Annotated in this window: 60 protein-coding genes and 1 pseudogene (2 of these 61 cut by a window edge); 38 read left to right on the top strand and 23 right to left on the bottom strand. The window is 41.9% G+C overall.

The features are described from left to right. A protein-coding gene (locus tag G1O98_RS00940; RefSeq protein ID WP_163926742.1) for an iron uptake porin crosses the window boundary here: on the bottom strand, window positions 1-1,268 show its 5' portion. Its footprint begins 628 nt before the window's first position; only the first 1,268 of its 1,896 coding nucleotides appear in the window; the start codon lies at window positions 1,266-1,268; the stop codon falls past the left edge of the window. Between the two features lie 1,122 nt (window positions 1,269-2,390). Between G1O98_RS00940 and ssuD the strand changes: the two genes are divergently transcribed. The 14 genes from ssuD (at window position 2,391) to G1O98_RS00865 (ending at window position 21,918) form a co-directional block, all read left to right on the top strand. Next, window positions 2,391-3,539, top strand: a complete 1,149-nt coding sequence (gene ssuD / locus G1O98_RS00935; RefSeq protein ID WP_163926741.1) for an FMNH2-dependent alkanesulfonate monooxygenase — start codon at window positions 2,391-2,393, stop codon at window positions 3,537-3,539. A gap of 86 nt (window positions 3,540-3,625) precedes the next feature. Continuing rightward, window positions 3,626-4,453, top strand: coding sequence for an aliphatic sulfonate ABC transporter permease SsuC (ssuC, locus tag G1O98_RS00930; RefSeq protein ID WP_114081405.1), 828 nt, complete (start codon window positions 3,626-3,628; stop codon window positions 4,451-4,453). 115 nt (window positions 4,454-4,568) lie between these two features. Then, window positions 4,569-5,339, top strand: coding sequence for an ATP-binding cassette domain-containing protein (locus G1O98_RS00925; protein ID WP_163926740.1), 771 nt, complete (start codon window positions 4,569-4,571; stop codon window positions 5,337-5,339). Window positions 5,340-5,675: 336 nt separating this feature from the next. Beyond that, the gene (locus G1O98_RS00920; protein WP_163926739.1) at window positions 5,676-6,623 is read left to right on the top strand and encodes a D-2-hydroxyacid dehydrogenase; all 948 of its coding nucleotides are present in this window, start codon (window positions 5,676-5,678) and stop codon (window positions 6,621-6,623) included. Window positions 6,624-6,711: 88 nt separating this feature from the next. After that, a complete protein-coding gene (locus G1O98_RS00915; RefSeq protein WP_163926738.1) occupies window positions 6,712-7,662 on the top strand; it encodes a D-2-hydroxyacid dehydrogenase in 951 nt (316 codons plus the stop codon). A gap of 540 nt (window positions 7,663-8,202) precedes the next feature. Then, window positions 8,203-9,549, top strand: a complete 1,347-nt coding sequence (locus G1O98_RS00910) for an NAD(P)/FAD-dependent oxidoreductase (RefSeq protein WP_163926737.1) — start codon at window positions 8,203-8,205, stop codon at window positions 9,547-9,549. A gap of 1,018 nt (window positions 9,550-10,567) precedes the next feature. Next, complete coding sequence (locus tag G1O98_RS00905) at window positions 10,568-12,901, top strand: GMC family oxidoreductase (RefSeq protein ID WP_163926736.1); 2,334 nt, start codon at window positions 10,568-10,570, stop codon at window positions 12,899-12,901. Between the two features lie 243 nt (window positions 12,902-13,144). After that, a complete protein-coding gene (locus tag G1O98_RS00900; protein ID WP_163926735.1) occupies window positions 13,145-14,194 on the top strand; it encodes an alpha/beta hydrolase in 1,050 nt (349 codons plus the stop codon). A 72-nt stretch (window positions 14,195-14,266) separates the two neighbouring features. Beyond that, a complete protein-coding gene (locus G1O98_RS00895; RefSeq protein ID WP_163926734.1) occupies window positions 14,267-15,175 on the top strand; it encodes an acetoacetate decarboxylase family protein in 909 nt (302 codons plus the stop codon). A gap of 8 nt (window positions 15,176-15,183) precedes the next feature. Beyond that, window positions 15,184-15,603, top strand: coding sequence for a patatin (locus tag G1O98_RS00890; protein ID WP_163926733.1), 420 nt, complete (start codon window positions 15,184-15,186; stop codon window positions 15,601-15,603). Beyond that, entirely contained in the window at window positions 15,584-17,125 is a 1,542-nt protein-coding gene (locus G1O98_RS00885) for a patatin-like phospholipase family protein (protein WP_163926732.1), read from the top strand. Before G1O98_RS00890 ends, G1O98_RS00885 begins: the two co-directional genes overlap by 20 nt. Window positions 17,126-17,441: 316 nt before the next feature. Next, on the top strand, window positions 17,442-19,646 hold the full coding sequence (locus tag G1O98_RS00880) for a family 1 glycosylhydrolase (protein ID WP_163926731.1): 2,205 nt from the start codon (window positions 17,442-17,444) through the stop codon (window positions 19,644-19,646). A gap of 322 nt (window positions 19,647-19,968) precedes the next feature. Continuing rightward, window positions 19,969-20,781, top strand: coding sequence for an SDR family oxidoreductase (locus G1O98_RS00875; RefSeq protein WP_163926730.1), 813 nt, complete (start codon window positions 19,969-19,971; stop codon window positions 20,779-20,781). Window positions 20,782-21,216: 435 nt separating this feature from the next. Beyond that, window positions 21,217-21,918, top strand: coding sequence for a DUF547 domain-containing protein (locus tag G1O98_RS00865; RefSeq protein ID WP_163926729.1), 702 nt, complete (start codon window positions 21,217-21,219; stop codon window positions 21,916-21,918). On the opposite strand, the gene G1O98_RS00860 is transcribed toward G1O98_RS00865, so the two are convergent. The 6 genes and pseudogenes from G1O98_RS00860 to G1O98_RS00840 form a co-directional block, all read right to left on the bottom strand. Beyond that, on the bottom strand, window positions 21,903-22,658 hold the full coding sequence (locus tag G1O98_RS00860; protein WP_163926728.1) for a TIGR04283 family arsenosugar biosynthesis glycosyltransferase: 756 nt from the start codon (window positions 22,656-22,658) through the stop codon (window positions 21,903-21,905). The genes G1O98_RS00865 and G1O98_RS00860 overlap by 16 nt on opposite strands. A gap of 62 nt (window positions 22,659-22,720) precedes the next feature. After that, window positions 22,721-23,086, bottom strand: a complete 366-nt coding sequence (locus G1O98_RS00855) for a rhodanese-like domain-containing protein (RefSeq protein ID WP_228058275.1) — start codon at window positions 23,084-23,086, stop codon at window positions 22,721-22,723. Between the two features lie 173 nt (window positions 23,087-23,259). Further along, window positions 23,260-23,607 (bottom strand): MFS transporter, encoded by a 348-nt coding sequence (locus tag G1O98_RS00850; RefSeq protein WP_163926726.1) that lies wholly within the window; start codon window positions 23,605-23,607, stop codon window positions 23,260-23,262. 52 nt (window positions 23,608-23,659) lie between these two features. Further along, window positions 23,660-23,863, bottom strand: a complete 204-nt coding sequence (locus G1O98_RS39595) for a PepSY-associated TM helix domain-containing protein (RefSeq protein ID WP_228058280.1) — start codon at window positions 23,861-23,863, stop codon at window positions 23,660-23,662. Window positions 23,864-23,920: 57 nt separating this feature from the next. Then, window positions 23,921-24,230: pseudogene (locus tag G1O98_RS39590) on the bottom strand (PepSY-associated TM helix domain-containing protein); the annotation flags it as partial. Between the two features lie 168 nt (window positions 24,231-24,398). Beyond that, entirely contained in the window at window positions 24,399-24,959 is a 561-nt protein-coding gene (locus tag G1O98_RS00840) for a TonB-dependent receptor (RefSeq protein WP_163926725.1), read from the bottom strand. 22 nt (window positions 24,960-24,981) lie between these two features. Between G1O98_RS00840 and G1O98_RS00835 the strand changes: the two genes are divergently transcribed. The 6 genes from G1O98_RS00835 (at window position 24,982) to G1O98_RS00825 (ending at window position 30,568) form a co-directional block, all read left to right on the top strand. Next, the gene (locus G1O98_RS00835; protein ID WP_163926758.1) at window positions 24,982-25,167 is read left to right on the top strand and encodes a hypothetical protein; all 186 of its coding nucleotides are present in this window, start codon (window positions 24,982-24,984) and stop codon (window positions 25,165-25,167) included. Window positions 25,168-25,288: 121 nt separating this feature from the next. Beyond that, entirely contained in the window at window positions 25,289-25,420 is a 132-nt protein-coding gene (locus G1O98_RS40535; RefSeq protein WP_275941753.1) for a hypothetical protein, read from the top strand. Window positions 25,421-25,484: 64 nt separating this feature from the next. After that, complete coding sequence (locus G1O98_RS41040; protein WP_322745271.1) at window positions 25,485-26,150, top strand: serine/threonine-protein kinase; 666 nt, start codon at window positions 25,485-25,487, stop codon at window positions 26,148-26,150. Window positions 26,151-26,169: 19 nt separating this feature from the next. Then, complete coding sequence (locus G1O98_RS41035) at window positions 26,170-27,435, top strand: hypothetical protein (protein WP_345940515.1); 1,266 nt, start codon at window positions 26,170-26,172, stop codon at window positions 27,433-27,435. An 81-nt stretch (window positions 27,436-27,516) separates the two neighbouring features. After that, window positions 27,517-29,670 (top strand): ATP-binding protein, encoded by a 2,154-nt coding sequence (locus tag G1O98_RS41030; protein ID WP_345940514.1) that lies wholly within the window; start codon window positions 27,517-27,519, stop codon window positions 29,668-29,670. A 217-nt stretch (window positions 29,671-29,887) separates the two neighbouring features. After that, on the top strand, window positions 29,888-30,568 hold the full coding sequence (locus tag G1O98_RS00825) for a RibD family protein (RefSeq protein WP_163926724.1): 681 nt from the start codon (window positions 29,888-29,890) through the stop codon (window positions 30,566-30,568). Between the two features lie 251 nt (window positions 30,569-30,819). On the opposite strand, the gene psbA is transcribed toward G1O98_RS00825, so the two are convergent. Both psbA and G1O98_RS00815 read right to left on the bottom strand, forming a co-directional pair. Continuing rightward, window positions 30,820-31,902 carry a photosystem II q(b) protein gene (psbA, locus tag G1O98_RS00820; RefSeq protein ID WP_159402515.1) on the bottom strand — a complete coding sequence of 361 codons (1,083 nt, stop codon included), beginning with the start codon at window positions 31,900-31,902 and terminating at the stop codon, window positions 30,820-30,822. Between the two features lie 236 nt (window positions 31,903-32,138). Then, window positions 32,139-32,486 carry a hypothetical protein gene (locus tag G1O98_RS00815; protein WP_163926723.1) on the bottom strand — a complete coding sequence of 116 codons (348 nt, stop codon included), beginning with the start codon at window positions 32,484-32,486 and terminating at the stop codon, window positions 32,139-32,141. A gap of 289 nt (window positions 32,487-32,775) precedes the next feature. On the opposite strand from G1O98_RS00815, the gene G1O98_RS00810 reads away from it, so the two are divergent. Then, window positions 32,776-33,087, top strand: a complete 312-nt coding sequence (locus G1O98_RS00810) for a hypothetical protein (protein ID WP_163926722.1) — start codon at window positions 32,776-32,778, stop codon at window positions 33,085-33,087. Between the two features lie 65 nt (window positions 33,088-33,152). On the opposite strand, the gene G1O98_RS00805 is transcribed toward G1O98_RS00810, so the two are convergent. The 5 genes from G1O98_RS00805 to G1O98_RS00780 are packed head-to-tail and all read right to left on the bottom strand — an operon-like array spanning window position 33,153 to window position 37,382. Continuing rightward, window positions 33,153-33,515, bottom strand: coding sequence for a hypothetical protein (locus G1O98_RS00805; protein WP_163926721.1), 363 nt, complete (start codon window positions 33,513-33,515; stop codon window positions 33,153-33,155). 22 nt (window positions 33,516-33,537) lie between these two features. After that, on the bottom strand, window positions 33,538-34,173 hold the full coding sequence (locus tag G1O98_RS00800) for an HAD-IIIA family hydrolase (protein WP_163926720.1): 636 nt from the start codon (window positions 34,171-34,173) through the stop codon (window positions 33,538-33,540). Between the two features lie 53 nt (window positions 34,174-34,226). Then, window positions 34,227-36,026: a hypothetical protein gene (locus G1O98_RS39585; RefSeq protein ID WP_243458312.1), complete on the bottom strand. Its 1,800-nt coding sequence runs from the start codon at window positions 36,024-36,026 to the stop codon at window positions 34,227-34,229. Next, window positions 36,019-36,534, bottom strand: coding sequence for a hypothetical protein (locus G1O98_RS00785; protein WP_163926719.1), 516 nt, complete (start codon window positions 36,532-36,534; stop codon window positions 36,019-36,021). Before G1O98_RS00785 ends, G1O98_RS39585 begins: the two co-directional genes overlap by 8 nt. After that, entirely contained in the window at window positions 36,531-37,382 is an 852-nt protein-coding gene (locus tag G1O98_RS00780) for a MarR family transcriptional regulator (RefSeq protein ID WP_175586447.1), read from the bottom strand. Before G1O98_RS00780 ends, G1O98_RS00785 begins: the two co-directional genes overlap by 4 nt. A gap of 199 nt (window positions 37,383-37,581) precedes the next feature. Here G1O98_RS00780 and G1O98_RS00775 point away from each other — a divergent pair, with 199 nt between their 5' ends. Together G1O98_RS00775 and G1O98_RS00770 are read left to right on the top strand one after the other, a co-directional pair. Continuing rightward, window positions 37,582-37,935: a helix-turn-helix domain-containing protein gene (locus G1O98_RS00775; protein WP_163926718.1), complete on the top strand. Its 354-nt coding sequence runs from the start codon at window positions 37,582-37,584 to the stop codon at window positions 37,933-37,935. A 40-nt stretch (window positions 37,936-37,975) separates the two neighbouring features. Beyond that, a complete protein-coding gene (locus tag G1O98_RS00770; RefSeq protein WP_163926717.1) occupies window positions 37,976-38,242 on the top strand; it encodes a hypothetical protein in 267 nt (88 codons plus the stop codon). A 51-nt stretch (window positions 38,243-38,293) separates the two neighbouring features. Here G1O98_RS00770 and G1O98_RS00765 read toward each other — a convergent pair whose 3' ends face one another. Next, window positions 38,294-38,725, bottom strand: coding sequence for a hypothetical protein (locus G1O98_RS00765; protein ID WP_163926716.1), 432 nt, complete (start codon window positions 38,723-38,725; stop codon window positions 38,294-38,296). A gap of 373 nt (window positions 38,726-39,098) precedes the next feature. Here G1O98_RS00765 and G1O98_RS00760 point away from each other — a divergent pair, with 373 nt between their 5' ends. Continuing rightward, complete coding sequence (locus tag G1O98_RS00760; protein WP_163926715.1) at window positions 39,099-40,289, top strand: GIY-YIG nuclease family protein; 1,191 nt, start codon at window positions 39,099-39,101, stop codon at window positions 40,287-40,289. Between the two features lie 54 nt (window positions 40,290-40,343). On the opposite strand, the gene G1O98_RS00755 is transcribed toward G1O98_RS00760, so the two are convergent. After that, window positions 40,344-42,599, bottom strand: a complete 2,256-nt coding sequence (locus G1O98_RS00755) for a UvrD-helicase domain-containing protein (RefSeq protein WP_163926714.1) — start codon at window positions 42,597-42,599, stop codon at window positions 40,344-40,346. A 333-nt stretch (window positions 42,600-42,932) separates the two neighbouring features. On the opposite strand from G1O98_RS00755, the gene G1O98_RS00750 reads away from it, so the two are divergent. Further along, window positions 42,933-43,292 (top strand): hypothetical protein, encoded by a 360-nt coding sequence (locus tag G1O98_RS00750; RefSeq protein ID WP_243458311.1) that lies wholly within the window; start codon window positions 42,933-42,935, stop codon window positions 43,290-43,292. Here G1O98_RS00750 and G1O98_RS00745 read toward each other — a convergent pair. After that, window positions 43,289-43,498: a hypothetical protein gene (locus tag G1O98_RS00745; protein WP_163926713.1), complete on the bottom strand. Its 210-nt coding sequence runs from the start codon at window positions 43,496-43,498 to the stop codon at window positions 43,289-43,291. The genes G1O98_RS00750 and G1O98_RS00745 overlap by 4 nt on opposite strands. Window positions 43,499-43,684: 186 nt before the next feature. Here G1O98_RS00745 and G1O98_RS00740 point away from each other — a divergent pair, with 186 nt between their 5' ends. Both G1O98_RS00740 and G1O98_RS00735 read left to right on the top strand, forming a co-directional pair. Next, window positions 43,685-43,888 (top strand): hypothetical protein, encoded by a 204-nt coding sequence (locus G1O98_RS00740; protein ID WP_163926712.1) that lies wholly within the window; start codon window positions 43,685-43,687, stop codon window positions 43,886-43,888. 207 nt (window positions 43,889-44,095) lie between these two features. Then, window positions 44,096-44,620, top strand: a complete 525-nt coding sequence (locus tag G1O98_RS00735; protein WP_163926711.1) for a hypothetical protein — start codon at window positions 44,096-44,098, stop codon at window positions 44,618-44,620. On the opposite strand, the gene G1O98_RS00730 is transcribed toward G1O98_RS00735, so the two are convergent. After that, a complete protein-coding gene (locus G1O98_RS00730) occupies window positions 44,595-44,879 on the bottom strand; it encodes a hypothetical protein (protein WP_163926710.1) in 285 nt (94 codons plus the stop codon). The two genes, G1O98_RS00735 and G1O98_RS00730, sit on opposite strands and share 26 nt — an antisense overlap. A gap of 141 nt (window positions 44,880-45,020) precedes the next feature. On the opposite strand from G1O98_RS00730, the gene G1O98_RS00725 reads away from it, so the two are divergent. Genes G1O98_RS00725 through G1O98_RS00710 form a run of 4 tightly spaced genes read left to right on the top strand, consistent with a single transcriptional unit; the run spans window position 45,021 to window position 46,680 of the window. Then, complete coding sequence (locus tag G1O98_RS00725; RefSeq protein ID WP_163926709.1) at window positions 45,021-45,269, top strand: hypothetical protein; 249 nt, start codon at window positions 45,021-45,023, stop codon at window positions 45,267-45,269. A 59-nt stretch (window positions 45,270-45,328) separates the two neighbouring features. Then, entirely contained in the window at window positions 45,329-45,679 is a 351-nt protein-coding gene (locus G1O98_RS00720) for a hypothetical protein (protein ID WP_163926708.1), read from the top strand. 41 nt (window positions 45,680-45,720) lie between these two features. Next, the gene (locus G1O98_RS00715; RefSeq protein WP_163926707.1) at window positions 45,721-46,203 is read left to right on the top strand and encodes a hypothetical protein; all 483 of its coding nucleotides are present in this window, start codon (window positions 45,721-45,723) and stop codon (window positions 46,201-46,203) included. A 57-nt stretch (window positions 46,204-46,260) separates the two neighbouring features. After that, window positions 46,261-46,680, top strand: coding sequence for a single-stranded DNA-binding protein (locus G1O98_RS00710; RefSeq protein WP_163926706.1), 420 nt, complete (start codon window positions 46,261-46,263; stop codon window positions 46,678-46,680). Between the two features lie 600 nt (window positions 46,681-47,280). On the opposite strand, the gene G1O98_RS00705 is transcribed toward G1O98_RS00710, so the two are convergent. Both G1O98_RS00705 and G1O98_RS00700 read right to left on the bottom strand, forming a co-directional pair. After that, window positions 47,281-47,871, bottom strand: coding sequence for a sigma-70 family RNA polymerase sigma factor (locus G1O98_RS00705; protein WP_163926705.1), 591 nt, complete (start codon window positions 47,869-47,871; stop codon window positions 47,281-47,283). A 661-nt stretch (window positions 47,872-48,532) separates the two neighbouring features. Beyond that, the gene (locus tag G1O98_RS00700; protein WP_163926704.1) at window positions 48,533-49,117 is read right to left on the bottom strand and encodes a hypothetical protein; all 585 of its coding nucleotides are present in this window, start codon (window positions 49,115-49,117) and stop codon (window positions 48,533-48,535) included. A gap of 146 nt (window positions 49,118-49,263) precedes the next feature. Between G1O98_RS00700 and G1O98_RS00695 the strand changes: the two genes are divergently transcribed. Further along, window positions 49,264-49,455: a hypothetical protein gene (locus G1O98_RS00695; RefSeq protein WP_163926703.1), complete on the top strand. Its 192-nt coding sequence runs from the start codon at window positions 49,264-49,266 to the stop codon at window positions 49,453-49,455. Window positions 49,456-49,620: 165 nt separating this feature from the next. Beyond that, a complete protein-coding gene (locus G1O98_RS00690) occupies window positions 49,621-50,205 on the top strand; it encodes a DUF99 family protein (RefSeq protein ID WP_163926702.1) in 585 nt (194 codons plus the stop codon). Between the two features lie 98 nt (window positions 50,206-50,303). Here the strand turns inward: G1O98_RS00690 and G1O98_RS00685 are convergent, their stop codons facing one another. Continuing rightward, the gene (locus G1O98_RS00685) at window positions 50,304-51,839 is read right to left on the bottom strand and encodes a pentapeptide repeat-containing protein (protein ID WP_163926701.1); all 1,536 of its coding nucleotides are present in this window, start codon (window positions 51,837-51,839) and stop codon (window positions 50,304-50,306) included. Window positions 51,840-52,004: 165 nt separating this feature from the next. Between G1O98_RS00685 and G1O98_RS00680 the strand changes: the two genes are divergently transcribed. Beyond that, complete coding sequence (locus tag G1O98_RS00680; RefSeq protein ID WP_163926700.1) at window positions 52,005-52,283, top strand: hypothetical protein; 279 nt, start codon at window positions 52,005-52,007, stop codon at window positions 52,281-52,283. A 95-nt stretch (window positions 52,284-52,378) separates the two neighbouring features. On the opposite strand, the gene G1O98_RS00675 is transcribed toward G1O98_RS00680, so the two are convergent. Continuing rightward, on the bottom strand, window positions 52,379-52,960 hold the full coding sequence (locus G1O98_RS00675) for a thermonuclease family protein (protein ID WP_243458310.1): 582 nt from the start codon (window positions 52,958-52,960) through the stop codon (window positions 52,379-52,381). A gap of 413 nt (window positions 52,961-53,373) precedes the next feature. On the opposite strand from G1O98_RS00675, the gene G1O98_RS00670 reads away from it, so the two are divergent. The 3 genes from G1O98_RS00670 (at window position 53,374) to G1O98_RS00660 (ending at window position 57,126) form a co-directional block, all read left to right on the top strand. Next, a complete protein-coding gene (locus G1O98_RS00670) occupies window positions 53,374-54,030 on the top strand; it encodes a hypothetical protein (protein ID WP_163926699.1) in 657 nt (218 codons plus the stop codon). Between the two features lie 194 nt (window positions 54,031-54,224). Then, on the top strand, window positions 54,225-55,409 hold the full coding sequence (locus G1O98_RS00665) for an O-antigen ligase family protein (RefSeq protein WP_345940513.1): 1,185 nt from the start codon (window positions 54,225-54,227) through the stop codon (window positions 55,407-55,409). Next, a complete protein-coding gene (locus tag G1O98_RS00660; protein WP_243458309.1) occupies window positions 55,291-57,126 on the top strand; it encodes a hypothetical protein in 1,836 nt (611 codons plus the stop codon). Before G1O98_RS00665 ends, G1O98_RS00660 begins: the two co-directional genes overlap by 119 nt. Here the strand turns inward: G1O98_RS00660 and G1O98_RS00655 are convergent. Continuing rightward, window positions 57,076-57,366 carry a hypothetical protein gene (locus G1O98_RS00655; protein ID WP_243458308.1) on the bottom strand — a complete coding sequence of 97 codons (291 nt, stop codon included), beginning with the start codon at window positions 57,364-57,366 and terminating at the stop codon, window positions 57,076-57,078. The genes G1O98_RS00660 and G1O98_RS00655 overlap by 51 nt on opposite strands. Window positions 57,367-57,475: 109 nt before the next feature. Between G1O98_RS00655 and G1O98_RS00650 the strand changes: the two genes are divergently transcribed. Further along, on the top strand, window positions 57,476-57,671 hold the 5' end (the start) of the coding sequence (locus tag G1O98_RS00650) for a DUF4157 domain-containing protein (RefSeq protein ID WP_163926698.1). Its footprint extends 1,850 nt past the window's final position; 196 of the gene's 2,046 nt are visible here — the first part of the coding sequence; it begins with the start codon at window positions 57,476-57,478; its stop codon lies off the right edge, out of view.

The raw sequence follows: 57,671 nt of genomic DNA, 5'->3' as shown, positions 1-57,671 counted from the left end.
GCGCTATACGCTATCCCCACTTGAACCTGTTTGCCTAATTTTTGGAGTATGGCAATTCCGGGCCCGCTATCTCCATAGTTATAGACTAAAGACCGCCGTGAAAATCGTGAAATTCCATTAGCGCCGGTTGCAGAAGACGATTCAAAATATGGATTGATAGGGCCAGAAAGACCTATCTCACTAGCTCCATCAGACAGAGCATAAATGTTAACTTGAGTATCTGGATTAGGTAAAAAGCGATACCGCACACCACCGAGAAGAATAGTATTACGTGCAAAGGTAATACTGGAGTTATCAGCAGTTCTCCCCTCAAAAGTTCCTAATAATCCAGCTCTTGTTTGTCCCAATGATTCAATATTTCCACCTGACAGCGATAAGCTTAGTGAATCTTGACCGTTAAAACTAGTGTTTAACCGTAAAGTCGTTGAACCTTGAAGTGTGGCATTGCGAGGTGCTGGTCTTTTGGTAACGACATTATTGCCAGCCAGAAGTGAGCCAAGAACAATCTGCGCTCGACCTATAAGTTTAGTTGTGGTTGTAAACTGATTTGCCTCTAATTTCGCAGTCCGCGTTTCCAAGTTATCTAAGCGTCCCCGAAATTGAGCAAGTTCTGGAGAAAATTGTTCTTGTAGTTTTTTGATGGCATCCAAGTCTTCTCGTTTGACCAAATCTGCCGTTGAAGTCGCTATTAATTCATTGAGGCGATCTAAAGCAGCATTCAACCCAGCAGCAAATTCATACCGTGTTAGGGCACGATTCCCTTTAAATGTGTCATCTGTATATCCAGCAATTACACCGTAGCGCTCCACCAAAGACTGTAATGCTTGAAATGCCCAATCTGTGGGCAAAACATCTGACAATTGTGAGACGGATGTTACTTGTCCTGCTGCATTATTTGGAGCTTTTTTATTAGTCGGTGGTGCAACTTCCAACAATTGCGAGACAGGTGTGACTCGTTCTGGGTTGGTAGCCTTTTTACTAGTTAGCGGTGGAATTGAAGAAGAAGGTAGGACGCAGGATAGCGCACAGGAAGCAGGAGGGGATGCGATCTCTCCTGGCCCTTTGCCTTCTGTCTCTATTGTTGAAGTTTCTAGTGTTTGATTGACAATTGCTTCTGGAGCTTTGTTCACTTCTGCTTCAGCAGTAGATACATCAGATTTAGGGAGTTCAGCGTGACTTTTTACTGGATAAAAAACCAGAATGGCTAGAATATCTAGCAACAAGAACGTGAACATTATGTATCTATATTTAGAGCGAAAATTCGACATTACTCTTGAACTCCTCAACCTGAAAAACGAATAAATTAGCTCTAGCTTTGACAGAGAAACTAGCAGAAATTATTGATGAAATATTTGTGCTAAACCATTAGTTAATGAGTTAGCAAAGGTTCCCCTAGTAAGAAAAGTGCAAATCCGCGATAAGTATCGTAACCATTACTAGGCAATTCAGTGTAGACTCCAAAACTCATAGAAAATTCTCAAAACAAAATTCAAAATTCGGTTTGATATTGGAGCGCAACTGGTGAGATAAGGCAACAAAATTCATCAATGGCTACTGGCATCGACTAAATCTTGAATTAAATTCAAGGTATTGATTGACAATTAACATTAGCTGAATACACTAATTAGTAAGCAGCTAGATTTCACAATCTCAGTTGTTAAGAAAAGCAGATAAAACTATAAGTCGATAGATTTACCGGATTTTGCGTAAAATTATCTTTGCATAGAGCTTGTTACAATGCAAGACCCAGTATTTATTCATGAAGAGAAAATATATCAAAATTATTGGTTAGGTCAACTCAACCCAAGCAACTGCGATCGCGTGAGTAGGTCGGCGAAGTTAAAGCTAACTGGCTAAGGCTGTCATTTGTCCTTTGTCATTGGTCATTAGTAAGGGTTTTACAGCAGTTTGCGTTTCGTAACATACTTAGTTTTTTCACGCCAGTTTACTTAGCGTGCCGTAGGCGATCGCCGCAGATAGTTCACTCGGTAAAAATCCCCTATATTTATGGGGATTCCTCCCAATACTTCTCGCTTTGTGCATTTTTAATTCGGAATCGGATTTTGGGTAAAGGGAAAAGGGTAAGGGTTAAAGGTTTTTTCTTTCCCCTTCCCCCTTTCTCCTTAACCTAGAAGTATTGGGATTCTTCCTGCCTCCTGCCTATTGCCTCCTTTTTGCCTTACTCGATTAAAAGTTGTATTTTCCAACACAGCAATTCTGACTACAAAAGTGTCAAAATTACCCACTAAGAAGTTCTCTATTCAGGCAGCCCTTTTTTACTAATGGTTAAATTAGGCTTGATTTTTAGATAATATCGGGTAGAATTTTGTCTATAAAATACGGCAATTCGATCGGATAATCGTATATTAAGTTCTCATACCCTGATAGATATGGAAATTCTCTGGTTTATTCCTACTGGATCTCATGACGGACGCTATTTAGGTACAGATATTGGCTCTCGTGTTGCCACACCTGATTATTTGCAGCAAATTGCCCAAGCTGTGGATAGTTTAGGCTACACAGGCGCATTGTTACCTACAGGGAGTTCTTGTGAAGATGCTTGGATAACTGCCGCCGCTTTTATATCTGTCACCAAGCAGATGAAATTTCTCGTGGCAATTCGTCCAGGAATTACTTCTCCAGGTGCTGCTGCACGGATGGCAGCAACATTTGATCGGATTTCTAAAGGAAGATTGTTAATTAATGTGGTGACAGGTGGAGATCCGGTGCAACTCGCTGGAGATGGCTTGCATCTTAGTCATGACGATCGCTATGATTTAACCGATGAATTTCTTACCGTTTGGCGGGGTATCGTCAGTGGGGAAACAGTCGATTTTAAAGGAAACTACCTGGATATCAAAGGTGGTAAACTCTTATTCCCGCCAGTCCAAAAACCCTATCCACCATTGTGGTTTGGTGGCTCATCTGCGGCTGCAAAGCGGGTTGCTGCTAAACATATAGATGTTTATCTAACTTGGGGCGAACCTCCACAGCAAGTTGCTCAAAAGATTGCTGAGGTTAAACGATTGGCGGCTGAACAAGGTAGAACAGTCCGCTTTGGGATTCGCTTACATGTAATTGTGCGAGAAACCGAGTCTGCGGCTTGGGATGCTGCCAATGAGTTAATTAAGTATGTTGATGAGGATGCGATCGCAAAAGCTCAACAACACCTAGCTAGTTCTGATTCTGAAGGACAGCGACGGATGAGTCAACTACATAGTGGTAGTCGAGAAACCCTAGAGATTAGCCCCAACCTATGGACAGGAATTGGATTAGTGCGGGGTGGTGCTGGTACAGCCCTAGTTGGAGATCCCGATACTGTTGCCGCTAGGATGCTGGAATATCAAGATTTGGGCATAGAAACCTTTGTGTTCTCTGGATATCCCCATTTAGAAGAGGCATATCGCACAGCTGAATTATTATTTCCACGTTTACCTTTGCAGAAACAAACTGCACCGCTAACGCCACCAGTCTTGAGTACTGTTAGCGAAATAGTTAGCAGTGAAAAATTTGCTAAACAACTAACGAGCGCTTCATGAATAATTCGTAATTCGTAATTTGCTCTTTAATTACGAATTATGTTGACGAAGCTTCTAGATTCATCTTTGCGGAAATCTAAAATCCCATGACTATTACCCTTAAACACACCAAAAGAAACAATAATATATCCCTGAGCGAGGTGTTAGAAAACCCGCAAATCGATAAAATAGTTCCCTGGATTGTGCCCGTTCTAGTGCTAGTACTTTGGGAATTTGCTTCCAGAACTGGTTTACTTTCAACCAGAATTTTACCTGCCCCTAGTGGCGTAATCGCTACAGCCATTAGACTAGCCTCCACCGGAGAGCTTTTTCAACATATAGGAATTAGTGCTGGACGGGCGATATCTGGTTTTATAGTTGGTGGCAGTATTGGGTTCGGTTTGGGATTGCTCAATGGCTTTTCCCGTATAGCAGAAAAGTTATTGGATAGTTCCTTGCAAATGCTCCGTACTATCCCTAATCTGGCATTAATTCCCCTGGTAATTCTCTGGTTTGGTATCGGCGATCAAGCTAGATTATTTTTAGTGTCTATGGGAGTATTTTTCCCGTTATATCTTAATACATTTCATGGCATTCGCAGTGTAGATCCTGGACTGATTGAAATGGGAAAAGTCTATGGATTGAAAACCCCACAACTTCTGTGGCAAATTATTTTTCCAGGAGCCTTATCTTCAATTCTCGTCGGTGTCCGTTTTTCTTTGGGGATTATGTGGCTGACATTAATTGTGGCAGAAACGATCGCAGCAGATTCTGGACTTGGTTATATGGCAATGAATGCCCGTGAATTTATGCAAACTGATGTTGTGGTTTTGAGTATTGTTATCTATGCACTGCTGGGTAAATTAGCAGATGCTGTTGCCAGAGGATTAGAAACAAAATTCTTGGCTTGGAATCCTAACTATCAAAGGTCGTAAATGGCAAAATTACCAAGATCAAAACTTAAATGTCTTGATTTTAAGTGTGATTTTCAATGCAATATGTTACCCAAAAATTCAATCCCAATTGTTCTAAAAAAATGAGGTTTTGCAAGTGAATTCTAATGTACAAGGTACGCAACTAAGTATTTTGGATTTGACGAAAGCTTTCGGTCAGAAAACTGTTTTAAACTCGCTAAATTTAGAAGTTGAAGCAGGTGAATTTGTCGCTATCGTCGGACGTAGTGGTTGTGGTAAAAGTACCTTATTGCGTCTGGTGTCAGGATTAGATAAAGCAACTTCAGGCGGAATACTGCTGGATGGAGAACCACTGCGTAGACTCAGCCGCTCTGTAACAGTGATGTTTCAAGACCCTCGCTTACTGCCGTGGAAGCGCGTTGTTCAGAATGTGGGGTTAGGCTTGGAAGGCAATTGGCGTGAAAAAGCTTTGTGGGCACTCGATAAAGTCGGACTCAAAGATAGAGCTGATGAGTGGCCTTATGTCTTATCTGGTGGACAACGGCAACGGGTGTCATTGGCAAGGGCATTAGTTAGCCAGCCCCGTTTGTTGTTGTTAGATGAACCTTTAGGAGCATTGGATGCTCTAACTCGCCTAGAGATGCAGGGTTTGATTGAGAACTTATGGCAAGAGCGGAGATTTACTGCATTTTTAGTGACTCACGATGTAGAAGAAGCTGTGGCGTTGGCAGACCGAGTGATAGTGATTGATGAAGGACAGATTTCTCTCGATCTACCTGTGAAACTTTCACGCCCACGAGATAGAAGTAGTGAAGTGTTTATCAATATTAGAGAAGCAGTTCTCCAGCGAGTAATGAGCAATGAAAGTACTCAGTCAAATAACCAATTGTTGCAGTTGAGTAGTTGAGATTTAGCTTTCGTTAGTTGATTAATGTAATGCTTGAGGTAGCTGTGGTAAAAATAGGCTACTTCGAGAATCAATGTTATTAATATAGTTATCTAATCTGCGGAAAATAATTTTTTATCGAGACAGGAGTCAAGAGCCAGAATTACATTAGGTATTCTGACCAAAAAAGCGCTTGATTTTTAATTCTCCTTCAAAGCAAACCGCAGAGACGCAGAGAACACAGAGAGAATAAAGAGATATTGCCACAAATGATTTAGTAAATAGTGCTTTTATTTATTAGTAAATCAGAAGCAATTTATAGAGATATTTCTGTAAAGAGAAAAGAGGTTATCTACCATGAAACTGATCTTACCGCTCGATCTCGTTGCTGATATTGAGCCTCATCTACCGCCTGATACAGAGGTTGTCACAGTAGATGTTGAAGGAAATTTAGATGGGGATACTACTGATGCTGAGGTTTATTTTAGTTGGTTTTTAACCAGAAGTCCGACGCTACATAAAATAATAGCAGCAGCACCTGCACTACGTTGGCATCATGCACCAAATGCAGGAGTGAATCACATCCTGACACCAACTTATTTGGAAAGAGATATTATCCTCACAAATGGGGCTGGGGTGCATGGAGTTCCGATCGCAGAATTTGCGATCGCTTATATCCTAGCTCATGCCAAACACCTGCAAGAATTATATGCTCTACAAGCGGAACGTCACTGGAAAAGAGGCTTTGCCATCCAAGAATTGACAGATACGACCTTACTAATTATCGGTGCCGGTGGTATTGGTCAAGAAATCGCCGCCCGTGCTAAACCCTTCGGCTTAAGAATTATTGGCAGTCGCCGTCATCCCCAAGAACTACCAAATTTTGATAAAGTAGTGGGTGCTGATGAATGGCGATCGCTCCTGCCAGGAGTTGATTATGTAGTTATTGCAACACCCCTAACTCCAGAAACCAAAGAATTTATTGATGAATCTGTATTGCGATCGCTCCCAAAACATGCCTACCTAATTAATATTGCTCGCGGTGGTGTAGTCGATGAATCGGCTTTAATAAAAGCACTCACAGAAGGTTGGATTGCAGGTGCAGCATTAGACACAGTTAACTCAGAACCATTACCACCCGAAAGTCCTTTGTGGTCACTTCCTAATATCTTTATCACACCTCATACTTCAGGCCATTCACCAAGAAGCAAACAGCGTTCAATAGCACTATTTATCGACAATCTGAAGCGTTACCAAGCTGGTCAACCATTACGAAATGTAGTAGACAAAGAAGCAGGATACTAAATAATTAAAAATTAAAAATTAAAAATGAAGAGGTGTTGCCGATTGGGTTACACAATCCAAAATCCAAAATGGAATTAGGGAGTAGCAAATGGTGAAACTGATTTTACCCGATCATCTCATTGCTGATATTGAGCCACACCTACCATCTGATATAGATGTTGTGGAGGTGGATAGTGAAGGTAATCTTGATGGTGATGCCAGTGATGCAGAAGTTTATGTCAATGGATTTTACTTGAAAACTTCTACTCTTGACAAAGTGCTGACAGCAGCACCTAGGCTGCGTTGGCAACAGTCACCGAGTGCTGGCGTGAATCACATCCTTACGCCAAATTTTTTACAAAAAGATATTATCCTGACTAATGGCGCAGGGGTTCACGCGATTCCAATTTCGGAATTTGTACTAGCATTCATGCTATATCACGCCAAGAATCTGCGAAAATTGCAAACTTTGCAGGATGAACACACCTGGGTAAGAGGAGTGTTTCTCGAAGAGTTAGCAGACGCGACTTTATTAATTCTCGGCACTGGGAATATAGGTCAAGCGATCGCGTCTCGTGCTAAAGCCTTTGGTGTTAAAGTTTGGGGGAGCCGCCGCCATCCCGAACCTCTACCGAATTTTGACAAGATTGTTGGTACTGATGAATGGCGATCGCTCCTACCAGCAGCCGACTATGTAGTAATTGCCACGCCACTAACCCCACAAACGAAAGGCTTGATCGATGAAGCCGCCTTGCGCTGTATGCGTCAGTCTGCTTACTTAATTAATATTGCTCGTGGTGCGATCGTTGATGAAACAGCATTATTCACCGCACTAAGTGAGGGATGGATTGCAGGTGCTGGATTAGATACAGTGGCTACAGAACCTCTACCACCGGAAAGTCCCTTGTGGTCGTTGCCGAACGCCTTTATCACCCCCCATTGTTCAGCCCTGTCACCACGACTGAGAGAACGCATAGCACAATTGTTTATCGACAATCTTAAACGCTATCAAACTGGTCAACCCTTGCGGAATGTCGTAGACAAGAAAGCAGGATACTGATTGGGAATTGGGAATTGGGAATTGGGGACAAGGGGAAAGACTTGTTTCAAGTTCTCATCTCTTGTCCCCTTGTCTCCCCTGCCCCCTGCTCCCCTACCTCTTCGGTCACTCTCCAAACACAAGAATCAAAAGCAATGCTTAAACCTTAGACTAGGGTTGGGTTTGTGGCTTTATTTTCTAGTATGATAAATATCATCGTCGCTTTATCATGAAACTCTTGTGTAGCAAAGACTTCATCTTTTATCTGAGGAAAGTGACACAAGCTGTTTACGGACGCGCTCACTTCCTTTATGGATGGGAGAAACAAGCCAAATCCTCTTTCCTCCTGCCTCCTGCCTCCTGCCTCCTGCCTCCTGCCTCCTGCCTTGTTTCTTGAAAGAGGGATATCTAGAGAAGCAGTCCAGTAGAAGTAGTGGATACTAACTTTGGATACTTTTAGTATTTTTTCAATTGTTCTAAATAAACAGCAACCACTATCATAATGCTGTTACATCTTTGTTAAGAATAGTTACAAGTTCTTAACACAAGGAAATATCTCGTATGGAAGTCTCACTTGAAAAGAATGCACCACATCGGGTTGTCATTGTTGGTGGTGGCTTTGGTGGACTGTATGCAGCAAAGGGTCTGAATGCAGCGAATGTAAATGTTACTCTCATTGATAAACGAAACTTTCACCTATTTCAGCCACTTTTATATCAAGTTGCTACAGGTACGCTATCACCTTCTGATATTTCCGCACCATTGCGATCTGTATTCAGCAAAAGCAAGAATACAAAGGTGTTGTTGGGAGAAGTAAATGATATTGATCCAAAAGCGCAACAAGTTATTTTGGGTGATGAAGTAGTACCTTATGACACATTAATTGTTGCCACAGGTGCTAACCATTCCTATTTTGGTAAGGATCATTGGGAAGAAGTTGCTCCTGGCTTGAAAACTGTGGAAGATGCGATAGAAATGCGTCGCCGGATATTTGGCGCATTTGAAGCAGCAGAAAAAGAAACTGATCCCGAAAAACGCCGTGCTTGGTTGAGTTTTGTGATTGTAGGGGGTGGCCCGACTGGTGTAGAATTAGCAGGTGCGATCGCAGAATTGGCATACAAAACTCTCAAAGAAGATTTCCGCAGCATCGACACCTCAGAAACAAAGATTTTGCTATTACAAGGGGGCCCTCGCATCCTCCCACACATGGTGCCAGAGTTATCGGCATCAGCAGCAGTATCTTTGCAAAAGTTGGGTGTAGAACTCCACACTCACACCAGGGTGACAAATATTGAAGGTGATATTGTTACTTTCAAGCAAGACAATGAATTTACAGAAATTGCCTCAAAAACTATCTTGTGGGCAGCGGGTGTTCAAGGTTCCCCAATGGGGAAAGTTTTAGCAGAAACTACAGGTGTAGAGCGCGATTACTCTGGGCGTGTAATTGTAGAACCTGACTTGTCTATCGAGGGTTATGACAACATTTTCGTAATTGGAGATTTAGCCAACTTCTCCCATCAAGATGCTAAACCTTTACCTGGTGTTGCACCTGTAGCTAAACAACAAGGAGAGTATGTAGGTAAACTAATTCGACGACGGCTTCAAGGTAAGACTTTGCCACAATTTCATTACAACGATGTGGGTAGTTTGGCGATGATTGGGCAAAATTTAGCTGTTGTAGATTTAAGCTTAATCAAACTCACAGGTTTCATTGCTTGGGCATTTTGGCTATTAGTTCACATCTACTTCTTAATCGAGTTTGACACTAAATTACTAGTAGTATTTCAGTGGGCATGGAATTATATCACTCGTAATCGTCGCTCTAGATTGATTACAGGTAGAGAAGCTTTTGTAGAACCAAAAACTGTTAACAATATAGTGCAACAGCCTTCTGGGACACCTCTGTAACTTCATTACAGCATTTGTCGACTGGTAGAATCGTCAAAGATGTAGTGCAGTGAATAATGGAGCGAACGAAAGTATCAAACATCTACCAAACTGGTGAAGTCTGCCAAATTATAGCTAAGGAAAACCCCCAATTTAGGGGCAAGCGTGGGTGTTGGCATAGCCTCTTCAAAAACTATGCGTTTTGTCAACTACTTCTACTCGACTAGCACCTTAGCATAAGTTCTGAGGTAGAAATATTTATCAACCAAATCAATGTTGTCGTTGATAGCCTGATATAGATAGCCCCCTTACCGCTTACGCGGTGAGGGGGTTGGGGTTCTTGTACCTCACAAAGGCTGAGAACTGCTATAAAAGGATGTTTGAAAAGTCCTCTTGACCCTGATTTTCAGGTAGGGGCAATTCATGAATTGCCCCTACCGTGTGTAGTTTTGTATAAGTTCTATTAAATTAACGCGTGAACAAAATCGAATTGAACATTGCCAAAAATTGTCTGCAATGCTACGCTGTGACTGAAATTGTACATACTATTAAGTATGTATAAATTTCAGAGTTCATTTAATCATTAGCTTAGTTAATTTAAGTAAAAGAATGTTAACTTTCTTGTTAACCTGCATATAATACCGAGTTAGCTCCGATAACTGAATCGTATAGCTAAATTGGTTGTCTAATCCAAATTAATCAGGCTTTAGTTTTGATTAAAGCCACACATAACTTATTGATATAATCCCTCCCTAAACCTCTCCTCCACAGAGATAGAGGGGCTAATTCTTACTACCCTTACCTTTTAGTGAAGGGTTTAGGGATTAGGTTTGAGTGCAATTTGTACAAGGCAACAAATTATTATCGACACCATTTTTCTTGAATTTTCTGGAAAAGCTTTGATTGCTTTTGAATTGCAATACTAGTAGTTAAAAATCCTACTACATCATCAGAAATTCTCATTAGATTAGCTTTTGCCTCCATTTGTAATCTAGATGAGTGTATATTTTCATGTCCATAATTGCTAAGGATGAATATAATGACTCGTTTATCCAGCCCGATTGAAAACTTAAAAAATTACTATACAGTTGTAGTTATTGGTTCTGGTTATGGTGGTAGTATTGCCGCATCGCGTTTAGCACGAGCCGGACAGCAAGTGTGTATTTTAGAGCGAGGGAAAGAATTCCAACCTGGTGAATATCCCAAAACTCAAAGTAAAGCATTGGCACAAATGCAGATAGATTTACCACAACATCATCTAGGTTCGCACACAGCTTTATATGACTTTCATGTGAATAAAGACATTAATGTATTTATTGGTTGTGGACTAGGTGGAACATCTTTAGTTAACGCCAATGTGTCATTACAAGCTGAACCGCGTGTATTTGCAGATTCACGCTGGCCAAAGGAATTGCGTGATGATGTTGGGACTTTATTAGCCGCAGGTTATCTTCGTGCGGAGGAAATGCTCAAACCTACTCCCTACCCCGAAAATTTTCCTCCTCTGCCAAAATTACAAGCTTTAGAAAAATCGTCTAAATATTTGAATGAAAAGTTCTATCGTCCCCCAATCAACGTGACATTTCAAGATGGGGTGAATCATGTCGGTGTAGAACAAAACAAATGTAATCTCTGCGGTGATTGTGTTTCTGGCTGTAATAACAAAGCCAAAAACACCGTGTTGATGAATTACCTCCCAGATGCAAAAAACCACGGTGCAGAAATCTATACACAAGTTTCCGTGCGACGAGTTGAACGTCAGGGGAATCGCTGGCTAGTCCATTACCAATTATTAAACACAGGCCAAGAAAGCTTTAACGCTCCCACAATGTTTGTCAGTGCTGATATTGTGATTCTGGCGGCTGGGACATTGGGATCTACAGAAATTTTGCTGCGTTCTCAAGCTGCTGGTTTAGCTGTATCTGAGAAATTGGGACATAATTTTACAGGGAATGGTGATGTCCTAGCTTTTGGCTATAACACTGAGCAAGTAATTAACGGTATTGGTTTTGGCGATCGCCCGGAGAATGCCCAAGAACCAGTAGGGCCATGTATCACCGGCATCATAGATATGCGAGAACAGCCCCAATTAGATAATGGGCTAGTGATTGAAGAAGGCTCAATTCCTGGAGGTCTGGCTGCTATATTACCCCAAACCCTTGCGGCGGCTGCCAAGATTTTAGGTAAGGACACCGACTCTGGTTTAGGCGATCGCATCGAAGAAAAAATCCGCGAAGTTGAGAGTTTGACTCATGGTGCTTACACTGGTGCAGTCCGCAACACCCAAACCTACTTAGTCATGACCCATGATGATGCAGCCGGACAAATGTACTTAGAAAATGACCGTCTCCGCATTAAATGGCAAGATGTAGGAAGTCAACCCATTTTTCAACGAGTCAATAATCGTCTTACAGAAGCCACCGAACCCCTAGGTGGTACACAAATTCCTAATCCCATTTGGTCTGATGCCTTTGGTCATGACTTAGTTACAGTCCATCCACTAGGAGGCTGTATCTTAGCGGAGGATGCTGAACACGGTGTTGTCAACCATAAGGGACAAGTATTTGCTAGCAACCAAGGAACAAACGTCTACGAAAATTTATATGTTGCTGATGGTTCAATAGTTCCTCGGACATTAGGTGTAAATCCACTACTGACAATCTCTGCTCTAGCGGAACGCTGCTGTACCCTCATTGCTACAGACCGGGGTTGGACGATTAATTATGATTTGACTACCCCGCCCATAGTCACTGGTGACACTACCCGTCCTACCAAAGTCGGCATTCAATTCACCGAGACCATGCGCGGCTACTTTTCCACCGCAGTCAAAGACAACGACTATCAGCCTGCATTCTGGCAAGGCAAACAAGACAACTCGCCTCTAGAGTTCACCGTTACAGTCATTGCTGATGATTTAGACAAACTACTCAACGACCCCGAACACCTAGGGAAAATAGTTGGTATAGTTAAAGCCCCCGTTCTATCACCAGAAGCCCTAACCGTCACCAATAGCGATTTTAATTTGTTTGTTGGCCTTGTTGGACAACAAAAAACCAGACAAATGATTTATCGCTTACACATGATGACGCAATCAGGACAACGTTATTACTTGAAAGGCTTCAAGCAAATTCATGATGACCCAGGATTCGATGTTTGGTCTGACACCACCACACTATTCATTACCGTTTATGAGGGTGACAGTGAAAATGATCCCATTGTTGGTCAAGGCATTCTCAAAATTCAGCCGATGGACTTTATCAAACAAATGACCACTATGAAAGTTACCAACGCAGATACTGTTGGGGAACGCCTACAAGCAATAGATAGATTCAGTCGCTTCTTTGCCGGTACTTTAGCGGAAGTCTACATTTAACTTTAGAGGATGTTTGAAAAGTCCTCTTCTCGGTAAAAAAACGTTTAGATCCCCCTAAATCCCCCTTTTTAAGGGGGACTTTAACTCCGGGTTCCCCCCTTAAAAAGGGGGGTTAGGGGGGATCAATGAGTGCCTAAAATCACAGCCAACTACTTTTAAAACAACCTCTTAGAAGGCGAGAGTTATGAGGCAGAGGGAAGGAGGCAATGCCCAATGCCCTAATCTATTAACAAATCTATCAAAATGAACACCACAACATATACTCAATCTTTACGAGAAAGAATAGTACCTTTTACTAGCAAAGATGGCTTTGAATGCAACTTAATTAACGTTAGAGGTGAAAACCCTCCTTCTAAATCGCCTGTATTACTAGCGCATGGTGCAGGAGTCAGAGCCAATATCTTTCGCGCTCCTGTGGACACTAATATAGTTAATTACTTAGTTGCTCATGGTTATGACGTATGGTTAGAAAACTGGCGTGCCAGTATTGACTTAAATCCTAATCATTGGACACTTGACCGAGCCGCAGTGAATGACCATCCACAAGCGGTGAAAACAATTGTCGAAGAGACGGGTTATGAAGAAATCAAAGCTATCATCCATTGTCAGGGATCTACTAGTTTCATGATGTCTGTGGTGGCTGGCTTAGTCCCACAAGTCAAAACTATTATTAGCAATGCCGTTTCACTGCATCCGATTGTACCCTCATGGTCATCTTTCAAAATCAATTTTGCAGTACCAGCAGTCAATTTACTCACCGATCATTTAAACCCACAATGGCAAATAGATTCACCAAGTCTAGCTGCAAAAATCATCTCTCTGTTCGTGGGTCTTACGCATCACGAATGTAATAATTCAGTCTGCAAACAAGTTAGCTTTACTTATGGGACTGGCTTTCCGGCATTGTGGGAACACGCCAACCTCAACGAAGCCACCCACGAATGGCTGAAGCAGGAATTCGCTTATGTGCCGCTCAGTTTTTTCGCACAAATGTCTCAGTGCATCAATCGTGGACATCTAATTTCTGTTGATAACTTCCCCAATTTACCAAAAGATTTTATTGCCCAACCACCAAAAACCGATGCCCGGATTGCATTTTTTGCTGGGCAACTTAACCGTTGCTTTCTCCCACAAAGTCAGATAGAAACTTTTAAATATTTTGACTCTCTGCGTCCTAAATACCATGCTTTACACGTTCTGGATAACTACAGCCATTTAGACATATTTATGGGTAAGAATGCAGCCCAAGATGTGTTTCCGTTAATGCTTGCAGAATTAGAAAAGACTGTTTGAAAAATGCAAAATTTATTCTCTAGACCTTTGTTACTTCTCTCTATCAATAAATTTAATTATGTGTGAAAAAATATGATACCTCAACGTTTAAAACAACAAACAGGACTTTATGCCCTAGTTGATGGCATACCTTTTCAATTACCCGTTAATTCTGAACACACACCAGCGTTGATGGCGGTATTTCCGATTAACGCCGATCGCGCTAAAGAATTGATTCTAGCCAAAGAAGTACATCCTCTGCGACTATGGAATAATCAGGGGTTGTTAGTGATCACGGTGATTAATTATCAGATTACTGACATTGGTAAATACATCGAATTTAGTATTGCGATCGCCTGCACTCATGGCGCAAAACCAGCCCCGCCATTACTACCTGCTTTATTGATGCAACAGTACGGCACTGGGCAGTATGTACTTGATTTACCTGTCAGTACTGAAATTTCTGTCAAAGGTGGTAAAGGAATTTGGGGAATGCCCAAACATCAAGCTAACTTGGACTTTGTGATTGGCGATCGCACCGTCAGCAGTCAATATGATTTAGATGGGCAACTAGTGATGAAAATTGAGGTTGCCAAACCCGCCAAAGCTTGGTTTCCCCTGAAAATGGGTGCAGCAAACTACTGTGCATTTCGCGGGATGTTGATGAAATCGGTGATTTACTTTCAAGGGAAATTGGGATTTTCGCTGTTTAAACCAGGTTCAGCCAAACTTACCATAGGCGATCATCCGCGTATCCAATCACTAAAACACCTAGAGATTAGCCCCGAACCTATATTTACAGGCTTTTTCCCGGAAATCACAGGGATGCTAGATGACCATTTGGAGAGTTGGTTTCTTGGCTACGACACACCCCCTACACAACAACCAGAAGGTTTAGAAAGTGTAGTTAATTTAGGTTTGGGTCAAGAATGGCTACCAGCGCCAAAGGCTTTGCCCAAGGATGATCAAGCCGAGATGTATGTATTACCAATTAAAAATTAATCAAAAATATGATGAATAACGGTAAAATACTCCACTTATCATTAATTGGCATTGCCATTTTCACCATTGTGAGTGGATTGTTGCAAATGGTTTTGCCTAGTTTAATACTCTACATTGTCTCAGCAGAAGTAACCCCGACTAGCCAGCATTTTTTTGCCATCATCGGTATGTTTATGCTGCTGTTTAACGGCGCACTGTTACAAGCATTAATCAGCCCACAACCCCAACCTATTGTCTTAATTTGGGCAGGATTACAAAAATTTGGTGCTTCAATAGCCGTTTGTTTGGCTGTTATCAAGCTAATTTTTTCCCCATTCGCGCTGCTAATTGCTGGTTTTGACCTGTTATCAGGAGTATTAATTTTCTGGTACTTGTTTCGCTTGCGTACTTTTACACCAGGATACACTTATGAGCAACCAACCGCATAAACCTTACGGCACTCCTGAACCAACATACTCAGGGAATAAACGTTCCTTGATTTTAGCTGGTGGTGGAATGCGTGTAGCTTACCAAGCTGGAGCTATCCGCGCCTTATTCGAATCAGGACTGTGTTTTAATCATGCGGATGGTACTTCGGGCGGTACGATGAATTTAGCAATGCTGCTATCTGGACTATCGCCGATTGAGATGTGCGATCGCTGGCGGACTTTGAATGTTAAAGATTTTGTCTCCTTTATCCCTCTAGAAAAATACCTCAAAGCCTGGGATTTGTTGTCTATGGGAGATGCAGACGGCATTATTGATCGCGTTTTCCCCCACTTGGGAATTGATATCAGCAAAATCAATGCCTCGGAGGGAATGCAAGGTACATTTAATGTTTGCAACTTTACCCACAAAACTAATGAAGTCATTCCCCACGATCGCTTAGATTTAGATTTATTGGTTGCAGGGATTTCTCTCCCCATCTTTATGCCACCTGTACAAAAAGGTGATTATCTATATATGGATTCCGTGTGGATTAAAGATGTTAATCTCATGGAAGCGGTGCGCCGGGGTGCAGATGAACTTTGGGTATTGTGGTGCATTGGCAATAGTAGCGAATATCAAACGGGAATTTTTAATCAATATGTCCACATGATGGAACTGAGTGCGAACGGGGCATTTTTTGAAGAGTGCGATCGCATCAATGAAATCAACCAGAGAATTTTGCAAGGGGAGACAGTCTACGGACATACCCAACCAATCAAACTCCACCTCATCAAACCCGCTTATCCTTTACCTCTCGATCCTGATTACTACTTGGGAAACATTGATGGTGCAACTTTGGTTGATATGGGTTACGCCGATGCTAAACAATATTTGCAAACCATTTCATCCGCAGGATTGCCCTTCCAGCCAAACGTGACCCGAATGCACGACAATTTGCCAGGAATGACTTTTCGCGAAAGGATGGCGGGTGCGTTTGTTTTAAATGAGACTGACCCGATTCAGGGTGCAGCAAAAGGCAAAACGTACAATTCCTCACTCTCATTGCAACTGACAATTAACATTTGTGACTTAAAACGTTTTTTGAGTGATAGCACTTTTACTGCTAGTATTGCTGGCAACATTAGTTTTGCAGATTTTGGCGAACACATTCCCCTCAAAAGAGGCGTGTTTAACCTGTTTTCTCATAACCATAATCCCGGATATAAATACATTACTTATGAACTTGCTTTTGAACATAGTAATCAAGATTATTACTTAGTAGGCAAGAAAGAACTGCATAACGATCCGGGATTTGATTTGTGGCAAGATATGACAACTATCTATACTTACCTACATCAAGGTACAGATGAAAACAGTCCCATTATCGGTGCAGGAATTTTAACCCTAGATGTGGGTGACGTAGCCAAGTGCGTTTCCGGGTGGCGAATCACTAACGCCAAGTCACTGACAGAGAAAACTACATTATTGGCAGAGTTTGGTAGTTTTTTCTGGGGCAATATTTGGGAAACTTACCAACCGTAAATTCCAAATTAAACCTCTGCTGAGTGGAGTATAAAGGTTTAAGGATGTAGGGAAAATACATTTTCATTGTTTAGTTGTGCAATTTTCTCTTGAATCCTTCCTGCCTTCTCCCAAAGGGAGACGCTAAAAGCGATCTGCCTCCCGCCTTCCAATACTTTTCGGTTAAACCCAATAATCTCTCTTTTGCTCTGGGGAAAGGTTAAAGGGTAATGGGGAAAGGGAAATTCAAACCTTTTCCCTTTCCCCTTTCCCCCAAAACCCGAAAAGTATTGTCCCGCCTTCTGCCTTCTTTCACAACTTTTCAGGAGAAATTAACATGAGCGATCGCCTTACGCCTTTACCCTCATCATTCTTATTCGGTGTTGCAACTGCTGACCATCAGTGTGAAGCTTACGATTCCCAGTTTGAAGATATTCGGGATGTATGGGAACGTCGTCGCGGTATTACGGTCAGGGGTCGAGCTACTGACTTTTGGCATCGCTACGCTGAAGATATCGCCTTAGCTCAGTCCCTTGGTTGCAAGTCCTTCCGGTTTTCGATCGCTTGGTCACGGGTAGAACCTGAACCCGGTAAGTTCAGTGAAGAAGCTTTTGAACATTATCGCCAAGTAATTGAAACTATCAGATCGCATGGTTTAGAACCAATTGTAACTCTGCATCACTTCACCCATCCCATCCATGTAGAAGCACGGGGGGGTTTAACTGCGCCAGAATTTCCAGCTATTTTTGCTAACTACGCCACAGAAGTCGCCAAGCGTTTGGGTCATTTGGCACGTTATTGGATTAGCTTTAACGAACCTAGTCAATTAATTTACGGTTACATCAAACCTTGGTGGGAAAGAGCCTATTTTATGCCCCCAGGTTTGGAGCGCGGTGCAACTATTGCCGATCAAATGACCGCCGTGCAGAAACTTATGCGGAATTTGTTTGTCTCCCATACACGCGCCAGAAATATCCTCAAAGAGTACAACCCAGATGCTCAAGTGGGAGCAAACCCCATGTTATTGGGTCTGCCTCTATGGTTGCAGAAATTGGTGGATCGCAATGTCACTAATCTGCGTCGTCCCGAAGATATGATTTCTCAGGGTAAACGTTTTACTGAGCGCAGTTTGTTGGAAAAGGGAAAAGTTGATATTGTCATTGCTAATTTGACTATTACCGCCGAGCGACAACAGCAAGTAGCGTTTTCAGAAACTTATTATCAGGCGGGGCAATTTCTCTTAGTCAAAGCCAGCAGTCTCATTCAGCAACCAAAAAATCTGGCTCAGAAAACAGTAGCAGTTGTCAAAAGTTCGACGGCGGAATCTACCATAGAATACCTGTTACCCACAGTTGAAGTCAAAGTAGTAGAAGATTACGCTGATGCCTTGCAAGCCTTGGATTATGAGCAAGTGAGTGCCATTCTTGCAGATGACACAATTCTCTTGGGTCTGATGAGACAACACCCAGGGCAATATCGACTGGTGGGTAAAAATAATGAAGGGCTGACAGTAGAGAACTATGGCGCAGCTGTAGTTAAAGGTGATCGCGCCCTCTTGAATATTGTAGATACAGTAGTGCGACAGTTTAAAGAATCCGGGGCTTGGCAAGCTAGCTATAGTCATTACTTCCCCAATCAACCCGTCCCACCTGTACCGAAAATCGGTAGACGTTCAACCCTAGCTGACATCACCACAGGCGGATCTTCTAGTCCAACTATCGGACAGCCTCAACCCGGTACACCACTGCGACGCATTCAAGACCGTGGTTATTTAGTTGTCGCAGTCAAAGAAAACGTACCTGGGTTTGGCTACCGCGACCCCAAAACCGGAGAATTTAGCGGCTTAGAGATTGATTTAGCACGTTTAATCGCCAAGCAAATCTTCGGCGATCCCAGTAAAGTGAAATTTGTTGCCGTTTCCACCCAACAACGTTTACCCGTACTGCGATCGCTCACCCGCATCTTTGACCCAATTTTCAAGATTTTCAGCGTACTTTCCACATCGCTGACAAGTAACTGGTGGCACTTAGGTATGGCTGGGAAATTACCCACATTCCTCTGTCCTCAAGAATGTGTAGGTCAACAAGATTTTGTTGGTTTTGACTATTATTGGGGCATTAGCAATCTCCGACTCAACCGCATTCAACAATTAATGGATGCTGCTTTTGGACGTTTTGGTAATGCGCCAGTTTGGTCTGGTGTTCTCTACGATATGCTCAAATTTCACGCCCAGTTATTCCCCGATAAAGAAATTATGATTATTGAGAATGGCTGTGTAGAAGTAGCCGATAAAGTCGTCAAGCGTGAAGACTACATTCGCCAGCATCTCCAACAAGTGCAACGCGCCCGTCAAGACGGGATAAACGTCATCGGTTATGTCTCTTGGTGTATCACCTCCAACCGTGAGTGGGGTCTGAAATTTGGCCCAGATAGCGATTTTGGGCTATATCACATTGACCTAGATACAGACCCAGAACTCAAACGCCAACCAACCCCAGCCGCTAACTTATACCGCGATATCATCAAACAAAACAGCGTCTAATACCAATCCAAAATTCAAAAATCCATATTTTACAAGGGTTTCTGAGAAATATGTATTGGTGAATTTTGGAGCAATACGGTTCAGTTAGTGCCAAAAACCTTTCAGGACTTACGCAAAAACTCTCTAAAAATCTTATTCCTTTGTGTCCTTTGTGTCCTTTGCGGTTCGTTTTTTCTTAATTTTTGCTAAGTCTTGTCCTTAACTGAACGGTATTGAATTTTGGAGGATTGCTACAAACCACAAACCCTCCGAGTTTAAAAAATCATATATGTAGAGACGCACAACTTCGCCTCTTTACATCTCACTCAACCCCTTAATACCCATGCCCAAAACAGTTTTCATCACCGGAACATCCAGTGGAATTGGGAAATTCACTACCATATACTTCGCGCAACAAGGCTGGAACGTTGCAGCCACGATGCGAAACCCCAGCCAAGACCAGAATTTCCGTGAATTTTCTAACATCAAAGTATATTTTTTAGATGTTACAGATAATAATAGTATTCAAACTGCGATCGCTTCTGCCATCCAAGATTTTGGTCAAATTGATGTTTTAGTAAATAACGCTGGTTATGGTGTAGATGGTGTATTTGAAGCCATGACTGATGAAATAATCACCAAACAATTCAATACCAACGTCTTTGGGTTGATGCGAATCACACAAGCGATCATTCCTCATCTGCGTCAACAAGGCGGTGGCACTATTATTCAAATTGCCAGTATGGGAGGACGAATTACTTTCCCCTTGTATAGCATTTATCACAGTTCCAAATGGGCGGTAGAAGGGTTTAGTGAAGCTTTGCAATATGAATTAGAACCGTTCAATATCAAAATTAAAATTGTTGAACCAGGTGTGATTAAAACCGAATTTTACGAAAATAATCGAGCGATCGTGCGTGATGATTTGCCCATGTATCAACCATTAGTAGATACTGCACAAAGGGTATCCCAAGAAGCGGGAAGAAAAGGAGAGCCTCCAGAATTAGTTGCTCAGGCAATATTTAAAGCAGCCATTGATCGTAGTTATAAAATGCGCTATCCCGTTGGTCAACCTGCGCCCATTTTGCTTATGCTACGTAAATTGTTGCCCGATTATTGGTTTTTCTCCATCATCAAACGTATTTATAAAGTATAAATATACCTAGTTAAAAAACTATCTGCTTACCTGAGATTTACCACAATATAATTGGTAAACCTGCAATGATAGAGGCAATACCTGTCCAAAGAGTGAACTGCTCAAGATTTCCTTCATCTAAAGCAAGACTCATTTGCTTAATTGCTGATAATAGTCCAGCTAATAGTAGTACAAAGAATGCAAAATATCTTAAAGCAATCATACTTTGCCCTACTTGAATGTAAAAGTAAACATAATAGGTTTCTAACAGGCTCTACCATGTTTTTCTGTTTCAGATTTAGCACTTTAGAGGCTAAATTATTAAACCAATTCCCAATTTTCAACGCCACCGTGTAATAAATTTGTATATTTGTAGTAGGGGTGCAAGACCTTACGCCCCTACCCAAACACAGGGATGGGATGTTTTTTTACTGGAATTCCCTAAACACAGCGATAATGATTGATTTTGAACCTTGGGATAGGTTATTGCGTCAGTATGTTGATCAACAGGGTCGTGTAGACTATTTTGCTTGGAAAACAGAGCAACCTCAAGCGCTAGGAGATTGGTTGTCAAGTCAAGCAAATCTGGATTTTACATCTAATTGCAGCACTTTTGAGCAATTGGCATTGTGGATCAATCTTTACAATGCGTTCACTATTTCGGCAATTTTGGAGATGTACCCACTTGAGTCAATTCGTCCGCAAATCTTAGGCATTCCCAACTGGCTGGCTTTTTTGTGGTTCTTTCAACGTCGTAGTTATTATATATTTGACGAACGTTACAGTTTAGCCCAAATAGAGAACTCTATTCTGCGGGAGAAATTACAGGAGCCGCGAATTCATTTTGCAATTGTCTGCGCTTCGGTTGGTTGCCCATTACTGCGTGCTGGAGCTTATTTTCCTGAACAAGTTACTCAGCAGTTAGATGAAGACACCCGTCGCTTTATTAATAATCCTGAAAAAGTCCGTTATGACTCAGATAGTAAAACGCTCTACTGTAGCAAAATCTTTAAATGGTATCGTCAAGACTTTCTCAAGGTTACATCCTCCATTCCAGAATATATCCGCTCTTACCTAGAAACAGATTTGCCTTTGCAAGCCTCAACGCCGATTTCCTATCTCTACTATGACTGGAGCCTGAATCAGCGAATATCTTGATAAAATTGTTTGAGATAATTTGCATCAACGCCAATCCCCCACAAAAAACCGATATAAAGGTAAATTGCAGTTGCTTTGAAGCTACCCCATTTTGCGACGCGTCGATCTGAAGATTGCACAATCCGGTTTACCTGATAAATACGCCCTTTTTTAGCCAATTTCAGGCATAAATCTCCATCCTCCATAATCGGCAATGCCTGATCAAATCCATCGCAATCCCAAAAGTCAGTACTACGACAAAACATTACCTGATCTCCAAACAAAAGACGTAATCCTCGAAAAAACAGGTACGGTTTAAATAACAGTGGTGCGTAATAGGTTTTGAGATAATTATGTAGAGAGACACCCCAGCGAGTGGTTTGAGATCCACTCATCAGAGAAATAAACCCCCCACAGGCAATGGTTGGCTCTGCTAAGGTTTGCTCTATTACAGTGATTAGGTCATCCGGCACCCAAGTGTCTGCATGAAGAAAGCAAAGGATATCTCCCGTTGCAGCCGATGCACCGTAATTCATCTGAATAGAACGCCCACGCTGCTCAGATGAGATAACTTGTAGACATAGCGACTGATCGAATAACCCGAAGCATTGTTTTGCAACTGCCACTGTCTCATCTTCGCTGCCACCATCTACCACTATCACTTCCTTTGCAGGAGGATTAAGTAAAGTCAGTTGGCGCAATGTACGCCCTAAGCTAACTGCTTCGTTTAAAGTCGGAATGACAATCGAAACTTGAGACATGCAGCAAGAGTAGTTTTATTAAGAATTTGATACTAGGATAAACAAATGTATTTACTTAAAACTTACCACTCCTGAGCATGGTTTGTAGGTTTTAGCAGTTTTCCCCATATTGCATTATAAGGATGTACAAGCTGTGTCTGATGCTCGTCTTTAAAAATAAGCCTCCCTTCATTTGCCCACTGAAAAATCCCACCGCTCAAGTTATAAATGCACTTCATCCCGGCTTGCTCAAGCTGTTGGGCTAATTTGGCGCTCCGGTAGCCAACAGCACAGTAGATAACAATTTGTCTATCTTTTGAAACTGTTGAAAGTGCTGCTAAGTCAGGTGTTAGATGATCTATACACACTGCTGTTTTGATGTGGCTTACCCCATATTCTGTTTGACTTCGTGCATCTAGCAGTAATGGCCGTGGCTTTGCAGAATCCAACAGTAATTGAGCTAATTGGTTGCAATTAATTTCCTTAACAGCAGGAAACTGAAATCTGATCAGAAGTTTAAGAAAGTTAAACGTTAGCGATCGCACTTGTAAAAATACCCTCCGCTAATGACTGCTCGTTCTTACTCTGTTAATTCCTGTTTTCGACCAAGTTAACTTTGAGTCTAAGCCAGAATCGGTAAAGTAATCACAAATTCTGTTCCTTGGCCAGGAGTAGAATTCACATTCAAAGTTCCGCCATGTTTTTCTATAACAATGGACTGAGCGATCGCTACAACACCACTCACTGTATCCCCAACTATCATCAGATATTTACGGTTCCAACGATCTACAATAAACCCAGCGATCGGAGCAATCAATACTTGTGGCAATTGTGCAAACAACCCAAACAACGCTATTGCTGTAACCTGATGCGTTAGTTCCCATATCCAGATAGTGAATGCGAAGCCAGTCATCCCACTACCAATAATAGAAACGGTTTGACCAAGCCAAATAATGATGAATATACGCACTTGTATGAGTCTTAAATTATAGGTTTGTGGCGGTTGGCAAATTAACCTTCAATTAATCTTGATGGTTCTTTGATAGTTCTATTACCTGATTGTGGCGGACAGATTTTTCCCGGTAGCGATGTTGGTACATGACAAAGCCACTTATAAATAAAATCAAGGGTGATAATCCAACAAATACGTAGAGAATGCGCGTGGATAAACCGCCAAAGGTACCATAGTGTAGGGGAATAAAAGAGTTGAGGATGCGATCGCCCAATGTCTCCAGCCATCAGATTATAATGGAGTTCATACAGCAGAAGAATCAATGTTCTGTCCGATTGCTCACCCATGATTGCACCAGTATAAGGATTGACAAAAACATCTATCCCTTTGTCATCAGGATCAACGAAGGCAAACATAATTGGTTCATTTAGCTCTGAAGGGATATAGACTTTATTGAGTTTTAAGTCCTTTCGGGATGAATCATATTCCGCTTTCACAGTATTTACCACTGACTCTAGAGACATTGGCGCTTCTTGGGGAGAGATATATCCAAACTGTTGGGCTACTAAAAAGTGGTTAATTTCCTTCTGAAAGACCAATAAACTACCTGTCAAGCCAATTATAATCAGCACAAATCCCATAGCTAAACCGAGGTAGCGGTGTAGAGTAAATGCCCAGTTACGGAATGTCTTGGATTTCATTGCAGATATCCTTTACATACATTGATTACCCTTCTCATTCCTCCTGATAAAGGGGAAGAAAACTGATTCCTTCTCCCTCGCCTTACTAAAATGAGGTTTAAAGAGAATTTAAAAACTGAATGAAATTGTGCCCTGAACTGTAAAAGGTGCTTGTGGGAATACATAAAAGCCGTTGGTTTCGTAGTATTTCACATCAAACAGATTTTTGAAATTGAGTGCGGCTCCCCAATCATTACGTTTGTAGAAGATAGTCGCATCGGTTCTAACATAGGAAGGAAGAGTAAACGGATCGCTCTGGTTAGTAATGCGATCGCCTATAAAAAATAACCCTGCACCAAAACCGAACCCTTGCAAATCACCACTCTGGATTTCATAAGTTGTCCATAGACTAGCGCCGTGATAGGGTGCATTTACCAAACGCGAACCTTTCAAAGAAGGATCGTTGTCTTCGCTGACATAGGCATCATTTAGGAAACCAGAAGCTACTATCTTCCAACCGGGTGTAATTTCTCCTGCCACATCCAGTTCAATTCCGCGACTTTTTACCTCTCCGACTGCAAAGAATACATCAGGATTATCAGGATCAACTGTCGGTATATTGGTCTTTGTAATATCATAAGCTGCTAACGTCAGCGATATCTGAGTTCCACTATCAGACGGGCGCTTCAAATCTGTTTCTGGTGATTCTTATATTGCTGCGATTGAATTTTCTCAACCTGTAAAAGCGATGGCGCTTACCAGTTATGCTAATGCAACTCAACCAGGTTCAGCCTCTGCTGGCGATCAGTTGAAATTATTCGCCCGCAAGCAGTTGCGGCAAGTTTGGTTCTCATACCAAGATGTTCTATCCCATTTGGCTGAACGCAAGGTATTCTAAAATTCAATACAGCTTCAATTTAGTAAGCAATACTTGTTGGGTTTGGGGGAAAGGTTTTGTATTTTACCTTTCCCCTTTTCCGACAAGAGTGCAAAAAGCACTTTTGCAAGAAGTGGAATCAATGGGATCAGAAAATCGGGCACAGATAGCGATCGCTACCTGCTACAAAAAGAAAGTAGATGAACCGATTAAATATTCGCTGCGAGAATCAAGATTTGGGAGTAGTCAAAGCCAAGAAATCCCTTTACCTTAATCTCTGACTGATGGGGCGGATCTGGGAACACTAAATGCTAAGGTCTTAAAAATTCAAAAGAATTATGATTAGCAGTGTAGTTACCATTCCCGGCTATCAAGTCAGCGAAGAACTCTACAACGGTTCTAGAACCCTAGTTTATCGAGCAGTTCGAGAGAGTGACCAACAGCCTGTAGTCATCAAACTGCTGAAAAATCCTTATCCCAGTTTTTCTGAACTAGTACAGTTTCGCAATCAATACACGATCGCTAAAAATCTCAACTCACCCTCGATCGTCCAAACTTACAGCCTGGAATCCTACCAGAATGGCTATGCGCTCGTAATGCAAGACTTTGGGGGAATTTCCCTGAAAACAGAGATGGGCGCAAAGCAACATTCACTTAGGGAATTTTTGCCCCTGGCTATATCTCTGTGTGAGACCTTAGATATTCTAATTCGCAATCGCATTATTCATAAAGATATTAAACCTGCCAATATTCTGATTAATCCAGAAACAAAACAAGTTAAATTAATCGATTTTAGTATTGCATCTCTACTGCCAAGAGAAACTCAAACTTTAATCAGTCCCAACGTATTAGAAGGAACACTTGCTTATATTTCCCCAGAACAAACTGGAAGAATGAATCGGGGAATTGACTATCGCACAGATTTTTATTCTTTGGGTGTAACTTTTTACGAATTACTGACAGGGGGATTACCATTTAAATCAGCTGGCGGCTTGTATTGGTAATCAATTTGATTTGCATATATTGGCAATTGTTTATCAACAATCCCCAACCGAAACCGCCGCCGCATTATGGGCAGCATTAGAGTTCGGCTTGATTTTGCCAACTAGCGAAGTTTATAAGTTTTATGCAGGGCACGAAAATCAAGCAACTAATCAGGAAATCGCTCATTCTGTAACATATAAATTTCTACACGATCGCGTCCAACAAGCCGCTTACTCACTGATTCATGAAGATCATAAACAGACAACCCATGTCAAAATCGGTCGCCTGCTGTGGCAAAATACCCCGGAAGCTGAACTAGAAAATCAGATTTTTGCGATCGCTAATCAGCTAAATATTGGGCTTGAACATTACCATCAACCTACAGAACGCCATGAACTCGCACAGTTAAATCTCATGGCTGGGAAAAAGGCAAAAGCCTCAACTGCATACAGTTCAGCCATTGCTTATCTGAAAACAGGTATCCAGTTACTACCATTTAACCCTTGGGAATCTGACTACAATCTGACCTTAAGCTTGTATAACGAAGCCACCGAAACCAGTTTTCTATGTGGCGAAATTGACGCAATGGAAGATTTCGCCCAGGAAATTTTACAACACGCAAAAGCGATCGTTGATACAGCTAAAGTTTATGAGGTAAAAATTGAAGCTTACATAGCACAAGGAAAATTTTTACTCGCTATCGATACAGGTATGCAATTTTTGCAGTTGCTAGGCATTGAGTTCCCCCAAGAACCAACGGCATCAGATTTTGTTCTGGCTTTGCAAGAAACTGAAGCTAGCTTAAGTGGCAAAACAGTTGCTGAATTGGTTGATTTGCCAGAAATGCAGAATCCAGAATTACGTGCAGCCTTGCGTGTTTTAGTTAAAGTAACAACTCCTGCTTATATGGCAAAACCTGAACTTCATCGTTTGGTGGTGCTGAAGAAAGTTGCTCTTTCTGTAAAATACGGAAATACTTCCGCTTCTGCCTTCGCTTACTCAGGGTATGGACTCATGCTTTGTGGTCAACCAGGCACTATCTCAAGAGGTTATGAATTTGGGAAGTTAGCCTTGCAACTGCTGTCCAAGTTTCAAGATCGGAAACACGAAGCAAGAGTCCTCGTAGTCGTTCATCTTTGTGTCGCCCATTGGAAAGAGCCTGTAACAGCAATGCTCCAGCCATTACTACAAGCCTATACCAGTGGATTAGATACTGGGGATTTGATTTATGCTAGTTACGCTGCCCACCTTTATTGCTTGCAAGCTTACATTGCTGGTCAAGAATTAACCAAATTAGCTGATTAATTAGCGATTTATGGGGCAGCAATAGAAAAAATTAACCAAAAACACACACTCAATTACAACAATATTTACTACCAAGTAGTCTTGAATTTAATCGAGTCAAAAACTACTCCTTGGGAATTAGTTGGCGCAGCCTACGATGAAAGGTCAATGCTGACTTTACATGAGCAAAGTAATGATGGCGCTGCTTTGTGGCATTTCTTTGTCAACAAATTGATGCTTTCTTATCTGTTTCAAGCATTGGATTTGGCAGTGGAATATGCTGCCAAAGCCAAACAATATTCCGGTTCAGGATATGCTACGGTGAATCTTCCAATATTGAACTTCTATGATTCGCTGCTGCAACTGGCTTTATTTCCGACATCGCCAGCCGAAGAACAACAGAGAATTTTACAGCAGGTAACAGAAAATCAGGACACGATGCAACAGTGGGCAAATTATGCACCCATGAATCATCTGCATCGATTCCAGTTGGTAGAGGCAGAAAAGTATCGGATATTGGCACAAAAAACCGCAGCAATGGAATTTTACGACCTTGCCATTGCTGGAGCAAAAGAAAATGGCTACATCCAAGAAGCAGCACTTAGCAATGAACTGGCTGCCAACTTCTACCTCGACTGGGGCAAAGAAAAAGTTGCCCAAGCATACATCGAACAAGCTTACTACTCCTATGCCCGTTGGGGTGCAAAAACCAAACTAGAAAATTTAGAACGACGTTACCCAGAACTTTTGCGAGTGATTGTGCAACAGAAAAACCTCAAACTCAATTCGCAAGAAACACTATGTAATACTGTCATATCCAGTACCTCTAATCATTCCTCAACCCTGATATCAAGTTCATCTAGCAGCGTCAATTCAGTGCTGGACTTTGGGTCTGTTTTTAAAGCCTCCCAAGCAATCTCTACCGCAATTCACTTAGATCAATTAATCCAGACGCTAACTCAGATTATTCTCGAAAATGCTGGCGCTGATCGGTGTGCGTTAATTCTCTTTCAAGATGGCTCATGGCAAGTGCGGGCGATCGCCACCTTAGAAGATACTATGTTGCAAACAGCACCTTTAGATAATCATCCTAATGTCCCAGTCAAACTGATTCAGTATGTGAAAAATACCCTAGAAACAGTTGTAATTGACGATCTCAAAACCCATCTGCCTAGTGTGATTGGGGAATATATGCGCCAGCATCAACCCAAAAGTGCGCTGTGTATGCCAATTCGCAACCAAGGGCAATTACTGGGGATTTTGTATTTAGAAAATCAGCTAACAATGGGTGCATTTGTGGGCGATCGCCTAGATGTCCTCCAATTATTAACCACTCAAGCGGCGATTTCCCTCGAAAATGCCCTACTCTACAATACTCTAGAGCAAAAAGTAGAGCAGCGTACCCAAGAACTCTACAGCAAAAATCAGCAATTGTCGCATACTCTCCAGGAATTACAACAAACCCAAGCCCAATTGATTCATGCTGAAAAAATGTCGAGTTTAGGGCAAATGGTTGCTGGCATTGCCCATGAAATTAATAACCCAGTCAACTTTATCGTCGGCAATATTAGCCATCTAAAAAATTATTTCCAGGACTTGCTAAGTGGTATTAGGCTCTATCAACATCAATATCCACAACCTACTACTGAAATTCAAACTTATTTCCAGGAAAAGGATTTAGATTACACAATCAAAGACGTACCAAATCTAATAGATTCAATAGAACAGGGTAGTCAACGCATTCAAAATATTGTCTTATCTCTGCGAAATTTTGTCCGCCTTGATGAAGCAGATATCAAAGCCGTAAATATTCATGATGGAATTGATAATACTTTGTTAATTCTGCAACATCGACTCACTAAAATTGCCATCATTAAAAACTATACCGATCTTCCAAAAGTGAGTTGTCACGCTAAACAAATCAATCAGGTAATCATGAATGTCTTGAATAACGCTATTGATGCCTTAAATGAAGCAAAAATCACAACTCCTACTATTACAATTCGTACCGAACTGAGCAATTCTCTAACCAAGAGTGTGAGCATTTGCATTGCCGATAATGGAACTGGAATTTCTGATGAAATGCAAAAACAAGTATTTGACCCCTTCTTTACAACAAAAACTGTCGGTAAAGGAACGGGATTAGGACTGACCGTAGCTTACTCTATTATGTCAACTCATGGCGGACAAATTAACGTCCTTTCTAAGTTAGGACAGGGGACAGAATTTGAGATTATTTTACCTGTCCAAGAATAAAGGTGGCAGGCAATACGGTTCGGATAAGGGAGTTCCAGTTAAAAAATATCCAGGGTCAAAACGCTTGCCAGATAAGGAGGTGACGGATAGCGCTGACACAGCCATTCTAAGAATTTCATATTACCTCAGTGACTAATTTTCCCCTTTATACTCCATTGGGGATTCATGGCAAAGAATTCAAAAAGATAAAATTATAAAGAACTGTCAGAACGTAATCATGTCAGCTATCCAAACAACTGTAGTTATTGCCATGACGGTCGATGGAAAGATTAGCTCCGTAGATCCTCAAGCAGGCGGTAATCCTGATGCAGCCGATCAAGCACACGTAGAGTATGAAGTCTCACTTGCTGATCTAATCCTGGTAGGAGCAGGAACGATTCGGGCTGGAGACGTAATTTTTTCAATTCGCAATCCCGAATTATTAGCAGCGCGCGAGGCTCGGGGTCAGTCTCGCCAGCCTATTGTTTGTGTTGTCTCAGGTTCCCTTGACCTATCGCTGGACTCCCCTTTTTTGAGCGAGGACATTGAGCGATGGATATTTACGACACGGACTGGTTTAGAGCGTAGTTCTGATACAACAAGTTTGCAAAAACTGGCTGAATTAATTAATTTGGGAGATACAGACCTGGACTGGAATCGAGCCTACAGCTTGATGGCAGAGCGCGGTATTCACAAGGTCGTTGCTTTAGGAGGAGGCTATTTAACAGCATCTCTAGTAAAGGCTGGGCGAATTGACGATTGGTGGTTGACAATCTGGCCCGTCATTTATGGAGGAAAGGATGCTCCTACCCCTGTGGAGGGAGAGGGTTTTATTTCCACTGTTGCTCCTCATCTGGAACTCATCGAAACTCGTCAAGTTGGAAGTGAGTTGTTTTTACACTACCAGACGATCAAGTAAGAATGCGCTGTCATAATTAAGCTAACGCGCCTACATATTGCAATATTTTCCGTGTAGACCGTCATTAGTCATTAGTCATTAGTCATTAGTCATTTGTCAAAAGTGTTTACCAAGGACAAAGGACAATTGACAAAGGACAACCTCACCAGTTGATGTGCAATCTTATTTGTGTAACAGCTTACAACTAAAAAGCGCCCTCCCGAAGTGGGAGAGCGCTTTCTTATTTAGCTAATTGAGTTAATGCTTGAGAATTAACCGTTGATAGCAGGAGCAGAAAGAGCAACAGGAGCAGATTCAGCAGATGCCAAATCTAGAGGGAAGTTGTGAGCGTTACGCTCGTGCATTACTTCCATACCCAGGTTAGCGCGGTTGATTACATCCGCCCAAGTTGCAATCACACGACCTTCAGAGTCAATGATTGATTGGTTGAAGTTGAAACCGTTCAAGTTGAACGCCATTGTGCTTACACCCAAGGCGGTGAACCAGATGCCGATTACAGGCCATGCTGCGAGGAAGAAGTGCAGTGAACGGCTGTTGTTGAAGGAAGCGTATTGGAAGATTAGACGACCGAAGTAGCCGTGAGCTGCAACGATGTTGTAGGTTTCTTCTTCTTGACCGAATTTGTAACCGTAGTTTTGTGACTCGGTTTCAGTGGTTTCACGAACCAAGGAAGAAGTTACTAGTGAACCGTGCATTGCAGAGAACAAGCTTCCGCCGAATACACCAGCTACACCTAGTTGGTGGAAGGGGTGCATCAAGATGTTGTGTTCTGCTTGGAACACGATCATGAAGTTGAATGTTCCTGAGATACCTAAAGGCATACCGTCAGAGAATGAACCTTGTCCGATGGGGTATACCAAGAAGACTGCGGTTGCTGCTGCAACAGGTGCAGAATATGCGATCGCAATCCAAGGACGCATACCTAAGCGGTAGGATAGTTCCCATTCACGACCTAAGTAGCAGAATACGCCAATCAGGAAGTGGAAAATTACCAATTGGTAAGGACCGCCGTTGTACAGCCACTCGTCTAAGGATGCTGCTTCCCAAATTGGGTAGAAGTGCAAGCCGATAGCGTTGGAGGAAGGAACAACTGCACCAGAGATGATGTTGTTTCCGTAGATCAAGGAACCTGCAACTGGTTCGCGGATACCATCGATGTCTACTGGAGGTGCAGCGATGAAGGCGATTACGAAGCAAGCGGTAGCTGCTAGCAAGGTGGGGATCATGACTACGCCGAACCAACCGATGTAGATGCGGTTATTGGTGCTGGTGATCCATTCGCAGAATCGATCCCATACATTGGCGCTTGAGCGCTGTTGTAAGGTTGTTGTCATTGTTTTATAAGTGCGGTTAGTGATTTATGAATTAGGCGGTTTTGTTTTCGCCTGTATAAGTAATTTACACTGCTTTACAAAAGTTAATCAAGTACTAAGAATTTTGTAGAGTCAATAGAAATGATTAGCTTTACTTATTTAAGGGCTAGATAAGTACTCAAACGCATAAGAGATGAAAAAACAGCGATCGCTGCTTAATCTGGTGCATGAAAGATACCACTGAGCAATTTATATTGCTATTCCTCCAAATACTCTGTCACTGCTGCCAAATCTTCCATTGCTCGATTTAGGCGATTTAGCATAGCTTCGGCTACTTCAGGTTGAGCGCTGACGGTTTCTAGTTTTTCCCGAATATGACGGTCTAGGGCTTCTATCCACAGTGACGATTCCGTGTGACGAATTGCTGTCAGTAGTCCCATATTTCTTAAAACTGCCAAATGAAACCCAAGTTGGTTTTGTCCGCCGTAGCCCAGGTATCCGTCCCAGAGTTCCAACTTTTCTGGAGTAAATTCTTCATACTGCTCAAATGTAATTCCTGCTCTTTCTAGTTCGGGTTGTGGCAGAGGAGGTTGAGAGTTAGTCATAGTAATGTTTGCAATAACTGATATCATCGTTGCTTACTACTCTAAATTCTTTAGAGCATCTACATTGGGATACAAGTGGTGCGACTCGCACCTTACTTTTTAGCGATGAACTGCAATTCGCTTACCAGGATGTTGTTTTCCTACCCACGCCAAGAATTTTTGCATTTGCGGTTCATTACTGAGTTTTTCTAGAGTATTGAGTTCTCTAGCAAGTAGCTTGGGGCTATTACCTTTGTTTTGGAAATTTTAGAAACGGCTGATCCAACTTTACCCTAATTTAATTGTAGCTATGGTTAAGATTCACGCACCTATCCACATTCAAATTTATGAGCGTGAGGGGACGAAGTGGTTTTTCCACGGCGGTAATATTTTTTATAATCCTCATGGCATTTCTACTGATTTAGAATCGACACTTGAAAGAAACGGATTAACCAAAATCAAAGTTTTGGTTGAGTTATTCCGAATCAACGGAGGTAAACATGGCTATTACTTAGCTGATATCCGAGATAAGAACTACTACTACTGTGGTGATGACTGGACTTCGGTCAAAGCAAAGTTGCAGGAATTAGGTATTGGTAGAGATGAGCCAAATTATTCTTGACGCGAAGAATCCGCCTTCTTGCGACGATGCTTTGCCCCATTGCCCAGGCGATCGCTCTGTTTCCTCTAAGAAAAAGCTGCCAACAGCTGTACTATTTTCGTCTTGAGTGCTGAAATTGCCTCTTGTAAAGTCTCGCTTGGTTCCGTATCTACTAAATGAGCGTCCCCCACATCAGCACTCGACCACAGATAGCTGTGTTGGCCTATGGTTAAACATCCTTGCCATTTATCCTCATGATTAGTGTCAAGTGTGATAAAAAAGCGTCGTGGCATTATTAGTTCTTCGGTTTTAATTTCAAACTCTCCCCACACAGAAAAGCCAAAATACTCATCGTTTTTTTCATTATTGTATTCCCAATCAGTTAAATTGGGAAAAGCAGCTTGAACTTGCTCTAAAACTTGTTTTATTTGCGGTTCTGTTAATAGCATTATTCTTGTTTAATAAAGAATATTAATTTAAATTTATTCCCTCTAAAAATTCTACTTGGCTTTGCGTTGCCTGCCTTATTTCATACATTCCAGGTGTGAACCTCATGTGCCAAATATCAGCCCACATAAAGTTGACCCCTGCTACCTTCGCTGCCTTCTCATCCTCATCTCTATCACCTATCATCCAACTTTTAGTTAAATCAATATCAAAATCTTTTACTGCTCGATAAATCATTCCTGCCCCAGGCTTTCTATAAACCTCACTCCCTGTTAAAATCCGATTTTCAAATTCACTGATGCGGGTGTCAAGGTCAGAAACTAAGAATTCAAAACCATTCTTTTTTACTATCCAGCAGACTTGACCTTTCATATCTGGACAGAAATATATTGCTTCTAATTGTGGGATTAATTTAAGAGTATATTTTTGTTCAGCGATCGCATCCTCCAAACTCTTTAATGGCTTCCCAGTATCACGGTTAATAGTGTCACATCCACCTTGATTAGTTACACCGATGATTGTGTAACCTTGGGCTTTGTGATGGGCGATCGCTTCATGCACACCCGCCATTATTCGCTGTCCTGTAGGTGTTTGAATAAATTTACCGTCGGTCGATTCTCGCACAGTTCCATCAAGGTCAAGCAATAATCCTAATTGCATAAATTTGCCTCATTTTAAAGTTGATAGTTGACAATTTTAGCTCCCTTACATAACTAAGATTTTTTACTTTTAGCCCTCCTGATAAAGCCGATTATTTCCTCTAAACTAACCCCTTCTTTCTGCATTGATTGGATAAGTGCGATCGCACCCACAGGAATACTACCAATACTCCGCCCCTTCCACTCGCCGTCTATCTTCTCTTCCCAGTTAAATCCCCAACGCCAATGAGTAGGATTATCAGGCTGTCTGTGACCAATTACACGGGGATAAGAAACTATACTTCCATTTTTCAACTTCTTATTCTCAATATATTTGTACAAGCATCCTTTACACTGTCTGCCTTTGGGCTTTTGCACAGCTTCTTCGCTGCGTTCAGTTTCCTCTAAGAAATTTTCTGGTATTACCTCATACCACCCTTTTTTGAGAGTGAGATGCTTTTTCTCCCTACCGTCACCAGCTGCTACAGAGATTGTCTCACCGTTAATACCTGTTACTGTTGCGGTTTTGCCTACCCATTGGCTGAGGTTTTGGGTGCGAGTTTTGGTAATGCAAACGCGAACGCCTATCTGTAATTGCTGTGTACACTCGATATTAGATTTATCCTCTATCGCTTTTAGCGTCTCCCTTTGGGAGAAGAATCTATCTATTAGTGATTGGGAAGCGATCGCTAACTCAGCAATAACTTGATCATCTCTTTCCCAGTTGTAAGTAAACTCAGAAGAAAACCAGTCAACGACAAACCCAAAACCTAAATTCTGCTTAATAATTCCCAGTGATTCAGAGTTATCAATAATGTAAGTTCCAGCCTTAGCATTAGCCCTGGTAAGTGGCGGCTGGTTTTCTACATAAGGAGTTGAGGTAGACGATTCTGTTAAGGGCGATCGCTGCGACTCTAGGATCGAGAAGATTTCCTGCTGCCTGCCGCATTCTTCTAATAGTTCCGTCGCGGCTCTTGATTCCAAGGGGTCTAACCAAGTCTCTGGGATTTCGTACCACTGACAAAGGATAGCCGGGTTTAATACCTCGCATGAGTTTAATAGCCCTAATCTCTTCAGTTCTGCTTCTTGCTTGGTCTGTCCAGGGGGCCGCCCTTTCCCAGTCGATGATAACGCTCCTGGCGATCGCAACCAGCAATACTCGCTCTCTAATGTAGGGGCTGGCAAAATGGCCGCTTCCGATAGTAATCCATTCCGCATGGTACCCGAAGAGGTCAAGGGTTCTGACCACGCCTCTGAAATATGAGCCTGTTGGTTGTCCTGGGTAATCGGGGCAGGTAATGAGTCCTGGGACGTTTTCAATGGCTGCGAATTTGGGCTGTAATTCTCTGATGGTTTCGAGGACGGCGGGGAAGCAATCACGCTCGTCTGCACCTCCAAGCCGTTGCCCTTCTGTGGAGAATGGAGGGCAGGGAGGGGAGGCTGTAAGTAAATCGATTCTATTGGAGTGCATATAATATCCAAGTCTCTGTTTTGCAAGTCTTGGGATATCTCGCACGTTTCCGTAGTTGTGTACGCCTGGGTATCGCAATTTGAGGATGCTTGAGCAGTATTCGTCAATCTCTGCGGTTCCAATAAGGTTAAATCCGAGTTGCAGCCCAGCGAGGCAGAATCCTGCACCAACTCCTGAGCAGAGGTCAAGTTGTGTAAGTCCTGACACGGTGCGATCGCCTCTTTCTCCTCACTTAATTTTTTGTAATTCCAAGCCTGCATTTGCTTTGGGGTGTATTCTCCAAAATGCCCGTTTTCCCAGGTGATACCAATTTTCTTGTGTACGCTCGATACACGGCCTAAGCGATTGCCGCTTGCAATAATGCGATCTCCTACCTCAAAATTTCCTATAAAATACTTACTCATCTTTGTTGCTTCCTACTAAGTAAGCTTTATTCATTGCCTCCCACTGTTCGGGGGTGATGGCCTCAATTTCTGCTTTACGCTGTTGCACTTCTCGTTCATGATTAGAGGTGCGGTGCGATAAAGCAAAGCTGTGAGACTGAGCAATTTGAGTAAATGATGACTCTATGCGTTTTCTGTATTTTTCAAACTGTTGCTGAGTGGTACGCTTCCAATCTTCCCTGCTGAATCTATCAAGTTCCTGGCAAATAGCAGCGTTTAACCTCATATCAATATTTGCAGAACCTAAATGAAGCCAGTTCACACCGAATTTGCACTTTGAATTTTGACAAATGGGGATGCGATCGCAATCAAAATCATAGTCACGGATAATTAGTTTTACTAGGTGCGGGTGAATTCTGCCCGTGTCTTGACAACAAAAGCATTTCCATGAAGGACTCCATATCTGCTTTTCATATCCTGGCTGGTCTTCATTTCTAATTGGTTCTCTTGGAAGTTCCGGCAGCTTCATGATTCGGTCTCCCAAATCAAGCTATTTGCGTCAGCCCACTCGTAAAATTCCTTTCGTTCGCTATCTAAGTTGTCAGTTTCATAAATGAACTTAGCAAAACCAAGAGAGCGAATTTTATCAAGCCATTGGCAGCGCTGCGGGTGATTCTCCCATTTTGCGGACTGCACCGGGGAACTTTGCCCCTTGGATTTGTACCACTGGGCTGATAACTCCTCCCAGTTCGCCTCTATCCAACGTCGGGGAAGTTGGGGGAGATGGGGTAGCTGTGATGCTTTTTTCTCCCCAAATTTCAAAAAATTCTCTCTCTGGTCTTGTGAGAGAGAGTCTAAAAAGTCTAAATAAGTCTTATTAATCTTAGAGGTGCTGGAATCTTTGTCTGATGAGGCTTTTGGCTTGCGCTTGTTGCGTGGCGATCGCGCAAGTTGCGTAGCGATCGCGCAAGTTGCGTCATGATCACCTAAGTTGCCGTCAGGCAACAAAGTTGTCTCATCGCAACTTGTTGTCTCATCGCAACTTGTTGTCTCATCGCAACTTGTTGCCTCATCGCAACAATGCAAGCCCTTGGTGAGAACGTGAACCTTGACTTTAAGAAGCTCCATATCGACAAACCCCTTTTCATCCAACGCTTTGAGAGCGCGTCCTACGGTGCTGCGGTGAACTGGCTTTTCTGCGGTAGATAAATCCTTGGCAATCCGTGCTGGTGATACTTCCATTCCGGTGCTGTATGGGTCAAGAGTGCGAAGGTAGTAGAGTACATCCCTCTGTGCTGGGGTTAATTCCCGGCAGGCTCTGAGCCATTCTTCATGTTGGAGCGGATAGAACTTCCCCTGAATCTTTGTGTCTGTCATAATGAAGTTGAGTCAATCAAGTTTTTGCCCTTGCCTGCTTATGCAAGAAGGGTTAGTCTTTGTTTAAAAAATCGCTAAAATTTCACAAAATTGTCACACCAACCCTATAAAGTCAGTGCGATTCTTTGCTAGATTGTATTTTCTGGATAAATTTGATAATATTCAATAACTTGAAAAAAAGCAAGTAATAGCAGCAATTATGGATAAGCATCAAGAAATATTAATTACAGCAATTAATGAAAGTGGCCTAACAGCAAGAGAGATTTCTGTTAGGGCTGGTGTTCATGAGAGTACTATCAGTAAGTTTCTTGATGGCAAAAACGACCTAAAAGCTGGCAATTATTTCAAAATTCTTCATGCCCTGCCAGAAAGTTCTAGAATTCCAGCACTAGCGAGAATAGGAGTAGTTGAGCTAACGCCTGTTCAACTAATTGAATCTGCCACCCCAAAAGAAAAGGCTGAGATACTTAACGCCATCGCTGCTTGGGTATTACAACCAGGGACCATATCTGGAAAAAATACGGATACGAGTGACCTGCAAGTAGCTGTATAATCGCCTATTAAATTTTTATGTATACAGTTAGGCGTTGATTGTGGTAGATCAAGGTGAGGATGATTTTTTAAGAGAATTAATGGAAAAAAGCGATCGCTTGGATGCTGACGAAAAAGCCAAGTTAATCAAGCATTTGCTAGGCGAACCTGGGTTACAAGTGGTGATAGGCTCTAATCAAGTTCATGCTACGAATGTGTATCAAGTTAATTTAAATAGCCCCGACCAGATATCAACGATATTGGAGGCGATCGCTAAAAAAATTTCCTCTGATGATTCTTCAGAAGATAAGAAAGAGGGAGGGGGTTAATTCTTAGAGGAAGAGTGCGGTACGCACGCGCGGCGGTCGCGGCTAACAGGGTTATGCCTTTTCTTCATTTTCTGGCATAACCTTTGAGAGCAGCAATTCTATCTGACTCAAACACTGCTCTATTGCCTCTAATTGCTTGCGGTTTTCCCACTCTTGATAAGCTGTTTCGGTTTCTGAGTCAGCCCCCAGTCCTGTAGTACTACCGACTCTCCCAATGTGTTGGTGACAGGTAAATTCAGGGTCTTTGCCCCTTTTTGGCGGATGTCCTCTTGGTTTGGGATTTCGCTTAAAAATTGGTGTGTCCGCTTGCCATTTGGCGTATCTGTAAGTTTCTATACTTCCGCTACGATATTTCCTATGTACTTCATATTCATGAATCCAAGTGCCTGGGATGGCTAGCGGCTCCTTCAATAGCTGTTCTCTGATTTGGGCTAGAAGATTGATTTTTTCAATGATTTGGCTGATGCGATCGCTGTCTTCCATGTCAGTTACAAAGGTTATGCTATAGATTTACAATAAGGCATAACCCTTGTAACCGCTTTTTTGGGTATGGTAGCGATGAGATATTCTTAGAGGAAATTAGCGATCGCTTCAGCATTTGTTGAAAATAGGGAGTGGGGGCACGGGGACGCAAAGATGACGGAGATGAGGAGATGGGAGAAATTCGTAACTCTTAACTCTTGAGTCAACAGTCATCAGTCAACGCTCCCAACAACCCATGCCCTATGCCCCAGTGTCTACTTCCTACTCTCTTAATATATTGGTTATACGCTAACCTTTTTTTGATACAGTAAAATCATCTTTACGAGCAACAAAATCCTATCAAATTGGTGTATCAAATAAAGGATATTTCCAAATGTGGCTCAGATATGGCATTGACCAAGACAAAACTCTAGTGCCAATTGAAGATGTCCCACGCGGTAAGACTCAGCTAAGGTGTCCCTACTGTGAGGGTGAACTGACTGCTAAAAAAGGTCGGCGCAATGAACACCACTTCGCACACACTCATGAAACTTGCCGACAAGTAAACCGCAGCGATCGCCTGCTTCCTACTTTGCCCCTGTATGATAATTTCAATATATGGCTAACTGGAAAGGAGTTTCAGCAACTCAAAGACCTCTGGAACCGCTACGGAATTAAAGATAAGGGTATCCCAGTCAAAGAAGTGCCGAGTATTTTAATTAGAGAAAAACTGCTGGAACGCAACACTTATCGTTATGGTGGGGAATACCAGTTTACAAAGCTGGGTAAAATACCAGTTGGCGCACTTTCCTTGATGCTGTTTAACCAAGTGCAAGAACCAATGTTATTAGAAAAGTTGCAGCAGCTAGAGAAAAACGTGCAAGTTGCTTATCTTGAAGATTCTCCTAATTTCAATGAGTGTTTGCGAGATTTACAAATTTATCATGCTGAATTTCGTAAGATTTTATCTAATACTCTCTACTACCTTCAAATTGATACTAGTGGAGGGAATAGTATCTATAAAATAGGTGTAACTCGTCGTGACATTGAAGCGCGAGTAGCTGAAATTAAAAATGATTTAGCCTCACATTTTGAAAATGTTTCAATTAAAGTATTAGGAACTTGGCCACATCGTGGAAATATAGAGAAATACTTTAAATATCGATATTCCTTCTTTCATATTTCCATTGGTAACTTGACTGAATATTACAATTTTTTTACTCCCGAAGAAGCTAAAACTGTACTGCGCGATTTGCGGCGGATGCAGCTAAAGGGATTATCAAAAATTGAGGTAGATATCCTAGAGGGTAATCCTAGCTGGATTGAACAATTGATTGCAGAACAAGAAAAAGCCTCCAGACGTTCAGATGCAATCAAAACGGGTATGGAACGTGCTAAAAACTGGGGTCAACACGTTGGGCGGCCTTCGGTGAGCGAATCGCCAGAGGAGTTTCTAGCCAAACCATCATCACAAAAAGTAATTGCAGCACTTAATGAGGGTTTGTCACTTCGCAAAGCAGCCGAAAAAGCAGACGTGGCAATCAATACAGTTCGTAAGGTGAAAGCATCACTCAATAAGAACTAATTCTTAGAGGATAAACAGCGCTCACTTTAGTGTGGGTGATTGCTATACTGTTAATTAAAAATCATCGTAATCTTCATAGCTATAACTAGGCCATCTTACCTCTTCTTCTTCGTCCTTATGAGATGCAGCATAAAATTTTTCCCAATAATTCTCTATTGCAGTGTACACAGCTTTTTTGTTCTCAGGAGATGTGTATTTAATCTTGCCAGATTTCTCAAGCATATCTAAATTAATATCATCGTTAATTACAGATTTGATAAAATTTGCACGAGCATTCTTATTTTTGAAAATTGGTGTAAGTTCTTTCTCAAGTTCTTCTTGAGCAGCTTTTAATAAAGAGGAATAATTATCTATTTTGTCAGACTCTAAAACCACAGTTTCAGCTTTGATAAACTCTGTAGAATTAGCATTAGAGTCTGCTATTGGTGGTTTATACCAATCACATTCACCTACAATAAACAGTTCTGATTTACTACGAGTAAGGGCTACATAAAGTAAATTCTGCTCCTGCTCTAATTGCCAATCTCGCTGATTTCTCCAAACCATAGGCATATCTCCAGCTTTGTGAACAAAAATCCTTTCTCCCTCACCTCCCTTGAATTTATGAATGTTGGACAGAGTTACTGGAGAATTTTCATCGCTGAAGAGTTCATCAATATAATATTTCAGGCTTTCAATACTCGTAGCTTGTGGCTGAGATTGGTAGATAGTTGAAATCGCCTCTAGCCTATCTGCTAATCTTTCTTTCAATTCCTCCTCATTATCTAAATTTAAATACTGTTGGAACTTAATTTCTCTATATTGGGCAACAGCATCATTAAAAAACTCAAAACTGTATCCTGGCATCTTGGCTATCTGGTCGAGTTCTTTTTTAAGAAAATCGCCAACATCTCGACCCAATACTGTTGCTTTGATACCCTGGCTAATGAGGCGAATACATAAACTAACGAGTGGTGCATTTTTACGGGCAATAATAATATCGCCGTGCTTAACTAGCTTTTCAATATCCTTACTTTCTATCTGATGAATAATTCCTTCAATGGCATCTGGCGCTGCTTCAATTGGAATGTAGGGAAATATGCTCTTAACTAAAGCAACGTGCGATCGCGGACATCGATAGCAAATTGACAAAGGTAATTCTGTTGCTCTGGTAAACCAAACAATGTTGTTATAGCTTTGGTTATCTGCACCCGCAAAGCCCATAATTGCTTGACGCGGGTCGCCTACTGCTAAAATCCGCCCAGTAAGCCCTGCAAGCATCAAAACTAGTTGTAATTGCAAGGGGTTCAAGTCTTGGCATTCATCTACTAGAACAAATTTGTAACCCTTGAACCAGGGACGCTCATGTAGTCTCCATTTAACAGCTAGCCAAATTTGATCGGTGAAGTCTAGTTTCTTTTGAGAGATTGCCATTTCCTCACCAATCTTGAGGCAATAAGCAATCCACTGAGCTACTAACTGAGATTTCTGTACATTAATTTCGTGATGATGTGCGATCGCCTCTATTATTTCTGCTGTTGGTTCTTCATTGTTAAGCCTTACTAAATCAATTAATCTTAGGAAATCACCATCATCATCGATGATACCCTCTTGCCGAAGTCTACCCGTTTTACTACCACGCTTAGGAATTAAATCTAAACTCTGGGCAATGCGTTCATATTTATATTTAGAAATATCTATATCTTCACTTCGTTTTACACCAAGTTCTTGTTTAACTAATGTAAAAGCAGCACTGTGAAGGGTGCTGATAGAATTTCTCCAAATAGGGCCAAACTTTTTAATTAAATCTATGGAATTTTTTTTACCAAAAACACAAATCTTGATGTCAGTGGGTCTAAAGCCCAACTCGTAGAGGGTTTTAGCAACTATTCTCAGTGTGCTGCTCTTTCCAGAACCAGCCACAGCATTACAGCAACCGTTGCCTTTTTGGTTAATAACCCAGTCGATAATTCCTAATTGAAATCTCGAAGGCACAAAACCAAACTTTGCTTTATAGTCCGCAATTTGACTATTTGATAATTCTAGATTTTGTAGGGATATTTGAGGTGATGTTAGGTGTGTTTCTTTCTTAACATCATTGCTAGACAGGGATGCTATAGCAAGTTTAATTTGCTCTATCTCGTCTTGACTGAGTTTATCTAATACAGAGATGATGGCCTCGAATGGGCTGCATTGTCCGTCAAGCGATCGCGCATAAGTCTTTATTTCCTCTAAGAAAATCTTGGGATATCTAGCAGATTCAGTAGGTAGATTATTCCACGTCGTTTTTTGCTTAGTTAAATGCTCAGTTTTAGGATGTGGATTAGGCATAGTAATTGGAGTGAATACTATTACTAAATAGTATCGCGTATCGAGTGTACGCTCGATAAAATTTAATTAAAGTATATTTTTTTGGTAGAGCGGTAAGCCACAAATCGCTTACGCGAAACAATAAGGTTGCTTTGCAGTTTGTTTATTGACTCCCTCCTGCGTCGGTCGATGTCCCCCTCCGCCCCAAGGGGAACGCTCAATCGCCGCAGGGCTACCCCGGCTGTCTTATTGTGGCTACGCGCGTCAAGGGCTTCGCAAGTGGCGGAATAACGATGCTTCGCTTTTATATCTGGGGACACCCCAGACCCCACCGCCACCCTTGACCCACTCCGCATGAAAAAAATAGCCGGGGTTGTTCTTGGCTGGTCGTTTCGTTGGGAGTTTCAGTTTATGCGTTCAGTTCCATTTGCGTTCGTTGCTTCGTTGGCTGCTGACTTTGAGGCGGTCGATTGTTTCTGGCGTGAGTCTGATGTGGCTTTTACTGGCTTTGTGGCTGAGGTGTGGTTTAGTGAGTTGCGTTTGGCTGGTGAGTTTGCTACCAAGTGGGCTGCTGTGGTTGGCTATGCAGTCAAGGTGCGCTGTCCTTCTGTTGGCCCAGGTCGTTTTGTGGTTTCGGTTCCTGTCGTTGTGCCAGTTGGTGAGGTCAAGTTGGGCTTTCCTAGTCGCGGTTCTAGGTTGCAGTTAGTTCGTTAGTTGTTTGGGCGGGGCTTCGGCCCTGCTTTTTTTTGAGGTAACAGCAGTAGCCTGCGATCGCTCAAGTTTCCAAGAGAACCAACACAAGCGATGCCAACGGATGCAAGCAACGCAACGATATCACTGCATCTGGTTGCTTGGCCATCACGCCCGTTAGGGCGGGCTGTCCCCCCTTTGTTATTGAGAGTCCCTGCACGGGTGGCCAAGTCTATAAATTAAGCTGTTGCTTCGCATTTCTATACCCCTCCGTGCTTCGCACCAAGGGAGTGCTACGCAAAGACCGTTTCGGCATTTTATCACCTCCACTTCGTTCCGGTGATATGCCTACACTTGGGGTCTTGCTCCGCAATGGCACAGACTCCACTTCGTTCCGTCCGTGCAGGAGGAGAAGAATGAAGAGAAAAAGGAGAGGTAAAGGTATTCAGGTTGGTGGTGTGCCATTGGTGGCCAGTCCCCGGCGGTGGCAGCAACAGCTTAGGCTCAACAATCTCGACTTATGGCTTATGCCTGCGATCAAAGGCTTTAGGGCTGCTGTGGTCTGCCACCTATCGGGTTGGTTGCCGCCGCCAGAGTGTCTTAAAATCCTGGTTCTCTAGCTTTAGCCGGCTGCTGTCGCGGGTCAGTCGCCGGTGGTTGGTTTCACTCGCTCCCTGTCGTCTCCCCACATCCCGCGCTGTGGTTCATTGCCTCCGGGCTTACATCGTTTAACCTTCCACTCTTTTATTATCCCGCGTTTACGTGATGTTGTCAAGTATTTTCCCGTGTAAACATGGCATAATATTAATAGAGTGATAGTTAAACAAATGCAGTTACAAGAAATTTTTAAAAACTACTCAACCATTGGTTTTTCGGGTGCGCGATCGCCGGCGGGTGTTTTACCTCCTTCTGCTCTCTCCAGTGCGGCGGCGGCGGTTCCTAGTGGTGCGCGTGTGGTTGTTGGTTGCCAGCGTGGGGTAGATGCTTTCTTCCGTCAGTGCTTCCCCAAGGCTGAGGTGTTCGCGGTGGCCTCCGGCAAGTGGGGCAGTGGCAAAGGTGCTTATGCAGCGCGTTCGATTGCGTGTGTAAATGCAGTTGCGATCGCAGGCGGGTTGTGGGTGTCGTTTCCAGCTAGTGAGTGTCCCCCTGGCTTGCTGCCGTCTCCAAAGTCATCCAAGTGTTTCTCTGGTGGTGGCTCCGGCACTTGGGCATCTTTGGCTTATGCGTTAGGTTGCGGCGTTGCGTGTCTGGTTTACAGTCCGTTTGGGGTTTGGGGGCTAGAGTCAGTCCCCGGTGATCCTGGATGGTTCTCAAGTTCCTCTGACGCTAGTCAGCAGTTGTCTCTGTTTTAGTCTCCTCATCTCCCCCGATTGGTTCTGGGGGATTTTGTTTGAGATAGGCGATCGCTGCTTGTTCGAGCCATTGTGTCTGAGTCATCCCCGATTGTTCTACAGCTGCCTTGATGTCAACCTCTAGTGAAAGCGTTGGACGAAAAGCCATTGGTTTGTCCGATCGCGGCTCTTTCCCAGGCTTGACAGTAAAGCTGGTGGTGTTCTTTTTCTTTGGGTTCCTTTGTCCAGGGTTCCCTGTTCTTCCCTCAACTGCTGCCATAATCCCGTGTTTACAATTATGAAGATTTGGTAATTATGCCGCGTAAACATGGCATTTACCGCGTAAACATGGCATAATATAAGTGTAACAAAAAACCCGGTTGGTAGCCGGGTATCTATTAAAAACAAATCTGATCCTATTATGACCATTCAAGCACCATCTTCTACAAGTCAATTAGCGCTAACCCTTGAGCAGTTCGTTAGCAAGGCTGAAGCTTTCTTACAAAACCATTACACAGTCGGCAGCGACAGCCAAGACATTCAACAGATTTTAAAAGCGATCGCAGATTTACAGCTAGATGTTGACAACGAAGCTTTAGAAGCAGAGTTCGAGTTAGTTCAAGAAAAACGAGATTTGTTAAACGACTACTACAACTCAGCTTGGTTCTAACCACACAGGGGGGCTACGGCTCCCCAACAGCAAACCAATTAAAAACTAAGGCTTTAATCATGAACCTCAACGAATACCCAACTGCGATCGCCAAACTGCAAGCTGAAGTATTGGGCCTAGACCTGACCATTGAGCAGACCCACGCCACCATTAAGCAAATTGAGGCTGATATTGACTCTCAAGTTGCATTTGATACTACACTTCGCAACGACACACAACGTAAGGCCAAACGCCAAGAACTCTTAGATGAACACCTCCAATACTGGGAACAGCAGGAAATCTTGAGCCAATACCGCAGCAAGCGAGAGCAAGCTTTCATCCAGCTTTGTCTTCGCCGCAATGAGTTTTCGGTGCTGAAATTGGAAAAACGGGAAGCAATCGCTCGATTAGAACTGCAAGCCAATAGTTAACCTGTGAATGCCCCGGCATTGAACCGGGGCGCGACCCAAGTATGACATCAGAACGAGCAGCACAATATTTGGCGGCCTGCCGCAGGATTCAAGAGCTTTACCGCTACGACTACGTAAATGAGGAACTAGAAGCTTTGATGTTGTCGCCCCATTGGAAAACCATTTATGACCAGTTGAACAAGGATGAACGAAGAAGCATTCGCGGCTACCTCAACTACATTAGTGACCAAAGCTTTGGATATCTCGACACTCAAATTGAAACCATTATTGCAGTAACAGCCAGAGTCAGGCATCTGCAACAACTAGAGCTAAACGCTCGTTGGCTGGTGTGCGATCGCAATACTGGCCTGTATTGGGCAAGAGTGATTGAAAAACCTTACTGGGGCAAGAAACACCGAGCTTTTTTGTTCACCCAGGAGGAGGCCGAGTTTTGGGTGAAGAAATTCGCCAAAATCACCAAATGGTACAGGTTTACATCTGTGAAGGTTGACGCTACGCGCAGGTTAATCAAAAGCAAATTTTAGGAACACTAGGGGGAGGCGATCGCTTTCCCCCAGAACTAATACAAGGACTATTGAAGCATGACACCAGAGGAAACCCACACTTGGCTACAGATACAGCAGCGGCAAACGCTAGCACTTGAGAAAATAGCTGTTTCGCTGGAGAAGCTGACGGCGGTGGTAGAACAGCTAACCCCCAGGACTGCACCAAATTACCAATATTCGTTGGAATCGTTTAAAATCTTTGATTGGTCGGGCATTGGTGCAACTGTGGAGAAGTCTGACCAGCACGGAGCGGCGGTTGTTAGCTGGGGTGGTCAGCAGTTCATCAGGCGATCGCCGGCGAACAAGTACGACCCAGCAATCTGGTTTAGTCGTTGCACTGGGAAAGCTGAGGACGGGTCAAACGCCTACGAGCGGTTGATAACTTTTAAACCACTTTCAAAAACCGAAGTTGATCCACTGCCGGAGAAAGTTCGGGGTTTGGCGCGGCTGGACTAGCGAGGCAAGTAGACCAAGCAGCGACGGCGGCAGTAGTGGGCAACCACTTCTGCTGCTTTTTTATTCGCTTGTTTGGTCTGCTTGGGCTGGCTCAGGGGACGCTTGACCAGCCACGCTCCCGTATTTTTTTAGCGGTTCTGGAAGAAGTGGGCGATCACACATGGCTTGATTATTAATCTGTTAACAGATTTATCTGGGAATGTTTAGGCGTAGCCCACCGCAGGTATCGCTTTGGTCATCAATCTTGCTCACAAGTTTTAATTAGCTGCAAAATCAATGAAACAATTCATTTGAAAAAATACATATTTAATTTGAGCAAACTTATTTAAGGTAATACTAAAATCTCCATAAATTCATTTATGAGTAATTTTAGCTCCTCCTTATATAGACTACTAAATCATGTGCTTTTACAGAATAATTACGTACAAAAAATCTAGCAATATTAAGAACGTTGCAAGAGGGTTGTATTAAATTTTTCTAATGTAAACATCAGTCTTCTTTTCTTATTCCAAAATAAATTTATATGCTCTATTTTATTAAATGTGCTATACTGTATCTTGGGTTAAAAAAAAGAAGACTAATCTAGTAAAAACTATATTGTTATAACATTTTTTTTCTCCAAATTTTTCTAAATGCGTCTTTTGCTCGTTGTCCTCTTTTGCGAAGCGTGGCTACTGTAACAATTTCTCCACTATTAGCCAACTGACTAGCTATATATTCCCATGATCTATGTTCTAATTCTCTCCAAATTAGGAGTTGACTATCGTCAGGATTCATCTGTTGAAGAATTTCATGTACTTTAGTGGTATTCTCTTCGTACTCCAAATTAAGCTTGTTATCTTCCTTAAAGGGAAGAGTATAATAAATCACTGATTTAATAACACTATTCCATTTTTTTCTTTCTAGAGCAAGTTCTTTGATATGACGAAAACCTGTTTCTCTTAACCATGCTTTTACCTTATTGTTGGGAATCAGCTTGTTCTGCTTCTGAGCCTGATACAGACGACAAATTGCTTCAGAGATTATTTCTTCAGGTTGATACTGACCCAAAAGGTTATACTTTCGTAAATAAAAAGTAAAACTAAGAGCTAGTTTTGTGTAAAGCTCTAACTCCTTTAAGGCAGGAAAAAGCTGATCTAGCCGTGCTAATGTAATTACTCTTTCTACTATTGTGGTTTTGCTTTGGCACATTCCTATCATTGCTCCTTTGAGTGAATTTAGCGTTTATTAGAAAAAAATGTGATGTAGCTCAGTAAATAGTCATATTTAGTTTTTAATATCGTTAATACTCGTTATTTTTCCCTCTTACTTGTCTAATTAATGATTAATAGCGATACAATGTGACAGCCTAAATTTGCTTAATATAATAAGTGTTAGAAATAACAAAATCCCCAAAGAATTACTTACAGGGGCAAACTTGTCCATCAATTTGATTAGTTTGTATATATCAATACAAATAAGGCATCAACTTTGTAGCGCTAACAAAATTAAGCATTACTTAATATTTATATAGTTTTAGTGACCAATATTATTACGAAAGTGAGAAAAATTTTAGCCACTAAAAAGTAGACCTTTGCAGTTAAACTACAAAGGCCTACTTTTTATCTCAATTATTTGCCCATTATCATTACTGCTGATCTACAAACTAATGCGAAAAGTTGTAATCAAAGTGCTTACAAATGAAAATCTTTACTTTTTATGTTATTGGCTCAATTTGTGTATAGCAGTAAGTATTAAAGCCAACTTTGTCGTTTTGAATTTTAGATTTACGCAAACACCCTAATATATACATAGTTCTCTCCTCTGACTAGTCAATGATTATTAAAGTATGTACTCTAGAAACTAAGTAACCTTATTTCATCATAGACTTGGCTATGTTGATATCTTTATTAACCAAAATTTGTCTATCCTGTAAATAATGTTCCAGTATCTTTCTAAAGTGGAAAATTTCATCATCGTCTAGGTAATGAATAAAATATAAATTGCTGGAATTATTAAACAATAATTCATGAGCAATTAATTCATCTAATATGTCTATCCACCTACTTAAATCATCATCAAAATTAGACAATTCTAAAATATTAAGCAGTTTTGCTTCTTCTTCTTCAGAAAAATTTGGCAAGGATACAATTTTGTAGTATTCAAGCAGAATTTTTAGTAATTCAATACTCCAGTCAAAATCTTTTAAATCTATCAAGATATTATCAGGTTGCTCATCATCAAAGTAGTCGAATAAGCGTAGAAAATAAATTCCTTCAGAATCATAATTCATAATTTCATCATGATTGCTCTGGTAATTTAACTGAATTTTTATCTTTTCCCAATCAAGAGCCTTATTAGCAACTTTTGCAGGAGTTTTCTTAGGAAGAGTTCTTGATACAGTTTGATTCCGAATTTTTAAAGTTCTAGATTTTGGAATACTTCGTCTTTTACTCATAATTCTACTCTCATGTGCATTAAATATTAAATGATATATGCAACTAAAATGTGACATGATTTTTTTAAATCAGCATAAATGCTCAATGTTGTCACAGAAAGGCGTTTTTCTACATTGATCAGCAATTAAGCTGGAAGTGATAGAAAATGACAGACAACAAAATCAGTCGGTTAAACAGTGCTATCAAGCTACTGGCTGCGTTGTGCATAGTTGCTTCTACCTGCCTTGATCCTTCACAGCCCATTTTGAGCAAGGCAGCAATTGTTTTTAACTATCTTGATATTGTGTTACAAGTTGTTGAGAGTAATAGAAAGCAAAAGAAAGAAACGCAATCGTGACCATTTATTTCATTTACAGTAAGCCCTATTTAAGAGGGTTGTGATTACCCCAATCAGGCTAGATTTGAAACCGTAAAAAAGCTAGTTGAATTACTAGGTGGCGAACTGATACTTAGGGTAAAGCGTATTGACGAAATGCCACTTTAGCCACCAAACAATAGCTTAATGAACCTTGAATCTCTCCTGAAACTCAATCGTACTATTCGCGTTATTGGCTTTGATGATGCTCCTTTTATTCGGGGTGCTGGTGGCAATGTTTCTATAGCTGGGGTGGTGTGTGCAGGAACTCGATTTGAAGGTATGGTGTGGGGCGAAGTACAACAAGATGGTTTTGATGCCACAGAAGTCATCTGCAAGTTGTTGATTGGAAGAAAGTTTTTACCACAACTACATATCTTGTTATTAGATGGAATTGGGTTTGGCGGGTTTAACCTCGTCAATCTTCCAGAATTAGCCGACCGCCTGCAATTACCCTGCGTTACCGTGATGCGCCGCCAACCTGATTTAGTTGCTGTTGAAGAAGCTATGAATCGTCTGCCAGACTTCCAACAGCGACAGAAACTTTTGCAGCTTGCGGGCCCGATTTATGATTATTCACCATTTTTTTTCCAAGTTAGCGGTGAAGAACCTGCTGTGGTAGCTGGGGTACTTCACCGCTTAACTGACTGTGGTAAAGTGCCAGAAGCTCTACGGTTGGCACATTTAATTACATCTGCTGTCATGACTGGAGAAAGTGGCAGCTCGGCTTAAGACAAAAGACGCTCTTTAGGGAGAACGCGCACTGCTATATAATCAACTGACTTTTTTGGTTTTGGGGAATAAGGAGCGATCGCTAACAACTACTATCCTTAGTGAGGAAGCAGAGTTCTGGAGCTATCGCCAAGAGAATCTTCAAAAATGGCTCCTTTTTGAATTAAGTCACGTTTTATAGATTCAGAAATTCCTTGATTATTTGCGAATCGAGCATTTTCTACATTTGCATCACTCAGATCCGTACCGTTCATATTGACACCTCTCAGGTAAGCTCCTCTCAAGTCAGTACGACTCAAGTTGGCACGGTTCAGGTTGGCATAGCCCAGATTGGCAGCGCTCAAGTTGGCACTACTTAAGTTGGCATCAACCAAGTAGGTACGGCTCAAGTTAGCCCTACTCAAGTTAGCCCTACTCAAGTTAGCCCTACTCAAGTAGGCACCGTTCAAGTAGGCACCGTTCAAGTAGGCACCGCTCAGGTCGGCACTACTCAGGTTGGCACTACTCAGGTTGGCACCGCTCAGGTCGGCACTACTCAAGTCTCGACCCTCAGATCCCTGATTGACAATTTCCCACACCAAACGCCATTTGTTGCTAATTATTGTTGTCTCGTCAATTACGGCACGGTTCAGGATAGCACGGCTCAGGTCGGCTCCTCTCAGATCAGATCCTCTCAGGTCAGCATCAACCAAGTAGGCACGGCTCCAGTTAACAAGCCTCATATTTGCATAGCTCAGGTTGGCATCAAGCAGTCCGGCATCGCTCAGGTCTGCATCAACCAAGTAAGCACCACTCAGGTTAGCACGGTTCAGGTTAGCACGATTCAGGTTAGCACCGCTCAGGTCGGCACCGCTCAAGTCGGCACCGCTCAGGTCGGCACCGCTCAAGTCGGCACCGCTCAGGTCGGCATCACTTAAGTCGGCACCTCTTAAATTTCGATCCTTTACTGCATGATTGACAATCTTTTGTACTAAACGCCATTTATCATCGAGTTCATCACTTTCCTCACCATCTAAACCCTCATTCAAAATTTGAATATTTTCAATAGGAAAACCACTTAATTCTGCTAATTCTCCTGATTTAATGTGAGATGCAAGCCGTTTGATATCTTCTTGTGAACCCTCTATAATTAATCGGATGCTGCCTGCTTTAATATCAAGAATATTTATTGAGTCTCCTGAATATTGTCGTGCTATGGATTCAATAATTTTCCAATTGTCAATTGAATTGATATCACCTTCTAAGGTAATAACCGCTTTAATTTTTTTACTTTTTTCATCTATTACAGTTACTTTACGGTGAGATACCTGCATTTGCTCTACCACCTGTTCAGTATCAAGGCTACTATAACTATTTATCCCTAAACTTTCTGGTTGTCCTTCTTCTATTATCCCTGCAATCTCAGCCCAATTTAATTTCAGTGCTTTACATATCCTTTTAAAAGAATCAAGCTGAATTGGCTGACCTTGAAAAAATTTGGTAACTGTACTACGGCTTATAAGTTGAGATTGTGCAAAATTACTTTTTGACTCGAAACCTAACCTTCTCAAAGCATTTTCTGCCCTCTCTATACTTTGTGTTGAGGCTGCGTAGGTTATTTTCTTGTTTTTCCTAGCCTTGCTAGAGTCAGTCATGGTTTAGAAGATGTTTTATCAGCGAGTATTTACGCAATCACAACTAAGACACATGACAATCATACAGAAGACACAAGTAATTTACAAAACAATCATTGTCTAGTCAGTATTTCAAGGATTTGACTCGACAGTAGAAGTATGAAATTTAAATCCTCTGTAAAATCCATGAATAACGAACCAACTCCTAATGCTCATTCCACAATCGAACTGTCCATTACCCAAGAACGCTTGCGCCAAGCACGTTACAGTTTTAACCTGTCCTTGGTTGCCACCACAGTATCTTTCTTTATTGGATTTGTAGGCGCTGGGCTAATTTTGTCAAATAAAATTTCAGAAGGAACTGTTGCTGCTACTGGAGGTTTGGTTTCAAGTGTGCGTTGCATTCAACTTGCTAAGGACGCAAACGATAGACTTGACAAGGTTTTAGCAGAAATAAAGAACTAAAAAATTAATTGCTAAGATGACGGGCTTGACTTCCCCTCCGCAATCATACCAATTAGCGATCGCTGTTCAATCTACTCAAAGTTTATACAAGGGTGTTATCTATTACGCTGTTGTTTTCGATAATCCCAAGGGCGTTGATAATTACCTGACCATACACCTAGCTTTTTAGATTGGGCGATCACCTCCGCATTCCCAAAAGCTATTTTATTGGGACATTTCCCTACATATTGGGTGTAGATATATGCGTTTCCGCTTGATAGCTGCTCCTCATTAAGGGACTTTTCCACGCCATTCTTAGAGGAAAAAATTTCGGCTACAGTGCGACCATAGCGATCGCTTTCAATTGGCGTAATCATCACTCTACCGCCAACCTCATTAACTAGTCTCTGTAAATTAGCTTTTGATTCTTTGCCTAGTGGCTGGGCTTTTTCGGGTGCATCAATTCCACAAAACCGAATTTTTTTAGTTTCGCCACCGCGACGGACAGTTATCGTGTCTCCGTCAGCAACACTCGCAACTGTCCATTGTTGCGACAGTGCCATTGCGCGGGGTGATCTGGAATCTGCCGCAGCTTCTACAAGCGATCTAGTTTTGGGGGAAAGTGCAGCAGCGAGGGCGATGAAAGAGACGATAGAGGCAAGTAAGAAAACTGGGCTATTCAGGAGCTTTTTGGGCATTGATGATTATCTCGGCTCTTATACTTCTATTAGTTTGCCCAGTTATCTTTACTTTTATAACTTTATGGGATGCGGACTTATCACAACTGTCTGCCGGACACTTTTAATATTCTGCAAATGTCTACCAGAAGATAAGAATTTTCTTGAGCATACAATTATGATTTATGATTAACTATCTACCAGACAATTCGTTTTTATAAGTTCATTTCTGGCAGACAAGTAATTATTCTGTTATTGTGTTTAATATTCATATTTGTTTTTTAAATCTTTGTATAAATTCTAGATGTATCAGAACTAACACAGGTTGAAATAAAAGATTTATTCTTCAGTGTGCTTACCGATTTCAAAGCCATGATTTACCGACAAATATGGTGTAAAGAAACGACAAAAAGCTAGTTGGAGATTGGTAATGTATGAAAAATAAAAAGTCTCAAATAATTAAAGTAGGATTAGTTGGCACTGCTACACTTAGTGCGATCGCTAGTTCTATTTTCCCAGCTAATGCAATTCAATATGGTAGTGCCGATGTTTACCGTGTTGGCTCTGGAAGTTCGGCTGTGATCTACTTTCATGGCACAGCTTCCTCTAGCATTAGTGCTGATATTGGCTACGTGTCAAAAGTTTCCTCAAAGTTGGCTGGTAGCTGTGGTGAGATTGTGCTTTCTGGTTCTACTGTTGGGACATCACCAACACTTAAAGTCAACTCAACAACAGTCACCATTGCTTCATTACCAACTCAATTACTCCCAACTTGCACAAGTGGAAGTTTTGCAGAAAGTAGAAGCGCGAATTTTAAAACACCTGATGGTAAGGTGGTTTTAGTTGGAAATACACCAGGATCTAGCGCCACACTCGACATTCCTAAAGCGACTGTGAAAACAGTGAAGATAAACGCCTGCGGATTTGGAAGCTTTAAAGGTAGTGATTCTGCACCACTTCCAACTACTTTTAAAGTTGGCTCAACGACTTATACAGTAGCCAGTTTGCCTGATGCTATGGCAGCCCCTAAATGTACCTCTGGTATTGGCTACGTACCTGCATCTTGGCTGAGTGTTGGTGGTGGAAGCTAAATTAATAATTATTATGATTAATTAGCTATCAAAGTGAGGTTGAATTATCAACCTCACGTTTTTTTTATGGATATATGAATAAATTAATTACTTTACTTTTCTGCCTGAGTATTATTTTAATAAATCCCTTTGGTATGAATAGGGGAATGATTTGGAGTCAGCCTAAAATCCTAGCTGTTGAACTAATTACAATTGTGAATGTATTTATAATTTCTCAAAGCTCCAATTTGTTAAAGTTTTCTAAAGTTTGGAAATTAGTAGTATTCCTGTGGGGATTATTTTTGTTAATTGGGGTATTAGCAACCATTAATAGCCCCGACCCAGTGCGATCGCTCCTTGGACAATCCACCGCAAAAGATGGGCTTTTATACTGGGGATTAATTACTATATTCATGCTGAGTAATGCTCTGGTATTGAAATTAAAACCGGAGGTAGGAAAGCAGCAGCTTCAAGGGCTTTTAATTGGCGGTGTAATTCTCGCTTCAAGTATTTTTCCTCAAGTTTTCAACTGGCATATTGATTACACTGTTACATCAGGGCAACTATTCAAAAGTCACATTCTTCAAAGTGCTATTTATCGGGAGCAGCAGCCCATAGGCTTATACTCTCACAGAGGTTTTTCATCATTTACTCTAGCAGCAATAGCCATAATAGCCCTTGCAGGACGACGTAGTTCGTGGGTTAATGCGAGGTTTGCACAAGTTACTTTAATTCTAATTATCCCGGCTCTCTTGCTTACACAAACACGAGCCGGATTACTCGCCTTTGTTGTTGGTGGTGGTTATCTGTTAGGAAAAAAGCATTATAAATTGATTCTCACTGGTGCAATCGCTTGCATTTTAACCATCAGCTTATTATCCACAGCTAGAAATATTGAAAATCACTCAATTATCAATCAAATTACATCAGATAGAACTTATCTTTGGAAAATATCAACCACCAGAATCAAAATGCGTCCCTTTGGATGGGGCTTTGATGGCTTTGAAATTGCTTACCCGCATCTTCCAGACGGCACAATCAAAACTCTGCCGACGACAGCAACTAAAGCCCACAATCTGTTTATTGATTCTGCCTTATCAGTGGGAATCATAGGTTTAGGTGTGTATTTGGGGTTAATAAGTTTGTGCCTGTGGTGTGTAGTCAAATCGCCTTATAGGGATATTGGGGCAGTAGCCATCGCATACCTAATTTTCACTTTCACATGGTATGAATGCGCCCAATATACACACATATTTTGGTGGGCTTTAAGTTTCTTCGGCTATGAAAAGGTTAATCACGGCGATTTTATTAGTAATCAATCATCAGTTACCCGTTTTGGCTCAATGGACTCCAGAGTTAGAAGCTGGATTTCAAGAGCGAAAGCAGCAATATTTAAGTAAGTTTGAACCTGGAAAGTATGGAAGTACTGCTTATGAGTATGAGAAACAATCTTATCCAAGGGCGATGATTGATTTTCTTAGAGGAAACAGAGAGCAAGCGATCGCTTTTCTCCAGTCTGAAGATTTTGATTCCTCTAAGAATGGTCACGTACTAGGTTTTGATTTTTACTCTGGGTTTACTTTAAAAGGGCAGATTAGAAAATACTTTGGTTTTGGTCAGTTCCTCAATCCCAGTTATAAAACCAGGATGAGGCAAGCAATGAGGATATTTACAACCGACGATCCCTTAACTCACCACTTCCCCACACCGCGAAAGTTTTGGGAAAACTCACAGGATGATTGTGATACCTGGATTGATTGCCGCAACACAGACAACCTCCGGGCAATGCGGGAAACTAGCGCTTATTTAATGGCAGAAGAGGCTGGAAACGAGCGTACACGGCAAATATACAAATCAAGAATAGCGGCTAAGGTGCGATCACTTTACATGATTGGACAAGGTGAATGGGATAGCGAGGCTTATCTCGGTCACGGATTGACCACCTATGTGAACTTGTATGATTTTGCCAAAGATGAGGAAGTGAGAGCGATCGCTAAATCAGCCTTAGATTGGTTTACTATTACGGGTGCATTGAAATATTGGCGTGGTGGATTTGGTGGGCCATCAAAACGTGATTACAGTGATGGTAATTGTGTTTGGTGTTCTGGTGCATCCCGCGCACTGGGTCTATATTTTGGTGATTCACCAGTACAGGATAATACACAGGATTCTGATTTAGTCCACCTTGTTACCAGTTCTTACCGTCCGCCACTAGCAGCTGTGGCACTAGCACAGAAGCAGTTTACTAAACCACTGGAACTGCTCAACTCAAAACCGACTTATGAGAACTGGAAACCTGGAGGAAGTGACCAGCCACAGTTTTATGAAACTCTGTATTTTGGTAACAGTTTTCAGCTTGGTACACTAGCGCAAGGTTCTGGCGGAGACTGGAACGGGTTTAAATTGATGGCTTACAACTCACGCCGAGGCGTTGATTATTTTATTGCAGCATCAGGTAGTGATGCTGATAAGATATCAACCTCATCGCAGGGTAATAATGCGATCGCACAATATCAGAATTTAGCAATCTGGTTGAATGATAAACCTGCACCGGCAGTTCCTCATGGGGGAAACCCCCAAGACCGGACTGCCTCACCTTTTCAATTCTTCCTGCCTAAGTCTGCTCAAATTGAGATTCTTAGAGGAAACCTGTTTATTAAATTAGAGAAAACATGGCTTGCGATCGCTCCAATTAACCTGCAATTTGGTGCTGTTAACAACAATGTGAAACGCTATCCAGATGACCAGATTTTAACTGCCACTGCTACAGGCAAAGGGATTAGTGGCTTTGGCTTAGAAATTGGAGAAAAGGAAAGTTACGGCACTTGGGAGAAGTTTAAGCGGTTAATATTAATCAATTCTCAGTTGAAAGTAGGTGATCGCGTTGAGTATATATCCTCTAAGAATATTAGATTGAAGCTACAACACCAGGGACGAGAACTGCCCAAAGTTTGGAGAAACGGACAGCTTCACGACTGGCGTTGGCGCAGCCCGCCGCAGGCATCGCATTATGATGTATACAAAAGCGATAAACCCCTCATTTACCAAGGCTGGAAGAGTGGTAAATTAAATCTCCGCATCCTTAACGCTAAGAACCAGCAATTTAATTGTAAATAGCGATCGCCTCATCTTTGCCCATGCTCTATAGGTTGAAGCTTTCTGATTATCTAAAGTATTTTGTCTGGTTAAATAAGTTTTGGTGTCAGAGTTGCCGCGAACATAACGCAATTCAAAAACTTTGAACTGGTCAATTGCCCTTGACCCTACTACCTGAGCAGTTTGAAAATCAGTCCGCGCCTCATCAAAAGCAATTAATGATTGAGCTACTTTATCCTGAATTGTATCTGCTGTGATCAAATTAGACTAAAGTCGATAGCGTATGCATTTTGATAAATTGTAAAATTTGTTTGGTAAAAATGCCTAGCACAATAATCACGGCTGTACCCATTAATGATGGAAGGGTGAGATGAGCGATCGCACGTTTGGGCGCAAGAAAGCAACTACATCAACTTTTTCCAATCCGTCCCTTGTTTCACCACATACTCCGATCCTGGCGAACCCAGTGCGGGGCTTTGGTTTACTAACGAATAATATAATTCAAGCACAAACCTCAGAATCAACCGACCAGCAAGAAGCACAGGCAGCTGATGAGAGATCCAAGT

Source organism: Nostoc sp. UIC 10630 (genome assembly GCF_010747425.1).
Classification (GTDB): Bacteria; Cyanobacteriota; Cyanobacteriia; order Cyanobacteriales; family Nostocaceae; genus Nostoc.
The sequence above is the reverse complement of the archived record's forward strand: the minus strand, read 5'-3'. Positions and strand labels throughout refer to the sequence as shown.

Excerpts from the sequence above, each read along its gene's own strand:
- G1O98_RS00800 (WP_163926720.1), bottom strand. The coding sequence starts at position 34,173 with ATGCAATTAGGATTATTGCTTGACCTTGATGGAACTGTGCGAGAATCG.
- G1O98_RS00685 (WP_163926701.1), bottom strand. The coding sequence starts at position 51,839 with ATGACTGACTCTAGCAAGGCTAGGAAAAACAAGAAAATAACCTACGCA.
- G1O98_RS00755 (WP_163926714.1), bottom strand. The coding sequence starts at position 42,599 with ATGCCTAATCCACATCCTAAAACTGAGCATTTAACTAAGCAAAAAACG.
- G1O98_RS00690 (WP_163926702.1), top strand. The coding sequence starts at position 49,621 with ATGAACCTTGAATCTCTCCTGAAACTCAATCGTACTATTCGCGTTATT.
- G1O98_RS00885 (WP_163926732.1), top strand. The coding sequence starts at position 15,584 with ATGAGCAACCAACCGCATAAACCTTACGGCACTCCTGAACCAACATAC.
- G1O98_RS39585 (WP_243458312.1), bottom strand. The coding sequence starts at position 36,026 with ATGAGTAAGTATTTTATAGGAAATTTTGAGGTAGGAGATCGCATTATT.
- G1O98_RS40535 (WP_275941753.1), top strand. The coding sequence starts at position 25,289 with ATGGGATCAGAAAATCGGGCACAGATAGCGATCGCTACCTGCTACAAA.
- G1O98_RS00710 (WP_163926706.1), top strand. The coding sequence starts at position 46,261 with ATGACACCAGAGGAAACCCACACTTGGCTACAGATACAGCAGCGGCAA.
- G1O98_RS00670 (WP_163926699.1), top strand. The coding sequence starts at position 53,374 with ATGAAAAATAAAAAGTCTCAAATAATTAAAGTAGGATTAGTTGGCACT.
- G1O98_RS00880 (WP_163926731.1), top strand. The coding sequence starts at position 17,442 with ATGAGCGATCGCCTTACGCCTTTACCCTCATCATTCTTATTCGGTGTT.
- G1O98_RS00895 (WP_163926734.1), top strand. The coding sequence starts at position 14,267 with ATGATACCTCAACGTTTAAAACAACAAACAGGACTTTATGCCCTAGTT.
- G1O98_RS00825 (WP_163926724.1), top strand. The coding sequence starts at position 29,888 with ATGTCAGCTATCCAAACAACTGTAGTTATTGCCATGACGGTCGATGGA.
- G1O98_RS00675 (WP_243458310.1), bottom strand. The coding sequence starts at position 52,960 with ATGCCCAAAAAGCTCCTGAATAGCCCAGTTTTCTTACTTGCCTCTATC.
- G1O98_RS00705 (WP_163926705.1), bottom strand. The coding sequence starts at position 47,871 with ATGTGCCAAAGCAAAACCACAATAGTAGAAAGAGTAATTACATTAGCA.
- G1O98_RS00760 (WP_163926715.1), top strand. The coding sequence starts at position 39,099 with ATGTGGCTCAGATATGGCATTGACCAAGACAAAACTCTAGTGCCAATT.
- G1O98_RS00750 (WP_243458311.1), top strand. The coding sequence starts at position 42,933 with ATGAAAAAAATAGCCGGGGTTGTTCTTGGCTGGTCGTTTCGTTGGGAG.
- ssuD (WP_163926741.1), top strand. The coding sequence starts at position 2,391 with ATGGAAATTCTCTGGTTTATTCCTACTGGATCTCATGACGGACGCTAT.
- G1O98_RS00910 (WP_163926737.1), top strand. The coding sequence starts at position 8,203 with ATGGAAGTCTCACTTGAAAAGAATGCACCACATCGGGTTGTCATTGTT.
- G1O98_RS00810 (WP_163926722.1), top strand. The coding sequence starts at position 32,776 with ATGGTTAAGATTCACGCACCTATCCACATTCAAATTTATGAGCGTGAG.
- psbA (WP_159402515.1), bottom strand. The coding sequence starts at position 31,902 with ATGACAACAACCTTACAACAGCGCTCAAGCGCCAATGTATGGGATCGA.
- G1O98_RS00915 (WP_163926738.1), top strand. The coding sequence starts at position 6,712 with ATGGTGAAACTGATTTTACCCGATCATCTCATTGCTGATATTGAGCCA.
- G1O98_RS00775 (WP_163926718.1), top strand. The coding sequence starts at position 37,582 with ATGGATAAGCATCAAGAAATATTAATTACAGCAATTAATGAAAGTGGC.
- G1O98_RS00780 (WP_175586447.1), bottom strand. The coding sequence starts at position 37,382 with ATGACAGACACAAAGATTCAGGGGAAGTTCTATCCGCTCCAACATGAA.
- G1O98_RS00730 (WP_163926710.1), bottom strand. The coding sequence starts at position 44,879 with ATGGCAGCAGTTGAGGGAAGAACAGGGAACCCTGGACAAAGGAACCCA.
- G1O98_RS00695 (WP_163926703.1), top strand. The coding sequence starts at position 49,264 with ATGACAGACAACAAAATCAGTCGGTTAAACAGTGCTATCAAGCTACTG.
- G1O98_RS00905 (WP_163926736.1), top strand. The coding sequence starts at position 10,568 with ATGACTCGTTTATCCAGCCCGATTGAAAACTTAAAAAATTACTATACA.
- G1O98_RS00875 (WP_163926730.1), top strand. The coding sequence starts at position 19,969 with ATGCCCAAAACAGTTTTCATCACCGGAACATCCAGTGGAATTGGGAAA.
- G1O98_RS00700 (WP_163926704.1), bottom strand. The coding sequence starts at position 49,117 with ATGAGTAAAAGACGAAGTATTCCAAAATCTAGAACTTTAAAAATTCGG.
- G1O98_RS41040 (WP_322745271.1), top strand. The coding sequence starts at position 25,485 with ATGATTAGCAGTGTAGTTACCATTCCCGGCTATCAAGTCAGCGAAGAA.
- G1O98_RS00805 (WP_163926721.1), bottom strand. The coding sequence starts at position 33,515 with ATGCTATTAACAGAACCGCAAATAAAACAAGTTTTAGAGCAAGTTCAA.
- G1O98_RS00890 (WP_163926733.1), top strand. The coding sequence starts at position 15,184 with ATGATGAATAACGGTAAAATACTCCACTTATCATTAATTGGCATTGCC.
- G1O98_RS00920 (WP_163926739.1), top strand. The coding sequence starts at position 5,676 with ATGAAACTGATCTTACCGCTCGATCTCGTTGCTGATATTGAGCCTCAT.
- G1O98_RS00815 (WP_163926723.1), bottom strand. The coding sequence starts at position 32,486 with ATGACTAACTCTCAACCTCCTCTGCCACAACCCGAACTAGAAAGAGCA.
- G1O98_RS00785 (WP_163926719.1), bottom strand. The coding sequence starts at position 36,534 with ATGAAGCTGCCGGAACTTCCAAGAGAACCAATTAGAAATGAAGACCAG.
- G1O98_RS00740 (WP_163926712.1), top strand. The coding sequence starts at position 43,685 with ATGAAGAGAAAAAGGAGAGGTAAAGGTATTCAGGTTGGTGGTGTGCCA.
- G1O98_RS00725 (WP_163926709.1), top strand. The coding sequence starts at position 45,021 with ATGACCATTCAAGCACCATCTTCTACAAGTCAATTAGCGCTAACCCTT.
- G1O98_RS00765 (WP_163926716.1), bottom strand. The coding sequence starts at position 38,725 with ATGGAAGACAGCGATCGCATCAGCCAAATCATTGAAAAAATCAATCTT.
- G1O98_RS00720 (WP_163926708.1), top strand. The coding sequence starts at position 45,329 with ATGAACCTCAACGAATACCCAACTGCGATCGCCAAACTGCAAGCTGAA.
- G1O98_RS00660 (WP_243458309.1), top strand. The coding sequence starts at position 55,291 with ATGAAAAGGTTAATCACGGCGATTTTATTAGTAATCAATCATCAGTTA.
- G1O98_RS00860 (WP_163926728.1), bottom strand. The coding sequence starts at position 22,658 with ATGTCTCAAGTTTCGATTGTCATTCCGACTTTAAACGAAGCAGTTAGC.
- G1O98_RS00735 (WP_163926711.1), top strand. The coding sequence starts at position 44,096 with ATGCAGTTACAAGAAATTTTTAAAAACTACTCAACCATTGGTTTTTCG.
- G1O98_RS00715 (WP_163926707.1), top strand. The coding sequence starts at position 45,721 with ATGACATCAGAACGAGCAGCACAATATTTGGCGGCCTGCCGCAGGATT.
- ssuC (WP_114081405.1), top strand. The coding sequence starts at position 3,626 with ATGACTATTACCCTTAAACACACCAAAAGAAACAATAATATATCCCTG.
- G1O98_RS00680 (WP_163926700.1), top strand. The coding sequence starts at position 52,005 with ATGAATAACGAACCAACTCCTAATGCTCATTCCACAATCGAACTGTCC.
- G1O98_RS00865 (WP_163926729.1), top strand. The coding sequence starts at position 21,217 with ATGATTGATTTTGAACCTTGGGATAGGTTATTGCGTCAGTATGTTGAT.
- G1O98_RS00900 (WP_163926735.1), top strand. The coding sequence starts at position 13,145 with ATGAACACCACAACATATACTCAATCTTTACGAGAAAGAATAGTACCT.